The sequence below is a fragment of the Actinoplanes sp. NPDC024001 genome (assembly GCF_040638955.1).
In the GTDB taxonomy this organism is placed as follows: domain Bacteria; phylum Actinomycetota; class Actinomycetes; order Mycobacteriales; family Micromonosporaceae; genus Actinoplanes.
In genome coordinates this window covers 1-55,212 of sequence record NZ_JBEZZB010000021.1, presented here as the reverse complement: position 1 = coordinate 55,212, position 55,212 = coordinate 1, and the positions used below count along the sequence as shown (strand labels likewise).

Genomic DNA, 55,212 nt, shown 5'->3' with positions numbered 1-55,212 from the left:
CCGGTGAAGCCGACCGGCATCGCCAAGTCGCTCAACATCGGCGACCCCGCCGCCGGGCCGTACGCGATCGAGGCCGTCAAGCGGACCGGCGGCTGGATGGACTACGCCGACGACGACGAGATCCGCGAGGGCATCCGGCTGCTCGCCGAGACCACCGGCATCTTCGCCGAGACCGCCGGCGGCACCACGGTGGCCGTGCTGAAGAAGCTGGTCGCCAGCGGCAAGCTGGACCCGTCGAAGGAGACGGTCGTCTACAACACCGGCGAGGGTCTGAAGACGATCGACGCGGTCGCCGGCCAGGTTGGACCGACTCGCACGATCAAGCCGTCGCTGCGCGGCGCCCGTGAGGCCGGCCTGCTGGGATAGCTCTGCGTAACCGGCTCTCAGCCGGTTGTCGAAGATTCCCTCCTCGGAGGACTTGCACACCGATCTCCGGGTGGGCAAGATGCATGACGCGGGAGGACGCGACGCCGTACGAGGCCCCTCACCTGAGCTTGGCGACAATCTCCGAGGGACCCAACGACCCAGTGCTGACCCATGCGGAGGCACTGTGCGTCCGTCCTCCCGACCAAATTCCTACCGCCGCTTCAGGCGGGCAATCCATGGCCTCAGCGGCAGATCCTCGGGATAGCCGCCGTCCTTCAGGCCGGCGTGCCGCTCGAAGAAGTTGCGCACGCCGTAAGACCTGGTCAGCGAGATCGACCAGCCGCAGGCGAGCCAGTACGCGGGCCAGAAGAGCGGGCCCAGCACGGCGTACTGATTGGCGTGGCGGCTCTCGTGGGCCAGCAGGGCGGCCCGCTCCTCGGCCAGCAGCCACTCCGCGGTGCGCCGGGTGAGGATCACCGACCCGACCGTGAAGCACGAGTTCGGCGGCACCCGCAGCCGGTAACCCTCGGCGATCAGGATGCCGTCCCGGCCGCGCCGCACCCGCGCCCCGCTCAGCAGTGCGAGCAGCAGCCCCGCGCCGGTGGTCCCGTTGATCGCGGTCAGCACGGAGCGGGTGCGGTGGCGCATCAGATCCGCCGTCTCATCTGCAGCTCGGCGAGCGCCGGCACGGTCGGGTGCGGCAGCCGGACGCCGGTGTCGGCGAAGCCGAGCTTCTCGTATGCCCGGACGGCCCGGTCGTTGCCGACCACCACCTCCAGCATCAGCTCGTGCCGCCCGGCCGCGGCCGACCAGTCGGCGACCGCGTCGACCAGCTGGGCCAGCACCTTGCCACCCCGGTACGCCGGTGTCAGGTACACCGCGAAGACGACCGTGCAGGCCGGCTCGTCGGGCAGGACGGTGCCGCCGGCGTGACCGATCAGCGGCCCGCCCGGGTCGGCGATGAACTGCGCCGTGTCCGGCCCGGTGGCCGACTGCCGGATGCGTTGCCGGTAGCTCTCGTGGGGCCGGGCCGCCGCCTGAGCCAGAGTCTCCAGGAAGGCGAGAGGGCTGTCCGCGAGCATCTCGAGGCGTAGCGCGCGCATCCGCCCGGCGTCCTCCGGGGTGACCCGGCGTACGTCCCAGTTGTCCATGCGTAATCCCTACCGCCGCCGCACCCGGTCGGCAACCGGGTTGTCGCGAAGCCGTGCGGCGGGCCTACGGCATGATTCGACCATGACTGATGCGGTCCACGGGCTTTCCGGTGTCCGGCTGCTGCGGACGCGACCGTGGGCGCTCACCGCGACGGTTCTGCTGTCCGTGGCGCTGTCGATGGCATACAACTGGGCGTGGCTGCACGTGCTCCCGGGTGCCTCACCGTTCGGCATGCTGGGCCTGCGGCTGGCGCTCGCATCCCTCAACGTGCTCCTGATGGTCGTGCCCCTGGTCGTGGTCGCCGCGTTGTCGGGGCGGCGGGTGACCGTGGGCCGGGCGTTGGTGGTGTGGGTTGCCGCCGCGCTGCTCAGGCTCGCCAGCAACGTGGTGTTCGAAGGCATCTCGGTGGCCGCTTCGCGCGGCGGGTACGAGTCCCTGACGCAGCTCGACTACCTCGCCGACGGTCTCGCGATCATCGTTCTGGTGAGTCTCGGTGTGCTGGCCCGGCGGCTGCTGCCGCTGCCCGTTCGTCCGGTGATCGGTGGCCGCGACGCGCTGGTGCTCATCGTGGCTTCGTTCGCCGTGCTGCTGGTGCCGCTGCCGCAGATCCACGACGAGGTGCGTCTGTGGGTGAGCGGGGCGCTGTGGGGCTTGCTCGTCGCCGGCTGGTCGGTTGCGGCGCTCGTCACCTCGGATCCGAGGACGTCCGAACCGGCCGGTGCCCCCGCTGACCTGGGCTTTCAAGATCGTTAGGGGAAATCGGGGTCGCCCGGCGGGTTTCGCGGGAAGATGGGGTTTCTTGCACTCGCCACCGGGGAGTGCTAAACAAGTGATTGGCACTCGCGCCTGCTGAGTGCCAACAGGTCGGGACGGTGGGGTTCCGGTCACGGCGCTGCCATCAGTGCCGGGGCACGGAGCCGGTCGTCGCGGGCTATCCGGCTCGGCCTGAGGACGTCACATCGCCAGGTGGTGACGTCCACAGACGTTCCTCAACGTGCGGAGAGCGGGGCCGAAGAGGCCCGGCACCGCGGATGTCCGGGAGGACAACGCCGTATGGCCAAGATCATCGCATTCGACGAGGAGGCTCGTCGGGGCCTCGAGCGGGGCATGAACCAGCTCGCCGACGCGGTCAAGGTGACCCTCGGCCCCAAGGGCCGCAACGTGGTTCTCGAGAAGAAGTGGGGCGCCCCCACGATCACCAACGATGGTGTATCCATCGCCAAGGAGATCGAGCTCGAGGACTCGTACGAGAAGATCGGCGCTGAGCTGGTCAAGGAGGTCGCCAAGAAGACCGACGACGTCGCCGGTGACGGCACGACGACGGCGACCGTTCTCGCTCAGGCCCTGGTCCGTGAGGGCCTGCGCAACGTCGCCGCGGGCGCGAACCCGATGGCCCTGAAGCGGGGCATCGAGGCTGCGGTTGCGAGCGTCTCCGAGGGCCTCTCGCAGCTCGCCAAGGACGTGGAGACCAAGGAGCAGATCGCCTCCACCGCCTCCATCTCCGCCGGTGACTCCACGGTTGGCGAGATCATCGCCGAGGCCATGGACAAGGTCGGCAAGGAAGGCGTCATCACCGTCGAGGAGAGCAACACCTTCGGCCTCGAGCTCGAGCTCACCGAGGGTATGCGCTTCGACAAGGGCTACATCTCGGCGTACTTCATGACCGACGCCGAGCGCATGGAAGCCGTCTTCGACGACCCCTACATCCTGATCGCGAACAGCAAGATCTCCGCGGTCAAGGACCTGCTGCCGGTCCTCGAGAAGGTCATGCAGTCGGGCAAGCCGCTGATCATCATCGCCGAGGACGTCGAGGGCGAGGCCCTGGCGACCCTGGTGGTGAACAAGGTCCGTGGCACCTTCAAGTCCGTCGCCGTCAAGGCCCCGGGCTTCGGTGACCGCCGCAAGGCCATGCTGGAGGACATCGCCATCCTGACCGGTGGCGCCGTCATCAGCGAAGAGGTCGGCCTCAAGCTGGACGCCGCTGACCTGTCCCTGCTGGGCCAGGCCCGCAAGGTCGTCATCACCAAGGACGAGACCACCATCGTCGACGGTGCCGGCAACGCCGAGCAGATCCAGGGCCGGGTCAACCAGATCCGCGCCGAGATCGAGCGCTCGGACTCCGACTACGACCGTGAGAAGCTGCAGGAGCGCCTGGCCAAGCTGGCCGGCGGTGTTGCGGTCATCAAGGTCGGCGCGGCCACCGAGGTCGAGCTCAAGGAGCGCAAGCACCGCATCGAGGACGCCGTTCGCAACGCGAAGGCGGCCGTCGAGGAGGGCATCGTCCCCGGTGGTGGCGTGGCGCTGGTCCAGGCCGGCAAGACCGCGTTCGACAAGCTGGACCTCTCCGGCGACGAGGCCACCGGTGCCAACATCGTCAAGGTCGCGCTCGACGCCCCGCTGCGTCAGATCGCCGTGAACGCCGGCCTCGAGGGCGGCGTCGTGGTGGAGAAGGTGCGCAACCTGGAGTCGGGCCACGGCCTGAACGCCGCGAACGGTGAGTACGTGGACCTGCTGGCCGCGGGCATCATCGACCCGGCCAAGGTGACCCGCTCGGCGCTGCAGAACGCCGCGTCGATCGCCGCGCTGTTCCTCACCACCGAGGCCGTCGTGGCCGACAAGCCCGAGAAGACCCCGGCTCCGGCCGGTGCCCCGGGCGGCGGTGACATGGACTTCTGAGTCCATCAGTAACACCTCGGATCGGGCGGGCCGCTCTCAGCGGCCCGCCCGTTCTGTCATTTCCGGGGCCGTCCGAGCCAGTAGAGGACCGTGCCGGTGACGGTCAGCAGCGCGCCGGCCTGGGCAGCGACCACCAGGCCACCGGTGATGGGCAGCGGCTCGCTCGGGGCCGGACTGGGCGTGGGGGCCGGAGTCTCAGCCGGGGTCGTGACCGGAGCCGACGGCGGCGTGGGCGAAGCGGACGCAGCCGGGGAGTTGGGCGCCGCGGAAGCGGGAGCGGACGACGTGGGTACGGGCGCCGCGGAGGTAGGAGCAGACGTGGGAGCGGACGTGGGCGCCGCAGCGGCCACGGTGATCGTGATGCGTGCCTCGGCCACGCCGCCGAACCCGTCGGTCACCCGGTAGCGGAAGGCGTCCTCGCCGGTCCACCCGGCCTGCGGCGTGTACCGGATCTGCCCGGCCGCGGCCACGCTCGCCGTGCCGTCCCCGGGGCTGAGCAGCACCGCCGAGCCGTGCTCCGGCTGATCCACCGACACCACGGTCAGCGTCTGGCCCGGGTTGACGTCGGCGTCGTTGCCGAGCACGTCGATGTCGACGCCACCGGCGGTGGTCGCGGTGACCTGATCCGGGAGCGCCACCGGCGGCGCGTTCGCCACACTGACCGTGACCTGCCCGGTCGCGAGGTTCCCGTTCGCGTCGCGCAGGACGTAGGTGAACGTGTCCAGCCCCATGTAGCCGAGGTCCGGCGTGTAGGTGACCGTCCCGTCCGGGTTGATCCGCACGGTGCCGTGTGCGGGCGGATGCACCGTGACGACGGTCAGCGGATCCGCCTCCGGGTCGGTGTCGTTGCCGGTGAGCGGGACGACGACCGAGGTCGCCGAGTCGGTGGTCACCGAGTCGTTGCCCGGCACCGGCGCCGCGTTCAGGGTGATCCGCACCGTGCCGGTGTCGCTGCGCCCCAGGTCGTCGGCGACCACGTAGGTGAAGGTGTCCGTGCCGGTCGCGGTCAGCGTGGAGCGGTAGGTGACCAGGTCGCCCGGGCCGACGACGACGGTGCCCTGACCGGCCGGTCCGGCCGCCGAGACGCCGATCACCTGACCGGTGTTCGGGTCGTGATCGTTGGCGAGCACGTCGAGGCCGATGTCGGTGCCGGTCGGCACCACGAAGGTGTCGTCCACGGCGACCGGGGCGGCGTCCCGTACGGTCACCGTGATGATCGCCGAAGCCCCCAGCCCACCCGGATCCGTGATCGCATAGGTGATCACGTCGGTGCCGTAGAAGCCGGCCACCGGCGTGTAGGTGAGGGTGTCGTCCGAGTTGCGGGTGACCGTGCCGTGCCCGGCCGCGGAGATCCCGGCCAGCGTGAGGCCGTCACCGTTCGGGTCGGTGTCGTTGCCGAGCACGTCGAAGGTGACCGCCGTGCCGGTGTCGGTGGTGACCGAGTCCGGCCGGGCCACCGGCGCCGAGTTGACCACGCCGATCGTCACGGTCGTGGTGGAGCTGCCCAGCCCGTCGCTGAGCTGGTAGTCGAACGCGTCCGCCCCCTGGTAGCCGGCGGCCGGCGTGTAGGTGATCATGCGACCCGGCCCGAGCGTCACGGTGCCGTGCGCGGGACCGTTGCCGGTGGTGACGGTCAGCGCCTGGCCGTTCGGATCGTCGTCGTCGTTGGCCAGCACGTCGATCGCGAGCGGCACGCCCGCGGTGACGGTGACCGCGTCCGGCCGGGCCACCGGCAGCCCGTTGGCGACGGTCACCGTGATCCGCCCGACGTCGGTGCCGCCGTGCCCGTCGTCGATCGCGTAGTCGAACTGGTCGGTGCCGGAGAAGCCGGGGCCGGGGGTGTACCGGACCTTTCCGTCGGGGCGGACCGTGGCCGTACCCGAGGCCGGGGTGGTCGCGCCGCTGACCCTCAGCGTGTCGGTGAGGTTGGCGTCGGTCGCCGAGGCCAGCACGGCGACGTCGGCGAACTGGCCGTACCCGGTGCTGACGGCGTGGTCGGCGGCCACCGGGACGGCGTTGCCGACGGTCACCGTGACGGTGGCGGTCGAGGTGAGCTGCCCGAGGTCGGCAATCGTGTACGAGAACGTCGCGATCCCGGAGAAGTGGTCCGGCGGCCGGTACTCGATCCGGCCGCCCACGATGGCCGTGGTGCCCGTTCCCGCACCGGGCTGCCCCACCGAGTCGACGGCGATCGCGTCGAAGACGCCGTTCGGGTCCGAGTCGTTCGCCAGCACGTTGATCAGGACATCGGTGTGGTACGGCGTGCTCGCCGCGTCGTCGGCCGCCGCCGGGGCGGAGTTCGCCACGTCCACGTGCGCGGTGCCCACCGACTGCCCGCCCCGGCTGTCCCGGACCGTGTAGGTGAAGCTCGCCCGCCCGGTGAAGGACCCGCTCGGCGTGTAGGTGACCACCCCGCCCACCAGCGTGACCGCGCCCGCCCCGCTCTGCGGCTGACCGACCGCGACCACGGTGAGGGGATCACCGTTCAGATCGGTGTCGTTCGCCAGCACGGCGAGCGTGATCGGGGCGGTCGGGGCGGTGCCGGCCTCGTCGTCCACCGCGGCCGGCAGCGCGTTCGCGGTCGTCACGGTGACCGTGGCGGTGTCGCTGCCGCCGTACCCGTCGTCGACGGCGTACTGGAACGTGTCGGCGCCGGCCCAGGTCACCCGGGGGGTGTAGGTGACCGTCCCGTTCGCCGCCACGACGGCGGCGCCGTTGCCGGGCGCGGAGGTGATCCGGACCGCGAGGCTGCCGGCCGGGTCGTCCGGGTCGGTGTCGTTCGCCCGTACGTCGATCGCGACCGCCGTGTTGTGCGTGGTGGACGCGCTGTCCGCGGCCGCCTGCGGCCGGGAGTTCACCCGCAGCACGGCGGTGGCGGCGTTGTTCCCGCTCCCCGGGTCGGATCCGTCGCCGCGGACGGTCAGGGCGGCCGCCGGGTTCGCTGCCGCGCTCGCGTCCGCGGTCGCCGGTACCGAGACGTTCGCCTGGTGGTTCGCCAGCAGCGGCCCGAGCCCGCAGGTGACCACCTGACCGGCCGCCGTGCAGCCGGCCGGCAGTGCGCCGGCGGTGACGCCGTTCGGCAGGGTCAGCTCGGCCCGCGCCGCCGGATCCGCGTCCGGGCCGAGGTTCGTGACGGTCGCGGTGTAGGTCACCGCGTTCGGGGCGGCGGCGCGCTGGACTGAGACCGGTGTGACCGTCGCGGAGGCGGACAGGTCGGCGGACGCCTGCAGGACCGGGGAGGCCGCGGTGCCGCCGCCGCCGGAGATGCCGACACCGGTGGTGCGCCCGGTGTAGCTGACGTTGAGCACGTTGGAGACCGCGTACCCGGCCGGCGCGCCCGGGTCGACCCGCACCCGGAAGGTGACGTCCGTGCTGCCCAGGTACGGGATGCTGCCCAGCCGGTAGACGACCGTGCCGGCACTGGCCTGCCCACCGTCCGCGTCCGCCGCGTCGGTGACCGGCACACCCTGCACGACCAGCGAGTTCGGCACGTACGTGGTGTAGATCGGGACCGCGTCGGTGACTGTCACCCCGTCCGCGATGTCCTTGCCGTCGTTGCGCACCGTGATCCGGTACTCCAGGTCGTCGCCGCGCTCCAGCTGCCCGCCGTCCAGGTCGCTGGAGGACTTGCTGGTGACGATCCGGGGCGCGTAGAGATCCACGGCGAAGGTGAGCACCCCCGGGTAGTACGCGTCCCCGCCGGTCGACAGGGTGAGGGTGGCCGTGCTCGCGTTGTTCCCCAGCATCCCGGTCGCGTCGAAGGTGTCGATGTCCACGCCGAAGAGGTTCCGGTGGTTCGGGTTGCGGCCGCCGACTCCCGTCCCGAGGTCACTGACCGTGCTGTTGAACGTGTTGTTCGCCGGGTTGGCCGGGTCGCTCAGGGCCTGGCCGTTCAGCCGCAGCCCGTCGCCGGTGGTGCCCAGGTCGCCCTCGTAGACCACGGCACCGACCTGGGCGTCGACGGTGCCGCTGAGCGGTGTCTTGAGCCCGGTCACCGGGATGGTCGCGGTGCTGGTGCCGGAGATCGAACCGAAGCCGTCGTAGACCCGCAGGCTGCGCAGCGCCTCCGAGAGGTTCTGGTAGGCGATCACCAGCGTCCACCCGGCGTACCGGTCGGCGCCCTGACCGGCCTGGATGTCGGCCACCCCGTACACCCCGTTGCCGGCTGCGGCCACCAGCGAGGTGACGTCGGCGAAGCCCTGGTAGGCGCCGGCCGGGCTGATCGCGTACACATCGCTGGCGACGACTTGGTTCCAGGCCGGGCCGGCCGGCGTACGGAACCGGACCTGGTTCTTCAGCGACGCGTTCGGCGCTGCCGTGCCCAGGACGCCGCCGATCAGGCCGCCGGCGCTCGGATCGGCCCCCCAGTAGAGCCCGGCGAAGAGCACGGTGCTGCCGGCCGGCATGGTCACCGTCGAGGTGCTGTCGTTGAACGTGGCCGGGTCGCCGTCCGCGTCGGTGTAGACCATCGGATAGCCGTTGTCGTTCAGCTCCTGGGTGAAGGTCGAGCCCGAGCCGGTCCGGGCCGCCGTGCAGTTCAGCAGGATGTAGAGCGGCGGGCAGGTCATGTTGGCGTTGCCGCGGAGCAGGATCGAGCCGTTCGCGTTCGTCTCGAAGCGGGTGGTGAAGGGCGTCGTGATGGCCGCTTCGACCCGGCCGGGCGGAAACGCCATCAACGCCACAGCCAGAACCAGGAAAAGGATTCCGGCACACCGTCGGTGCACGCCCTCACGCTAGGAACTAACGGCGTCCCGGGGGCAAGAATCGGAAACGGTGGATCGCCGATGATTCAGCCGCCGGGGTGAACGGTGGAAGCGCTAACGTGGGACGGGTGCGTGATCCCTCCGTCTCCCGCTATTCGGCCGGCCGTCTCTCTCCCATCCGGCGCACCGCTGATCTGCGGCGACTCCGTGACGAACAGTTCGACGTCCTCGTCATCGGCGGTGGTGTCACCGGCACCGGCGCCGCGGTCGACGCGGCCTCCCGTGGCCTGAAGGTCGCCCTGGTCGAGGCGCGTGACTTCGCCGCCGGCACGTCCAGCCGGTCCAGCAAGCTGATCCACGGCGGCCTGCGCTACCTGGAGCAGCTGGAGCTGCACCTGGTGCACGAGGCGCTGACCGAGCGCGGGCTGCTCGCCACCAAGCTCGCCCCGCACCTGGTCCGGCCGGTGCCGATCCTGGTTCCGCTGCCCAGCGCGAGCCCGGCGGCGCGGGTCTGGCAGCGGGGCTACTACGGGCTCGGCGTGGCGGCCTACGACGCCTTCGCCGGCGTGTTCGGCGGCGGCCGGGGGATGCCGCTGCACCGGCACCTGAGCCGCGACGGCGCCCGGCACCTCTTCCCCAGCCTGCGGGCCGACAAGATCACCGGCGCGATCCGGTACTACGACGGCCAGATGGACGACGCCCGGCTCGTGGTGAACCTGGCCCGGACCGCGGCCAGCCTGGGCGCCGCCATGGTCACCAGCGCCCGGGTCACCGGCTTCCTGCGAGAGGCGCGCGAGGTGGTCGGCGTGCGGGTCCGGGACCTGGAGGCGCCGGGCAGTGAGGAGTTCGAGGTCCGCGCCAAGACCGTGGTCGCGGCCACCGGCGTGTGGAGCGACGACATGTCGCAGATGCTGCGCGACGTGGGCGTGCGCCCCGGCTTCCGGGTCCGCGCCTCCAAGGGCGTGCACCTGGTGGTGCCGCGCTCATCGATCACCGGCGAGGCCGGCCTGATCCTGCGGACCGCCACGTCGGTGCTCTTCGTGCTGCCGTGGGGCGGGCACTGGATCATCGGCACCACCGACACCGACTGGCAGCTCGACCGCTCCCACCCGGCCGCCTCCGCACGCGACATCCGTTACCTGCTCGATCAGGTCAACACCGTGCTGGACCGGCCGCTCACCACCGACGACATCGAGGGTGTCTACGCCGGGCTGCGCCCGCTGCTCTCCGGCGAGGCCGACTCGACCTCCAAGCTCTCCCGCGAGCACGCCGTGGTGGAGCCGATGCTCGGCCTGCTGCTGGTGGCCGGCGGCAAGTACACGACGTACCGGGTGATGGCCGCCGACGTCATCGACCAGGCGGTGCGCCGGCTCGGCGGTCCGGTGCGGCCGTCGCGCACCGACGAGCTGCCGCTCCTCGGCGCGGACGGCTACGCCGCCGCGTGGCGCGACCGGCACGACCTGGCCCGGCGGCACGGCGTCACCGCCGGCGTGGTCGAGCACCTGCTGGAGAGGTACGGAACGCTCACCGTCCACCTGCTGGCGATGATGGCCGCCGACCCCACGCTGGCCACCCCGCTCGCCGGCGCCCCGGAATACCTGGCCGCCGAGGTCGCCTACGCGGCGCTCGCCGAGGGGGCACTGCACCTCGACGACGTGCTGACCCGGCGGACCCGCATCTCGATCGAGACCGCGCACCGCGGCGCGGAGACGGCCGCCCACGCGGCCGACGTGATGGGCGCCGCGCTGGGCTGGGACGCCACCGTGCGGGAGAAGGAGATCGAGCACTACCTGGCCCGGGTGACGGCCGAACGGCAGTCGCAGACCATGCCGGACGACGCGACCGCCGACGCCGCCCGGCTCGGTGTCCCCGACGTGCGGGGCCTGGCCGCCGACCGGCAGGTCGAGCTGCTCCGGATCGACCTCTGACCGGCCGGTGATCCTCGTCGACGAACCGCTCTGGCCAGGTCGCGGCTGCCTCTGGTCGCACCTGGTCAGCGACGTGTCGTACGAGGAGTTGCACGCCTTCGCGGAGATGCTCGGCTCGCCCCGGCGGGCCTTCGACCGGGACCACTACGACATCCCGGAGTTCCGCTTCCACAGCGCGCTCTGGCTGGGTGCGACCCTGCTGCCGTCGCGGGAGCTGGCAGCCCGGCTCCGCTCGTCCGGGCTGCGCCGCCCCAAACATCTGGCTAGGCGAGGGACTCCAGCTCGGCCTTGAGGTTGGCCTGGGCGCGGGCCTCCCACTCGTCGCGGATCGGTTCCAGCCGGTAGATCGACGGCAGTTTGAGCAGCTCCTGGAGCACCCGGGTGCGGCCGGCCCGGAAGGCGTCGTCCGGCACGTGTGCGTACTCGCGGCGGATCGCGTCGGTGTAGCGGGCGTAGCGCTCCTCGTCGGCGGCGAGGATGGCCAGATCGGCGTCGCAGAGCAGCTCGCCGTCCGGGTCGTTCTCCTCGGTCGCGTGTCCCGCGGTCAGGCCGACGAGCCGGGCCACCTCGGCGGCGACCTCCGGCGGGGTGCCCAGGCTCTGCAGCAGCCCCTCCGCGAACTCGGCGCTGTCCCGCTCGTTGCTGTCGCCCAGCGCGCGCGGGTCGTAGACCGCGTCGTGCATCCAGGCGGCCAGCCGCACCCGGTCGGGGTTCGGGGCGAGCTCGGCGAAGCGGTCCACCACGTCGAGCACCGCCGCGAGATGCGTCACGTCGTGGTAGTGGCGTTGCGGCTCGGTCCAGCGGCCGACCAGGTAGTTGGCGGCGGCGTCGAGGTCCGCGTCGGACGTGGTGGCGCCGGCGCCCCGCGCCGCCGCCCGGAAACGCTCGGGCAAAGATGTCACCTCAGCATCCTGGCACGTAGGTTGAGGCCATGATCGGCGACAACCGGTTCATCGCCGCGCTGACCCGGGCCCGGGCCGGGCTGATGCTGGCGGTGCAGGCCGGGCTCGCCGCCGGCCTGGCCTGGTTCCTGGCGCACGACCTGTTCGGCCGCCCGATGCCGTTCTTCGCGCCGATCGCCGCGGTGATCGCCCTCGGCTCCTCGGTCGGCCAGCGGATGCGGCGCACCGCGGAACTGGTGATCGGGGTGGCCGTCGGTATTGGCATCGGCGACCTGATCATCCTGCTGATCGGCGCCGGGCCGGTGCAGATCGGCCTGATCGTGCTCCTCGCCGTGCTGGTGGCGACCGCGGTCGGCGGCGGCGCGCCGCTGATCGTGCAGTCCGCCTCGTCGGCGGTGCTGGTGGCGACCCTGACCACCACCACCGAACAGCCGTGGACCCGGTTCTTCGACGCGCTGGTCGGCGGCGGGGTGGCCCTGGCGGTGATGACCCTGCTCCTGCCGATCAACCCGCTCACCGTGGTGAAACGGGCCGCCGACCCGGCGCTGCGCGCGTTCACCGCCGGCCTGCACGAGGCCTCCCTGGGCCTGGCCGAGGGCGATCCGGACGTGATCCAGGCGGCGCTGGACCGGCTGCGGGAGGCGGAGGGCACGTTCGCCGCGTTCACCGCCGCGATCGAGGCGGCCCGGGAGAACGTCGCCTTCGCCCCGGCCCGCTGGCGCGCCCGCGGCGCCCTGGCCCAGTACGTCGAGGGCGCTCCCCAGATCACCTACGCGTTGCGCAACGTCCGGGTGATGATCCGCAGGGCACAGACCGCGCTGAACGACCGGGAGCGCGTCCCGGAGGTGCTGCCCGCCTCGGTGCGGCATCTCGGTGACGCGGTCGACCTGCTGCGCGACGAGTGGGCGCAGGGCGCCGACCCGATCGCGGCACGGGAGCGGGCGCTGCGGGCGGCGGCCGAGTCGGGACGCGCCTACCAGGACGGGGTCGGCTACTCCGGCGGCGTGGTGGTGGCGCAGATCCGGACCGCGGTCGCCGACCTGCTGCGGGCCACCGGGGTGGAGTACGCGGAGGCGACCCGCCAGGTGCGGGAGGCGGTGGGCTGGCACGGGCGGGCGCACGGCGCACGGAACCGGATCGGCCGGCCGCGCCCCGGCGCGCCGTCGTGATCTGTTCCGCAGCTCCTCGGACACGTCCCGCGAGAGTCCGGTGACTAGGCTGGCGGACATGGCCGACGTCTCGCCGGCCGGGTCGTCGGACCCGGCTGCCCACCCGCAAACGGTCAATCCCGGCGCCGAGCCGCCCAGCTCCGCGCCACCCAGCTCCGTGCCACCCGCCTCCGCGCCGGTCCCCGGTTCCGGTGGGACCCAGGTGTGGCCGGACACCGTGGCGCCCGATTCGGTCCCGCCGTACCCGGTGGCCAACGACGCCTCGGTGGCGCCGATCCCCGGCCGGCGCATCGGCTGGCGGCGCTGGCTGCCGATCGCCGCGGTGATCACCCTGATCGCCGCCGCCGCGATCGGCATGCTGATCTTCCTGGGCTACAGCATCGGCATCACCGGCCTGGCGATCGGCCTGACCGCGGCGATCCTGCCGGTGCCGCTGCTGGCGAGCGCCTTCGCCTGGCTGGACCGCTACGAGCCGGAGCCGGTGAAATACCTGGTCTTCTGCTTCGCCTGGGGCGCGGCGGTGGCGACCGCGGTGGCCCTGGTGGTCAACACCCTCGCGGCGGAGCTGTTCGACGAGATCGGCCTGCCGGAAGCGCTGGTGGCCGTCCTGGTCGCACCCTTCATCGAGGAGTCGATGAAGTTCATCGGCCCGCTGCTGCTCTTCTGGCGCCGCCGCGCGGAGTGGTCCGGCATCACCGACGGCATCGTCTACTGCGGTCTCTCCGCGCTCGGGTTCGCCATGGTGGAGAACGTGCTCTACCTCGGCGGCCACGGCTACGCGGCGGGCGCCGACGAGTACGGTCCGGCCACCGGCCTGCAGAACGTCTTCCTGATCTTCATCGTGCGGATCCTGTTCACCGGTTTCGCGCACCCGCTCTTCACCTCGATGGCCGGCATCGGCCTGGGCATCGCGGCACGCTCCGCCGACCGGACCGTGCGGTGGCTGGCCCCGGTGGCCGGCCTGCTCGGCGCGATGATCCTGCACGGCCTGTTCAACCTGCTGCCGACGCTGACCGCCGCCACCGGCGAGATGCTGATCATGCTGTACGGCTACCTAGGCTTCATGGTGCCGTTCTTCTTCGCCGTGGTCGGTTTCGCCATCGCGCTGCGCAGCTGGGAGGGCCGGCTGGCCGAGCGGGTCCTGCACCATTACGTGTCGACCGGCTGGTTCGCGCCGCCCGAGGTGGCCTCGCTGGCGAGTCTGGGCCGGCGGCACTCGGCCCGGCAGTGGGCCAAGCGGGTCGCCGGGCCGGCCGGGCACCGGGCCATGCGCAACTTCCAGTTCGCCTCGACCCGGCTGGCGCTGCTGCGCGACGGCATGCAGCGTGGCCTGGAGCGGCATCCGCAGCAGCTGGAGCGGGCCCGGGCCGAGGAGCAGGAGCTGCTGGCCGCGGTCACCGGTTACCGGTCGGTCTTCGCCGGGCGGGATCCGCAGACCCCGCCGGCCTGGTGGGACGGGCACACCTACCGGATCACCTTCCCGGACGGGGTGGTGCGCACGGTGGCGCCGCCGCCCGAGCCGGTCATGCCGGTGCCGATGCGTTTCGCTCCGCCGCCGGTCTACCCGGCATACGGCGGCTACCCCGGACATCCCGGCTACCCGGGCCATCCCGGTTACCCCGGTCATCCGATGAGCCCGCCGCCGTTCCCGCCGGTGCCCGGAGGCGGTCATCCCGGCCACTCACCCTGGCAGCCGCCGCCGCAGCAGTGAGCCCGAGCGCGCTTCCTCAGAGGTAGAGGCCGGTTCCGTCCGGGTCGACCCGGGTGGCCGCGACCGCGTGCACGTCCCGCTCGCGCAGCAGGACGTACTCCTTGCCGTGCAGTTCGACCTCGGAGCGGTCGTCGGGGTCGAACAGGACCCGGTCGCCGACCACGATCGATCGGACGTTCGGGCCCACCCCCACCGCGGTCGCCCAGGACAGGCGCCGTCCCATCGACGCGGTGGCGGGAATCACGATGCCCGCGGTGGATCGGCGTTCCCCCTCGCCACCGTCCTGACGGACGAGGACGCGGTCGTGCAGCATCCGGATCGGCAATCCGGCGTCGGTACGGGCTTCGGCACTCACAAACGCAGACGGTACGCCGGTGACCAACACCGCTGTACGTGTGGTCCGGGTGCGGGTTGGGGAAGGCGATTCGGGCACACGGGCACTACCGTGATGAGCGCGTATCGCGAGCTGTCGAGGGGGTAGGCGGTTGAACCGCTTCCAGCGGGTCAGGGACAACCTGAAGAAGGCCTACGACACCGGGCGGGAGTCGGTGCGGATCGCCCGTGTCGACGCCCCGGCACCAGAGCCGGAGGAGGACGTCTTCGTCCCACCCGCGCCCGAGCCGGAGATCGTGCACCATTCGACGAGCAGCAAGGACGACGCCGACGTACCGCAGCCGTTGCGGATCGCCGCCGCCTGGAGCTGGCGGCTGATCGTGGTCGGCGTGATCGGCTGGGCGCTGCTGCGGGTGATCGGCCTGGTCAGCGTGGTGATCATCCCGCTGGCGATCGCGTTGCTGCTCTCCGCACTGCTCGGCCCGGCGGTCGGCTGGCTGCTCCGGCTGCACGTGCCCCGCTCGTTCGCCACGTTCCTGGTGCTGATCGGCGGCCTGGCCGCGGTGGCCGGCACGTTGACGCTGGTGGTGAACCAGTTCATCGACGGCGTGCCGGAACTGACCCGGAACGCCAGCGCCGGTGTCCGGCAGATCCAGGAGTGGGCCCGGACCGGGCCGCTGCATCTCTCCGACGACCAGGTCGATCAGGCGATCGACTCGGCCCAGGAGTGGGTGGACGCCAACACCTCGCAGCTCACCTCGACCGGCATCGCCACCGCGGCCACCCTGGCCGAGGTGCTCACCGGTCTGGTGCTGGTGCTCTTCGCGACCTTCTTCTTCCTGCGGGACGGGCGCCAGATCTGGCGGTTCATCGTCCGGCTGTTCCCGGTGAACGCGCGCTGGTCACTGGCCGACGCCGGGGACGCCTCGTGGGCGACGCTCGGCTCATACGTGCGGGCGACCGTGCTGGTGGCGTTCATCGACGCGGTCGGCATCGGCCTGGCGCTGGTGATCCTGGACGTGCCGTTCGCGTTCCCGCTGGCGGCGCTGGTCTTCCTCGGCGCGTTCATCCCGATCGTGGGCGCCAGCATCTCCGGCGCGGTGGCCGTCCTGGTCGCCCTGGTGGATCAGGGCTGGGTGGTCGCGCTGATCACGCTGGGCGCGGTGATCCTGGTGCAGCAGCTGGAAGGACACGTGCTCCAGCCGCTGATCATGGGCCGGGCGGTCGCCATCCACCCGCTCGCGGTCATCATCGGCATCGCCTGCGGCGTGGTGGTGGCCGGCATCATCGGCGCCCTGGTCGCGGTGCCGATCATCGCGGTGTTCAACACCGCGATCCGGCGGCTGTCCCGGCGCCGTCCGGAGATCCCGCCGGACGCGGTGGTGGTCACGGCCGGCGGCGGAAAGGACTGAGGGCGGGACCCGTCCGGGTCCCGCCCTCACAACAGAGCGTGAGCGATCAGGCGGTCGCGACGTTCAGCGCGACCTCGTTCACCCCGCGAGTGGCGTCCACCGCGAGCTCACCGTTGCCGAAGCGGCTGAGAGCCCGCACGGTCCAGGAGCCGGGCGCCGCGAAGAAGCGGAAGACGCCCTCCGGGGAGGAGACGACCTCGGCGGTGAACTCGCCGGAGCCGTCGAGCAGGCGCACGTACGCCCCGCCGACCGGCTCACCCTCGGCGGTCCGCACGATGCCGGTGATGACCGTCTCCTTCTCCAGGTCCACGCTACTGGGGAGGGGCGCGGACTGGTCGGGAGCAGCGCAGCCGGCTGCGACGTTGGCAGCGGGAGAAGTCATGATCACGCCTTTCCGGGTTCGTCGCCGAGCGCGATCGGCACGCCGATGAGCGAGCCGTACTCGGTCCACGAGCCGTCGTAGTTCTTCACGTTCTCCTGACCGAGCAGCTCCTTCAGCACGAACCAGGTGTGCGAGGAGCGCTCGCCGATCCGGCAGTAGGCGATGGTGTCCTTGCTGCCGTCCAGCCCGGCCTCGCCGTAGATCTTGGCGAGTTCCTCGTCCGACTTGAAGGTGCCGTCCTCGTTGGCCGCCTTGCTCCACGGCACGCTGATCGCGGTCGGGATGTGCCCGGCCCGCTGCGACTGCTCCTGCGGGAGGTGGGCGGGCGCGAGCAGGCGGCCGGCGAACTCGTCGGGGCTGCGCACGTCGACCAGGTTCTTCACGCCGATGGCCTCGACGACCTCGTCGCGGAAGGCGCGGATCGACTTGTCCTGCGGCTGGGCCACGTAGTCGGTCTTCGCCCGCACCGGCACGTCCTTGGTGTAGGGACGGGCGTCGAGCTCCCACTTCTTGCGGCCGCCGTCGAGCAGCTTCACGTCGCCGTGGCCGTAGAGCTTGAAGTACCAGTACGCGTACGCCGCGAACCAGTTGTTGTTGCCGCCGTAGAGGATCACGGTGTCGTCGTTGGCGATGCCGCGCTCGGAGAGCAGCGCGGCGAACTGCTCCTGGTTGACGAAGTCCCGCCGGACCGGGTCCTGCAGGTCCTTCTTCCAGTCGATCTTGATGGCGCCCGGAATGTGGCCGCCGTCGTAGGCAGTGGTGTCCTCGTCGACCTCGACGAAGACCAGGCCCGGGGTGTCCAGGTTCTGCTCGGCCCACTCGGCCGAGACGAGTGCGGTGTCGCGACTCATCGGTTCACTCCCTGTGGAAGGTGGGTGGAGGGAGAGTCAGCGCACGGAAGTGTTTCTCAGTCGCACTCCGCGCGGGACCCATTGGTAGTGGGGATCACGGGCTGCTGTGCGACGGCGCCACTGCCGGGCAGAGATATGCCGCGGGCTCAAGGGAGAGTTAGGTGCTCAGCACCGAGTGGCCCCGTCAGTTGACAGGGCGACACAGGCACGCGGCCACGCGGCACAGGTCGACCGCGCGCCTCTTCGTGAGCAACAGGCTCATGGGAAGCGACACTACCAGCGAGCCCAGAGCCCGGAACAGGACCGACCACCATCCGGGAACGTGACCTACGCGGAAAGATTGACGTTCTGTGCTCCGGCGGTCACCCGCAGCCCCTCCGGCAGCACCTGGACCTCGCGCAACGCCAGGTTCATCGGCAGCTCGGGAACGGCCAGGTCGAAGGCGAGATTGCGGGCGAACTGGCGGACCGCGCCCTGCACGAGCGGGTTGTTCGGCAGGCTCGGCGCGCTCACGTCGGCGAACCGGACCCGCACCGTGCCGTCCGCGACGGTCAGCTCGGCCGTGCCGGTCAACTCGATCGGATCCTGGCCCTGCAGCGTCAGCGGCGCCGAGCCGACCAGCTTGCCGTCCTTCTCGCTGAGCTTCACGCCCTCCCGGCCGACCAGGCCGGCGAGCTGGTTGTAATCGACGGTGCCGGTGCCGGTCACCGATCCGGCGACCACGTCACCCTGCCCGCTGCGCAGGGTGTCCAGCGGCGCCTGGACGTCCTTGGCGCGGATGTCCAGCAGCGGCATCCGGACGGTCTCGCCGGTGCCGGTCGGGGCGGCGAAGTCCGGCAGCTCGATGCGGATCTCCTGGTAGTCCCCGGCGAGCACCTGGGTCAGGAACGGCACGCCGGCGATGGTGACGTCGGGTTCGCCGCTGGTGGAATCCTGGTTGGCCACCTCCTGGCGGACCCGGTCGGCCAGGACCCGCTCGGCGTACGACGCGCCGAAACGGTCCAGCGCGAACAGGCCGGCGAGCAGCAGGAGCAGCAGGACCAGGACGACGGTCAGCAGCGCGCGGCCACGGCGGCGACGTGGACGTTCCGATTCGTACACCTCGGCCACTGAACCTCCCCGGTCTGCCCAACTGTCTGGGGAACGTACATGCCCGCGCGGTGGGTTCACCGAAACGGTGGACCCGGGTCCCGGCCCGCAGGGTCTGCTAAGTGAGGTACCAGTGCGTCAGCGCGTAGGCCGCGGCGGCGGTCAGCGCGAACCCGCCCAGCGGCCCCTGCATGTGCCGGGCCAGCCAGAAGGTCGGCGCCTGGCCGGCCAGCCGGCGGCCCGCCTCGCCGAAGTTGACCGCCAGGTCGACCAGGTTCGCCGCGACCGCGGCGACCAGGCCCAGCACCGCGCCCTTGGCCGGGGTGAACGGCAGCACCAGGTAACTGCCGAGCATGGCGGAGACCAGCGTGCCGAGCATGGCGCCGAGCACGATGCCGGCGGCGCCGCGCGGCACCTGCGCCGCGATCCGCGGCTTCGGGAAGACCGCGTCGGTCAGGCGGGCGACCAGCAGCGCCACCCCGGCGCCGGTGCAGCAGACCAGGATCGCCTGCGCGCCGAGCGGCTGGCGGGTGAGCAGGAGCAGGATCGCGTACGCCGCCGCGCCGAGCACGATGAGCAGTGTGGTGCGCCAGACGTCCTTGGCCCGGTGCCGGTCATCGGCGCGGATCACCTGGCCGATCAGCACCGCCACGAAGCCGCCGAGGGCCACCCAGACCAGCGGCAGGAACTTCGGCGGCGTGCCGGTGACCGCCAGGTAGTCGGCGACCAGGGCGGTGACCGCGACCAGCGCGGCGGTCGCGCCGGCGGCCGGCGGGTGCAGCGCCATGGTCCAGGCGAGCAGGGCGAGCAACTGCACTCCGAAGAGCACGATCGCGTACGACAGGCGCGCGCCCGGCCCGGTCGTCTGTGCCCCGACGGCCACCGCGATGGCGAGCAGCGCGCTGAACCCGGCGATGGCGATCGAGAGTTTGGGGCGGACCGGGACGACCTCGATCTCCTCGAACTCCTCCTCGTCCTCGGGATCGTCGGAGGCCGGGTGGCCGTCCTCCTCTTCCGGGACAGCGCCGTAGAAACCGGCCTTGGGTCGGCCCGGGTTCATCCGTGCGACCTGCTGGGAGGCTTCGGCGTCCCAGGGATCGTCCTGCGGCATGGAGGGGAACACGACTGCGATCGTGCCAGACCCGTGACCGTCGTCCCAATCCTCGGGCTGCACCATTTCCGGAGCGTCGTCCGCGTCGGATGAACGGGTTGTTACGAATCGGCCGTTCAGCCACCTTCCCGGCGTTCTCTACATCACTTGCGGGTGCGACGAGGGCATCAGGACGTATGCATCGGTTAAGGTGAGCGCAACCCACCCGTCGGTGACGCCGGGCCCCAGTTCTCCGGTGGCGAAGCTTTGAGCTGCGCAAACCGGGTCACCCGAGCGGCCTTGATGCCGCGAGGACGGAGGTGAGTGTGGAGATCCTTCTGCTGGTGACGGCACGTGCCGGTGAGCCTTCCGCCGTGCTGCCCGCTCTGGACCTGCTGCCCCACTCGGTTCGAACCGCCCCCCGTGACGTGCGCACCCTGGTGTCCGGGCCCAGCCCCGACGCCGTTCTGGTCGACGCCCGTTCCGAGCTCTCCGAGGCACGTGCCACGTGCCGCATGCTGCACGCCACCGGCATCGGTGTCCCGCTGATCGCGGTCGTCACCGAGGCCGGCCTGATCGCGCTCAACGCCGACTGGGGTGTCGACGACGTCATCCTGGCCAGCGCCGGACCGGCCGAGGTGGAGGCCCGCCTGCGGCTCTGCGTCGGCCGGCTCAACAACGCGACGGCCGGTGCCGGCGGCTCGATCCGGGCCGGCGAGCTCAACATCGACCCGGACACCTACGCGGCGAAGCTCAAGGGCCGCCCGCTCGACCTGACCTACAAGGAGTTCGAGCTCCTCAAGTTCCTCGCCCAGCACCCGGGCCGGGTCTTCACCCGCGACCAGCTGCTGCGCGAGGTCTGGGGCTACGACTACTTCGGCGGCACCCGGACGGTCGACGTGCACGTGCGGCGTCTGCGCGCCAAGCTCGGCTCGGAGTACGAGTCGATGATCGGCACCGTCCGCCAGGTGGGCTACAAGTTCGTGGTCCCGCCGTCCGGTCGCCAGCTGCCGGACAACGACCCCGTGTCGCTGCCCGTCTGATTAAGATCACCACATGACGATGCGACAGCCGGTCCGTGCCGCGGGCCGGCTGTCCGCGTCCGAGGTGGACGATGTGCTCGCCCTGGCCGCCGCCGCGGCCGAGCTGGACGGGACCTATCCGCTCTCCGAGGACATCGTGCTGCGGGTTCGCGGCGACGTCGCCACACAGGGCGTTCACCTGCTGTCCTACGCGGGTGACCGCCTGGCCGGTTACGCCTTCGTCGAGGATGCGGCCGGCGAGCTGGTGGTCCACCCGCAGTTCCGCCGGCAGGGGCACGGCAGCGCGCTGCTCGCCGCGGCCGGCGACGGTCCGCTGCGGTTCTGGGCGCACGGTGACGATCCCGGCTCGGCCGCCTTCGCCGAGCGCAACGGTTTCCACCGGGCCCGGGTGCTCTGGCAGATGCGCCGCTCGCTGCTCGAGCCGCTGCCCGACGTGCCGCTGCCCGACGGCGTCACGGTCCGCGCCTTCAACCCGGACTCCGACGAGCAGCGCTGGCTCGAGGTCAACGCGCGCGCCTTCGCCCACCACCCCGAGCAGGGCCGGTGGACTCTCGAGGATCTGCGCAGCCGGGAGGCGGAGCCGTGGTTCGACCCGGCCGGGTTCCTGCTCGCCGTCGACATCGCGGACACCCTGCTCGGCTTCCACTGGACCAAGGTGCACCCGGCCGCCGGTGACGATCCGGCGATCGGCGAGATCTACGTGCTCGGGGTCGACCCGGGCGGGCACCGTCGCGGCCTGGGCGCCGCGCTGAGCGTGGCCGGCCTGCGCCACCTCGCGAGCGCCGGCCTGACGGTGTCGAACCTCTACGTCGACGAGTCGAATGCCGCGGCGGTCGCGCTGTACCGCCGGCTGGGCTACCAGGTCTACAAGACCGACGTGAACTACCAGCGGTCCTGATCCTTCTCCCGCGTCGATCTCGGGTGCGTATGGCGCCGGAGACGAGCACGCACAACGGCCACCGCTCTACCGCGTCGGTCTCGGGCACGCAGCGCGCCCGCAATTCTCACGCGTAACCACGTGCTCAAGCCCGGCGGGCGCGCTGTGGCCTGGACCACGTGCTCAGGCCGCGTGGTAGGCACGGGCGCTCTCCTGACCCGTACGAAAAAACCGCGGAAAGAGTAACGCCGGGGACAAGCGCAAGTCTCGCTGAGGTCACGGTCGACCGGATTTATCCGGCATATCGGGTAGCGAGGGCGCGGTTCACTTAACGGACAACTGGCACTCGGCGGATGGCTACCTTCTGGGGTCGACGTGTTCACCCCCAGTTCATTTGCGACCGGGGATCCGGTCACTTGCCGCTCTTAGCTTTTGCCGTGTGAGCCGGTGAGAGGCCGGCGGCAAGTGAATCTGAAGGGACAACCGTGAAGCTCCAGCGGTCCGGTTTCGTGGCCGGCATTGCTTTGACTGCGACGATCGCGCTCACCGCGTGCGGCTCGGACAACAACGACCCGGGTGGCGACAGCGGCTCGTCCGCCGCCCCAGCCAACTGCGTCAGCGGCAGCCTGACGGCGCAGGGCTCCACCGCCCAGAAGAACGCCATGGACGAGTGGATCAAGGCCTACCAGGGCCAGTGCGCCGACGCCAAGGTGGACTACCAGGGCACCGGTTCGGGTGCGGGTATCGAGGCGTTCATCGCCGGCACCGCCGACTTCGCCGGCTCGGACTCCGCCCTCAAGGAGGACGAGGTCGCGCAGGCCGACGCCAAGTGCGCCGGCGGCAAGGCCCTCAACCTGCCGATGGTGATCGGCCCGGTCGCCGTCGTCTACAACGTGCAGGGCGTCGACGGCCTGCAGCTGTCGCCCTCCACCCTGGCGAAGATCTTCGCCGGCAAGATCACCAAGTGGAACGACGCGGCGATCGCGGCGGAGAACTCCGGCGCCAAGCTGCCGGACGCCCCCATCGGCACGGTGCACCGCTCGGACGAGTCCGGCACCACCGACAACTTCACCAAGTACCTGAGCAAGACCGCCGAGGCGGACTGGACCTTCGGAAACGCCAAGGCGTGGAAGGCTCCGGGCGGCACCGGTGCGGCCAAGTCGGACGGTATCGCCACCAAGGTGAAGAGCACCCCGAACAGCATCTCCTACGTCGAGCTCTCGTTCGCCGAGAACAGCGACCTGCAGATGGCGAAGATCAAGAACGGCGCCGGCGAGTTCGTCGAGCTGACCGGTGAGAGCGCCGGCAAGACGCTGGAGAACGCCACCGTCAAGGGCACCGACGGCGACCTGGCCCTGGAGCTCGACTACAACACCAAGACCGCGGGCGCCTACCCGATCGTGCTGGTGACCTACGAGATCGCCTGCAGCAAGGGCAGCCCGAAGGCCAAGGAGATCCAGTCCTTCCTGAAGTACACCTCCAGCACGGCCGGCCAGACGGCTCTCGCTGAGCTGGGCTACGCCCCGCTGCCCGAGACCCTGCGGGCCAAGGTCGAGACCTCGGTCAACTCGATCGCCTGACCCTCGACAATCCCTCCGAGACGACAGCGAGCGCGCAGATGGGTGACTACCCCTCCCGCTCGGTGAACGCCACCGCCGGCGACTCGGGCGTGACCACCGGTCACGCTCGGGGCGCCGGCTCCGGTGCTTCCCCGAGCAATTCCCAAGAACCCCCGCTGGGTGGCGGCGGCGCACTGCCGAAGAAGGCCCGGTTCTCCGTGGAGACCGGCTTCCGCGGCCTCTCCACCACCGCGGGCGCGATGGTGCTGGTCATCATCGTGGCCATCGCGGTCTTCCTGGTGTCGAAGGCGGTGCCGGCCCTCCAGGCGAACACCGCGAACTTCCTGACCGAGAAGACCTGGTTCCCCAACGACGCCGAACCGGTGTTCGGTATCGCCGCCCTCGCCTTCGGCACGGTGCTCAGCTCGATCATCGCGCTGCTGGTCGCGGTGCCGATCGCGCTGGCCATCGCGCTCTTCCTGTCGCACTACGCTCCCCGGCGGCTGGCCACGCCGCTCGGGTTCGTGATCGACCTGCTGGCCGCCGTGCCCAGCGTGGTCTTCGGTCTCTGGGGTCGCGACGTTCTGCAGACGCCGGTCCGCAACTTCTCGATCTGGCTCAACGAGTACTTCGGCTGGCTGCCGTTCTTCAGCGGCGACGGCCCGTTCGGCCAGTCGGTCATGCTCGGTGGCCTGGTGCTGGCGATCATGGTGCTGCCGATCATCACCTCGCTGTCCCGCGAGGTCTTCCAGCAGACCCCCGGCATGAACGAGGAGGCGGCGCTCGCCCTCGGTGCCACCCGCTGGGAGATGATCCGGACGGCGGTTCTGCCGTACGGCAAGCCCGGCGTGATCGCCGCGGTAATGCTCGGCCTGGGCCGCGCGCTCGGTGAGACCATCGCCCTGGCGCTGACCCTCGGTATCACCTTCAACATCTCGTTCAACCTGATCCAGGACGGCGGCAACTCGATCGCCGCCAACATCGCGAACACCTTCGGTGAGGCCAACGCCACCGGCCGCGGTGCGCTGATCGCCTCCGGTCTGGTGCTCTTCGCGATCACGCTGGTGGTCAACATGACGGCTCGGGCGATCATCTACCGCCGTCGCGAGTTCCGGGACAGTGCAGCATGAGCCTTCTCGAACGTGAGGTTCCGGGCGTCGTGATGACGCCGGACAACATCCGTAGCCGTAAGCTCCCGGTCGTCACCAACGTGCTCGTCGCGGTGGCCGCTCTGGTGGTCGCCGCGGCCGTGGTGCTCGGCACCGGCATCGGCAACTGGGTGCTGGTCCTGGTGGTCGGCGTCGTGCTGTACCTGGTCGGGCTCAACTTCGTGGCCGGGCGGATCGAGGGGCGCCGCGCCGCGCGCAACCGCACCATGCAGTCGCTGATCTACTCGGCGTGTGTGCTGGCGGTGCTGCCGCTCGCCTCGGTGGTCTGGACCCTGCTGTCCAAGGGCGTCGAGCGCCTCGACGCCAACTTCTTCGGCACCTCGATGAACAACATCGGTGCCCGGGACCCCGAGGGTGGCGCCTACCACGCCATCATCGGCACCCTGGAGCAGGTCGGCATCGCCACGCTGATCGCCGTGCCGCTCGGTGTGCTCGGTGCGATCTACCTGGTCGAGTACGGCCGCGGCCGGTTCGCCAACACGGTCCGCTTCTTCGTCGACGTGATGACCGGCATCCCGTCGATCGTGGCCGGTCTGTTCATCCTCTCCTTCTGGGTCCTGATCGTCAGCCCGTGGTTCAACGACGGGAACCCGCGCTTCTCCGGCTTCGCCGCCGCGCTGGCGCTGACCGTGCTGATGCTGCCGACGATCGTCCGGTCCACCGAGGAGATGCTGCGGCTGGTTCCCGGCCCGCTGCGGGAGGGCTCCTACGCGCTCGGCGTGCCGCAGTGGAAGACGATCCTCAAGGTCGTCCTGCCCACCGCGCTGCCCGGCATCGTCACCGGCGTCATGCTCGCCATCGCCCGCGCGGCCGGCGAGACCGCCCCGGTGCTCCTGGTCGCCGGCGGCGCCGCCGCGATCAACTTCGACCCGTTCGCCGGAAACCAGCAGTCGCTGGCGCTCTTCGTGTACCAGCAGGCCGGGGACGCCTCCCGGTACGCACCGGCCCGGGCCTGGACGGCCGCGCTCACCCTGGTGGCGCTCGTGCTGATCCTGACCATCGCCGCCAAGCTGCTCGCCCGCCGCAACAAGTTGTCCCGATAAGAGGTGTACCCCATGGCCAAGCGCATCGAGGCGAGCAACGTCTCCTCGTACTACGGAACCTTCAAGGCGATCGACAGCGTCTCGATGACCGTCGAACCGAAGACGATCACCGCCCTGATCGGCCCGTCCGGCTGCGGCAAGTCCACGTTCCTGCGGTCCATCAACCGCATGCACGAGGTGCTGCCCGGCGCCCGGATCGAGGGCCGCCTCACCATCGACGACCAGAACATCTACGACCAGGACGTGGACGTCACCGCGGTCCGTCGCATGATCGGCATGGTCTTCCAGCGGCCCAACCCGTTCCCGACGATGTCGATCTACGAGAACGCGGTGGCCGGCCTCAAGCTCAACGGCGTCAAGAAGAAGGCGCTGCTCGACGAGGCCGCCGAGAAGTCGCTGCGCGCCGCGAACCTGTGGGACGAGGTCAAGGACCGCCTCGACCGTCCCGGCGCCGGCCTCTCCGGCGGTCAGCAGCAGCGTCTCTGCATCGCCCGTACCATCGCGGTCGAGCCGCAGGTCGTGCTGATGGACGAGCCGTGTTCCGCGCTCGACCCGATCTCGACGCTGGCGATCGAGGACCTGATGTTCAAGCTGAAGGACCGCTTCACGATCATCATCGTCACGCACAACATGCAGCAGGCCGCCCGGGTCAGCGACAAGACCGGGTTCTTCTCGATCGACAAGACCGGCGACCCCGGCCGCCTCATCGAGTACGACGACACCCAGAAGATCTTCAGCAACCCCACCCAGAAGAAGACCGAGGACTACATCACCGGTCGCTTCGGCTGATTGGTTGCGCCGGTTCTTTCGTACGACCTACGGGGACCCGCCGAACTACCTCGCCCGTGCCTGACCGCGAGCATCGGAGCCGTCTCGGCCCCGGCGCTCGCGGTCGGCCCACTGGCCCTGGTACTCAGCCGCCGGGCTGGTCGGGGACATGGAGCAGGACCCGCCCGTCGGCGGTCACCTCGATGCGGGGGTTGAGCGGGCTGGCGGCGTCCCGGTGCGCGGCCGCGGCGACGATCTCCGGGATGGTGCCGCAGGCGGCCAGCTCGCGCAGCGTACGCAGCGTGGGCGGCAGCATCGGCAGCTCGCGGGACTCGGCGGGGGAGATCCACGCGGTGCCGTCGGCCTCACCCGAGACGTCACGGGCGCTCTGTGCCTCCGGCAGCAGCGCCACGAAGAACCAGGTGTCGTAACGCCGCGGCTCGAACTCCGGGGTGATCCAGCGGGCCCACGGCAGCAGCAGATCGTCGCGCAACCGCAGCCCGCGCCGCAGCAGCAGCTCGGTCATGGTCAGCTCGCGGCGCTGCACCGCGGCCCGGTCGGCCTCCCAGTCGGCGGTGGCGACCGCGGTGACCGTGCGATCCGGTTCGGCGGTCGGGCCGGCCAGCAGGATGCCGCTCTCCTCGAAAAGCTCCCGGGCGGCCGCGCCGACGACCGCGCGCGCCTGATCGTCCGGCACGCCGAGCCGCTCGGACCAGTCGGAACGGACGGTCTCCGGGCGATCGGAGGGGTCGACGGACCCGCCCGGGAAGGCGTACACCCCACCGAAGACCATCGTGGTGGCGCGGCGTAGCACGTACACCTGGAAGGCGTCACCGTGTGGGCGGAGAAGGACCACCGTGGCTGCCGGCCGGGCCGGCGCCGGCGGGCCGGTGAAGTCCCGGGCCCGCTGCAGCATCGCGGGCGGTAACACCATCGAAGTCTCGCCGACGTGGCCCGGGGCTTGCCCGGCGTGCGGTCGGGGGATCTCAGGGTCGGACGGAAGCGGCATCGGTTCGGTCACCGGTCGATCCTGCCACCGGCGGCGTCCCGGGCGATACGGTATCGATCATGAACGGACAGAACGTGCGCTGGGGCATTCTCGGCCCCGGCGGGATCGCCAGCACCTTCGCCGCCGACCTGCCGCTGGTGCCGGGTGCGGAACTCGCCGCCGTCGGATCACGCTCGGCGGCGACCGCGGAGGCCTTCGCGCGCAAGCACGGCTTCGCCCGGGCGCACGGCTCGTACGCGGACCTGGCCGCCGACGACGGGGTGGACGTGGTCTACGTGGCCACCCCGCACGCCTTCCACCTGGAGGGGGCGATGCTCTGCGTGGAAGCCGGCAAGGCGGTGCTGGTGGAGAAGCCGATCACGCTGGACCTGCCCTCCGCGGCGCAGCTGGTGCAGGCCGCCCGTACCCGTGGGGTGTTCCTGATGGAGGCGATGTGGATGCGCCTCAACCCGGCGATCCGCAAGATCGCCGAACTGGTCGCCGGGGGTGCGATCGGTTCGATCAGCGCGATCCACGCCGACTTCGGCCTGCAGGGCCCGTTCGCCGCGTCGCACCGGCTGCGTGACCCCGCCCTGGGTGGCGGGGCGCTGCTCGACCTGGGCGTCTACCCGATCCACCTGACGCATCTGATCCTCGGCGTGCCGGCGACCGCCCACGCCTGGGCGCACCTGACGCCGGAGGGCGTCGACGAGAACACCGGCGTGCTGCTCGGTTACGCCTCCGGCGCGGTGGCCGCGCTGACCTGCAGCATCAACGGGGCCAGCAAGAACACCGCCTCGATCACCGGCACCGACGGGCGGATCGATCTGCCGGAGGGTTTCATGGTGCCCCGCTCGTTCGTGCTGAACCGCCCCGGCCGGGCGCCGGAGACCTTCGAGCTGCCGTTCGAGGGCAGCGGCTACCAGTTCGAGGCGGCGGAGGTGCAGCGGTGCCTGCTGGCGGGCGAGCTGGAGAGCCCGCTGATGTCGCACGACACGACGCTCGAGGTGATGAACCTGCTGGACACCCTGCGCGAACAGGTCGGTGTCGTCTACTAGCCCCATCCGTCCAGCGCACCCACCGCCCCGGCGCCGGCGCCTGCCGCCCGAAACGGCGAAGAACGCCCCGCTCCGGCTGGCACCCACGCACCGAATCCGCCCCGCGGACAGCGTGCATCGGTGCCAGCCGGGCGCGCTGGGCCAAGGCATTTGCGACACGCTCGTCCGTAGCCCACTCCGGAAACCAGCACCTTCAGCCCCATGAACTACGGCCGGTTGCGTTCGGCCGTAGCTCGTGCCGGTATTGGGCGGCTCGTAGCCTCCATGGGCTACGGCCCGGGGACGCTCCATGCCGCCCAGCCGTCAGCGACACACGTGCGTGGCCTGTGGAAGGTGCTCCTACGACCGCTGGGCTGGCTGGGCGGTCAGCCGAAGAGGGGGCGGACCAGGAAGTAGGCGACGCAGGCGATCAGGGCGGCCGCCGGGAACGTGGTGATCCAGGCGACGACGATGTTGCCGGCGACGTTCCAGCGGACCGCGCTGAGCCGTTTCGTGGCGCCCACGCCCATGATGGCCGAGGTGATCGTGTGCGTGGTCGAGATCGGTGCGTGCAGGACCAGGGCGTTGAAGTAGAGCACCGAGCTCGCCACCGTCTCGGCGGCGAAACCCTCGGCCGGGCCCAGGTCGATGATCTTGCGGCCCAGGGTGCGGATGATGCGCCAGCCGCCCGCGTAGGTGCCGGCCGCGAGCACGGCCGCCGACGTCCAGTAGACCCACTCCGGGATGTGCGTCGCGTTGTCCTGGAAGCCGCCGGTGTAGAGCGCCAGCACCACGATGCCCATGGTCTTCGCCGCGTCCTGCATGCCGTGCCCCACGGACATCGCGGCCGCCGACAGGGTCTGCGCGTGCCGGAAACCGCGGTTGAGCTTGCCCGGAGTGCCGCGGCGGAAGATCCACATGATGGCGACCATCATCGCGAAGCCGAGCGCCAGGCCGACCATGGGCGAGACCACCATCGGGATGAGGACCTTCTGCACGATGTTGGTCCACTGCACGGTGCCGCCCGCGGCGAACAGCGTCGCGCCGACCAGCCCGCCGAACAGCGCGTGCGAGGAGCTGGAGGGCAGGCCGAAGTACCAGGTGATCAGGTTCCAGGCGATCGCGCCGAGCACGCCGGCGAAGACCACCCCCAGGCTGGGTATCCCGAGTGGCAGTTTGACCAGGCCGTCACCGACGGTCTTGGCCACCTCGCCGCCCAGGTGCGCGCCGATGAAGTTGCCGACGGCGGCCATCGCGAGCGCCACCCGGGGCGTGAGGGCCCGGGTGCTGACACTGGTCGCGATGGCGTTGGCGGCGTCGTGGAAGCCATTGGTGTAGTCGAACGCCATCGCGGCGAGGATCACCGCCAGGACGGCGACGAGTTCGGGATCCAAGGTCTAGGACTCCTTGACCGCGATGGTCTCGACCGTGTTCGCCACGTGCTCGAACGCGTCGCAGGCAGCCTCCAGCTCGTCCACGACCTCTTTCATCTTGAGGACGGTGAGGGCGTCGTACTCGCCGGAGAACAGGCGCACGAGCAGCATCCGGTACGCCCGGTCACCGTCGTTCTCCAGCCGGTTGATCTCGATCCAGTACTCCTCGAGGCCCTTCATCGTGCGCAGCCGCGGCATCGCCTCGGCGGTGATCTTCGCCTGCTGGTCCAGGACGGTCACCAGCTCGTGCATCTCCCGGGGCAGCGACGGCAGGTCGGTCAGCCCGTACAGATAGAGCAGGTTGCCGGCCGCCTCCAGGTGGTCCATCACGTCGTCGAGCTGCGAGCCCAGCGAGTAGATGTCCTCCCGGTCGAACGGGGTGATGAAGGTGGAGTTGATCTTCTTGTACAGCTCGTGAGTGATCGAGTCGCTGTCGTGCTCCACATCGCTCAGCCGGTCGGCGACGGATTGCACGTCCACTCCGGGCAGTGCCAGCTCGTTGAGCAGTTCGGTGCCCTTCACCAGGTTGAGCGCGGCCTTGGTGAAGAGGTCGTAGAAGGCGCCCTCGACGGGACGGAATGAGAACTTCACGGCGCGGACCTCGATCGGCGGGTCTTGGTTTGATCTCCGGAGGGCATGCTATCGGTCCACGCTGGTTCACCCTTTGGACACGTGCCTAAACGGGCTCGTGACGACCAGCTGTCCGGGGAGCGTTCGGTCGGGGTGCGGTACGGCGTACCGCCCTGGTCGGAAGGTGTGGCAGTGGAGTGGCCCCGGTGACCGGGTGCCGGCGCAGGTGCTTGGCCAGTCCGGTGTGGTCGGTGTCAGCGATCACATCCACACCGGCCGCGCCGAGTTCGGCCCAGATCGCCGCCCGGGCGCGCTTGGTTCCGTCGGGCAGCCCGGAGATCCGGACCTTGCGCCCGTCCTCGTGTGCCGCCCGGACCAGCGCGTGCAGCTGGTGGCGTTCCTCGGCGGCGATCGGCTCGCAGCCGTCCCAGCCGAACCGCCGGGTCCACGGCTCGCTGACCACCGGGACCAGGCTCGGCGGCGCGGAGCGGGAGCCCAGGTCGTCGAAGGTGCCGTCGGCGAACGCGTACCGGTCGGACTGGGCGGCGAGCAGCTCGCGGGCGTCCACGATGCCGGAGACCGTCACGGTGACCACGCCCGGCGTGAGCACCCCGTCGTGGCACCGGCTGAGCAGGGCGGCGTGGTCGCGCAGCTGCCGGTCCAGCATCCGGTAGGCGCGCAGCAGCGCTTCCGGGTCCCGGTTGGCCCCGGCGAACTCGATGACCAGCCGGAACGGCGCCGCCTGGTCGCGCCAGAGGCGACCGCCGCCGGCCTGCGCCCGGGTGAAGAGCGGGGCGAGGACGAGCCGGCGCAGCGTGCGGCCGGGTTCCGGTCCGCCCGGGCCGAGGAAGAGCTCGCCGTGCGGTCCGGCGACCACCGGCACGGTCATCCCGGTGAGGCCGAGCCGGAGCACGCGGGGCAGCGGATCAGCGATCGTGCTGCTGACGAGTGCGTGGCCGGCGGCGAGGCACGGGCGGGAGCGGCGCAGCACGGCGACCGAGACCGCGCCGCCGGCCCCGGCAAGCCCGGCCAGGCTGCCCGCGATAGTCGCCATGTCCTGCACGAAGCACCATCCGATTCGTACTTTATGGGTGTTTCATACTGTGGCACAGGTGATACCCGCGGTCCGGCAATCTCGCGCAGAATTCCCCCTATGCCGTCCACGACCGCGGTCGACTTCGAAGCTCAGCGTCCCTACCTGATGGCCGTCGCCTACCGGATGCTGGGCAACCGCTCCGAGGCCGAGGACGCCGTTCAGGAAGCCTGGCTGCGCTACGCGCAGCATCGGGACGAAATCAGGGACGTGCGCGGCTGGCTCACCACGGTCACCGCGCGCATCTGCCTGGACCAGCTCAATTCCGCTCGGGTACGCCGGGCCGCGTACCCCGGCCAGTGGCTCCCGGCCTACGTCGTCGACCCGGACGCCGACCCCGCCGACCACGCCGAGCTGGCCGATCAGGTCAGCGTGGCGCTGCTGGTGGTGCTGGAGCGGCTCACCCCGGAGCAGCGGGTCGCGTTCGTCCTGCACGACGCGTTCGGGGTGCCGTTCGACGAGGTGGCCGAGGTACTCGACACCACGCCGGCCGCGGCCCGGCAGCACGCCTCGCGCGCCCGGCGCGCGGTCGCGGCCGGCACCATCCGGCACACCGCCGGTCTGGCCGAGCAGCGCAAGGTCCTCACCGCGTTCCTCAGCGCGGCACAGAGCGGGGACATGCGTACGCTCGCCGCCGTGCTCGCGCCGGACGTGGTCACCATCGGTGACGGCGGTGGTGTGGTCCGGACCGCGCTGAACCCGGTCGTCGGCGCCGACAAGGTGGCCCGGTTCTGGGTCGGCCTGCTGCAGAACAAGCTCGCCGACCTCACCGAGGCGACAGTCGATCCGGTGCTGGTCAACGGCTCGGCCGCGATGCTGCTGCGCGGGATCCGGGCGGACGGGGAACGGCTGCTCGCGGTCCTCACCGTCGCGGTGGACCAGGGCCGGATCACCGGGCTCTTCAACCAGCAGAACCCGGAGAAGGTCCTACTGGGTGACCTCTAGCAGGTGCTTGCGGTAATGCGAGGCGAACGGCTCGGTGCCGTCGCCGAGTGAGCCGATCAGCTGGCGGGCCGCCGCGTGCGCGTTGGCGACCACGTCGTCCGGGTAACCGAAGGCCTTCCGGTGCTCCTCGAACTCGTCCTCGTCGCGCAGCTCGACCAGCCCGGTCTCGCGGCGCCGCACCGCGTCCAGGTCCAGGTCGATGATGTGCACGGTGTCGCCCTCCCACCGCGCCGGCGTGGTGATGTCGCAGTAGACCTCGCTGGTGCGCGGGGGTGGGTTGAACATCCCGGTCCACCAGGCGTGGTGCGGGATGAGCAGCACGAACGGGATCTGCTCGACCGACGGGCGGCCGTGGTAGACCGAGGCGGTGCCGCGGGTCACGCCGACCCAGATACCGAGGTCGTCCTCGGCCAGACGACGGGCCGGGTAGTCACGATGAGCCGATCCGTCGTACTTCGTGTAGATGACCCGGACCATCTCGCTCGGCATGAGGTGCACCCTAGCGGTGGTCCGGTTCTGTCGGTGGTGGCGGGTACGGTTCCTCCGTGCCCGCAGCAACCAAGAAAAAGGCGACCGCAGAGAAACTCCTCGCCGCAGCCGTCGGGGCCGTCCCCGGTGGCGCAGCCCGCCCCGGTCAGCAGGCCATGGTGGAGGCCATCGACAAGGCGATCAAGGACCGCGAGCACCTGCTCGTCCAGGCCGGCACGGGCACCGGAAAGAGTCTCGGCTACCTGACACCGGCCCTGCTCGTGGACGGTCCGGTGGTGGTCTCCACGGCCACCCTGGCCCTGCAGAACCAGCTGGTGGAGCACGACCTGCCGCGCCTGGCCGCGGCGGTCGAGCCGGTGCTCGGGCGCAAGCCGACCTTCGCCGTGCTGAAAGGCCGGCACCACTACCTCTGCGTGGCGAAACTCGAACACGCCGACGAGGAGACACCCACCGACACGCTCTTCGACGCCGCGCCGGCGCCCAAGGCCGGGCAGTGGCTCGGCGAGGCCGGCCGGCTCGGCAAGCAGATCCTGCGGATCCGCTCCTGGGCGGAGAAGACCGAGACCGGCGACCGCGACGAGCTGGACCCGGGGGTCGACGACACGGCCTGGCGGCAGGTCTCCATGCCGGCTCGGGACTGCGTCGGCGCCGCCCGCTGTCCCTACGGGCAGGAGTGCTTCGCCGACGCCTCCCGGGTCCGGGCGCGGGAGGCCGACATCGTGGTCACCAACCACAGCCTGCTCGCCGTCGACATGCTCGCCGGGCGGCAGATCGTCCCGCCGCACAAGCTGCTGATCGTCGACGAGGCGCACGAGCTGGCCGACCGGGTCTCCTCGGCGTCCCAGGCCGAGATCACCCCGGAAGCGATCGAGCGGGCCGGCCGCCGGGCCCGCACCCTGGTCACCCCGGCCGACGCGGAGGCCCTGGCCACGGCGGCCGACGCGCTCACCGTGGGCCTCGCCGACGTGCCCGCCGGGCGGCTCACCACCGGCCTGCCCGACGGGCTGCGCCTGGCCGTGACCCAGCTGGAGTCGGCGACCCGGTCGGCGCTCACCGCGATCGGCGAGATCAAGTCCGACGATTCCGACCCGGTCGGCAAGCAGGCCGCCAAGGCGGTGCTGGACGAGCTCTCCAAGACCGCCCAGCGGCTGCTGGAGGAGAACGCCTTCGACGTCGCCTGGGTGGAGAAATCCGACCTCGGCCACGGGCGCCGGGCCCTGGTGGTCGCCCCGCTCTCGGTCGCCGGCACCCTCTCCGAGAGTCTGTACTCGGATCGGACCGTCGTGGTCACCTCGGCGACGCTGACCCTGGGCGGGCGGTTCGACACGGTGGCCCGCTCGCTCGGCCTCCCGGTGACCGCACCCGGGCCGGAAGGCACCCCCGCCACCGGCGACGGCTGGACCTCGCTGGACGTCGGCTCGCCGTTCGACTACGCCAAGCAGGGCATCCTCTATGTGGCGGCGCACCTGCCGCGGCCCACCATGTCCGGCCTGCCCGAGGCGGCCGGCGAGGAGCTGCTCCGGCTGGTGGAGGCGCTCGGCGGGCGTACGCTCGGGTTGTTCTCCTCCCGCAAGGCCGCCACCCAGGCGGCCGAGCTGTTGCGCGCCAAGACCGACCTGCCGATCCTGCTGCAGGGCGACGAGACGCTGCCGATCCTGGTCCGCAAGTTCCGCGAGGAGAAGGCGAGCTGCCTCTTCGGGGTGATGTCGCTGTGGCAGGGCGTGGACGTGCCCGGTGACGCCTGCCAGCTCGTGGTGATCGACCGGTTGCCGTTCCCGCGCCCCGACGAGCCGCTGGCGGCGGCCCGCTCGGCGGCGGTCGACGCGAGCGGCGGCTCCGGCTTCGCCGCGGTGAGCGTCCCGATCGCGGCGGTCCGCCTGGCCCAGGGGGTGGGCCGGCTGATCCGGTCGACCGGCGACAAGGGCGTGGTGGCGGTCCTCGACTCGCGCCTGGAGACCGCCCGTGGCTACGGGGCTTTCCTGCGCAAGTCCCTGCCCCCGTTCTGGTACACGACCCGTTCCGAGGTGGCGCTCGGCGCCCTGACCCGACTGGCGAAAAGTTGACCATGCTGGAAGTCGCCTGCACGTTGCTCGTCGACGCCGACGGCGCGCTGCTGTTGCAGCTGCGCGACGACAAGGCCCCCTATTTCCCGAACGTCTGGGGCCTGCCCGGCGGCGCGATCGAGCCCGGTGAGACCCCGGCGGAGGGCGCGGCCCGCGAGTTGTGGGAGGAGTCCCGCCTCGAGCCGGAGGGCCCGTTGCGGCTCTTCGTCCGCCAGGATCTGCCCGAGCAGGAGCGGGTGAAGCACTACTTCTCCGGCTTCACGACCGCCCGGCAGTCCGACGTCGTCCTGGGCGAGGGCGCAGCGATGCTCTTCATCCCGGCGGCGGAGGTGCTGGACCGCCCGTTCACCCCCCGGCAGCGCCGAGGTCATCGAGCGTTTCCTCTCCTCGCCGGAATATTCGTCGATGCTCCGCTCCGGTCGCGGGTGAGCTGACGTGGCTCTGCGGGTGGCGCTCGAGCTCTGAGTGCGACGTGTCACCATGGCTGCCGTGACGGGGCCGGTTGATGAGGTTCCGCCGCCGGTTCGGCCGGTGCGGCGGCGATGGTGGCCGGTCTGGGTGGTGGGCGCCTGGAGCGTGGTGCTGCTGGCCGGGGTGTTCTGGTCGGTGCGCAATGACGAGGCGACGGTTCCCGAGCAGCGCGACATCGGGCACGCCGTGCCGGAGCTGCGGCGGGCCACCGGTGCGCTGGTCGCGGCGGCTCAGGACCAGCGGTGGGCGACCCGGCTGGGGGAGTTTCAGCTGGTGGAGTGCTCGCTCAACCCCGCGTGGACGGGCCGGCGGGCCAGCCGGGACCTGACGCTCTACGTGCCGGAGGGCGAGGCGCGCGCGGCGCTGGACGGCATCGCGGCGGGGCTGCCGAAGTCCTACGGCGCGGGAGTGGTCGTGGCCCGCGGTGGCACGCAGCTCTCCCTCTTCGCCGACGCCGGGGAGTTCATCGCCATCGACGCCGAGGCGGCGTCGACCGATCAGGTGCTGACCGTGCGGCTCGACTCCGGCTGCCGGCCACCGGCCGACGTGGCCGGCCCGGGCGATCCGGCGGCCGGCGCGGCCCCGGAGCTTTTCCGCAGCACGCTCGCCGCACTCGGCGTGACCGGCGCCGAGCCGAGGATCCACGCCGAGACCTGTCCGGCGGGCGGGACGGCGGCCACCTTCGAGGCGGACGGCGGGACCGCCGACCCGGACAGCGCGCCGCGCGGGGTTCCGGACGGGACGACCCCGATCTGGGCGGGGGCGGGCGGCTGGGCGTACCGGGTCGGGCCGGAATCGGTCGTGATCGACACCCAGGGTGAGCGGCTCGTGGTGAGCGTCACCACCGGCTGCCGGGCCGGCTGAAAGCCGGCGCCGCCGAAGAGCGGGCGGCGCAGCGGGCGGTCAGTAGACCAGGGCCTGCGCGCCCTCGGACATGATCTCCTCGACGAAGACCGCGGCGCCGGCGATGCGGATGCCGGGCAGCACGTCGTCGGGGCCGATGCCGCGGCGGGCCGCGCACTGCGTGCAGGCGGTGACCCGGCCCGCGCTGAGCAGGGCGTCCATCAGGTCGGGCAGCGGCGCGGCGTGCGGCAGGTCGAACTCGGCGGCGCGGCCGGGCAGGGCGAACCAGGTGGATTCCCCGGTCATCCAGAACGAGACGTCCACGCCGGACGCGACGGCCGTGCTCGCCACGGTGAAAGCCTGCGAACAACGCTCGGGGGCGTCCGCTCCCGCGGTGGCCTTGACGACCAGCAAACGTGCCATACCGGTCAGCATAAGATGGGCGCGTCATGGTTACCGAGATCGGGTTCGTGAGTCTGCTGGTGGCCGCCCTGGGTGGGCTGGCCGGCGGCTTCGGCTATTTGGCAGTGCGTATTTCGAGGGGGCGTTGGTGAGCAGCGAGACGGAAAACCCACTGGGACCGCCGCCGTGGCTCAACGCCCCGCCCGTGGAGCCGTACCCGTATGAGGACACCCACGACCTGCGCGTCGGCCCCGACCTGCACGGGTCGCTGCTGGGTCTGCTGCCGTTCGTCGGCCTGTGGCGCGGGCGCGGGCAGGGCGGGTTCCCGCAGGAGGAGGACTACGACTTCGCCCAGGAGATCCGGATCAGCCACGACGGCCGGGACTTCCTGCGCTACGAGTCGCGGGCCTGGCTGCTCGACGACGAGTCGAAGCCGATCGGGCAGGCGCTCGTCGAGTCCGGGTTCTGGCGTCCGGTGCTGGTGAACGGCCGGCCCGGCGACGAGATGGAAGCCACCATGATCCGGCCGGACGGGGTGGCCGAGCTCTACCTGGGCAAGGCGGCGACCACCCGGCTGGAGATGGGGACCGACGCGGTGGCGTACACGCCGTCGGGTCTGCACGTGACCGGCGGGCACCGGCTCTTCGGCATCGTCGAGGGGGCGCTGCTCTACGCCCACGAGATCTCCGTCGACAACAGCGGGCTGCAGCCGCACATGTCGGCGCGGCTGCTACGCGTCGGCGGCTGAGAAACCGAGCAGGTCGAGCAGACGGGGGGTCCAGGGCGAACGGGCCCGGGACACCCCGTCGAGGCTGATCACCTCGGCCAGGCCGCGCACCGAGGACGCCAGCCAGATCGCGTCGGCGGCGGCGAGTTCCGGCAGGGTGAGCATCCGCTCGGCGGGGCGCAGGCCGGCCGACGGGGCCACGGACAGCAGATGGGCCGCGGTGATGCCGGGCAGGATGCCGGTTTCCGCCGGCGGCACCGTGCACAGGGCGTCGCCGGTCAGCCAGACCACCGAGGCGGTGGGCGCTTCCAGGACGTACCCCTCGGTGGAGAGCCAGATCATGTCGTCGGCGCCGTGCCGCGCCGCCCAGCGCCGCGCCGCGAAATTGCTCGCGTAGGAGAGCGACTTGGCCGCCGTGATGGACCACGGCGGGCGTCGTCCGGCGGAGACGCCGAGGTCGGCGCTGATCACCCGGACGCCGTCGCGGCGTTCCCGCAGGATCTGCGGCGGGATCCCGGAGACCGTGATGTGCAGCACGCCGCCACGGGTGTAGATGATCCGCAGCGTGCCGGTGCCGACCGCCTCCTCGGCGATCCGGCCCCGCAGGTCGGGCGGAGCGGGCAGGTCCAGAAGCGCGGCTGAGCGGGCGAGCCGGTCCAGGTGGGCGTCGAGCAGCCAGGGGCCGTCCGGACGCAGATGCATGGTCTCGAAGACGCCGTCGCCGAGCAGATCGCCGGGCGATACCGGGATGCGGTCGCTCACTCGTTCGAAACTAGCGAACTATGCTCGTACCGTGTCCGCCACATCGCTTGCCGCCATGCTCCGTGAGCGTGGTCTGCGGCTCACCCCGCAGCGTCAGCTGATCCTCGAAGCGGTGCACGAGCTCGGTCATGCGACCCCGGAGTCGGTGCACAACGCGGTCCGTGAGCGGGCCGCCGGCGTCAACATCACCACGGTCTACCGGACCTTGGAGCTGCTCGAGGAGCTCGGTCTGGTCAACCACACCCACCTCTCGCACGGCTCGCCGACCTATCACCCGGCCGGGGAGGACCAGCACGTCCACCTGGTCTGCCGGTCCTGCGGCTCGATCTCCGAGATGGACCCGGCGGTGATGGCCCCGGTCACCGACCGGCTGCGCGACGAGCGGAACTTCCGGGTCGACGTCGGCCACGTCTCCCTTTTCGGGATCTGCGGCAACTGCAAGGAGACCCAGTGAGCACCGTGATGGTCGAGGACCTCGACCCGACTTCCGCCGACGCCGGTGTGCCGGCCCACTACGGCGACCCGATGCGCGAGCAGCGCCTGCTGGAGACCGCGGTCGGCCTGGTCGACCGCTCGAACCGTGAGGTGCTGGCCGTCCCGGGTGACGAACGCGCGAGCTGGCTGCACACGCTGACCACCCAGCACCTGACCGATCTGCGGGCGCAGCAGGGCAGCGAGCTGCTGGTGCTCTCCCCGAACGGGCACGTCGAGCAGCACGCGTTCATCACCGAGGACGGCACCACGGCCTGGCTCGACACCGAACCCGGCGCCGGGGCCGGCCTGCTGAAATACCTGGAGATGATGCGGTTCTTCACCCGCGTCGAGCCCCGGGACGCCAGCGGTGAGCTGGCGGTGCTCTCGCTGGTCGGTCCGGGCGCGGCCGATCTCGTCCCCGGCCTGGGCGCACCCCGGGTCGGCGCGGTGCCGGGTCCCAAGTTCGCCGCCGGGTCCGTTCCTCCCGAGCCGACCAGCCTCTATTCGGTACGGGAGTTCGAAGGCGGCCTGGCCCGTCGCGTGCCGCTCGGTGTGGACCTGCTGATCCCACGGGAGTCCAAGACCGCGATCATCGAGAAGCTGGGCGTCCCCCGGGCCGGCCTGTGGGCGTTCGAGGCGATCCGCGTCGCCGCCCGGATGCCGCGGCTGGGCTGGGAGACCGACCACCGGACCATCCCGGCCGAGGCGGGTTTCCTGGCCACCGGCGTGCACCTGGACAAGGGCTGCTACCGCGGCCAGGAGACGGTCGCCCGGGTGCACCACCTGGGCCGCCCGCCCCGCCGCCTGGTACTGCTGCACCTCGACGGGGTCGCCTCCGACCACCCGCCGGCCCGGGGCACCGCGGTCGAGCTGGACGGCCGGGCGGTCGGTTTCGTCGGCACCGCGGTCCGCCACCACGAGCTCGGGATGATCGCGTTGGCCGTGGTGAAGCGCAATGTCGCCGACGACGCGAGGCTGATGATCGGGGAGTCGGCAGCCGCCATCGACGCCGGGTGAGCCATGGCAGTATGCGAGGCATGACCGGGACCTTGATCACCGTCGCCCCGACCGGCGCGGAGAGCAGCAAGGCGGACGTGCCGGCTCTGCCAGTGACCCTGGACGAGCTCGTGGCCACCGCCAAGGAGTGCGAGGCGCTGGGCGCCTCCATCATTCACGTGCACATCCGGGACGCTGATGCCCGGCCCACCCTGGACCAGGGGCGGCTGCGGGCGACCGTCGCGGCGTTGCGCGAATCCACCGGCCTGATCGTCCAGCTCTCCTCGGGCGGGGCGGTCACCGATCCGGAGGCGGACCGGCTGGCCGTGCTGGACGCCGGGCCGGAGATGGCTTCCTGCACAATGGGCACCGTCAACTTCGGTGACGACGTGTTCCTGAACCGCTGGGAGTTCATCGTCGACCTGCACACCCGCATGCAGGAACGCGGCATCGTGCCGGAGTACGAGATCTTCGACCTGGGCCAGCTCACCTCCCTGCAGCGGCTGCTCGGTAGGTACGGGCTGCCGTTCGGCGGGCACGTCCACGTCGACCTGGTGATGGGCGTGCCGGGCGGGATGCCGGGCACCACCGCCGCCGTGGCCGCCTGTGAGCAGGCGATCCGCGATCTGCCGGAGGGCACCACCTTCTCGGCGACCGGTGTCGGGCGCAGCACCCTGCCGGTGATGCTGGCGTCGCTGAGCGCGGGCGGGCACCTGCGGGTCGGGATGGAGGACACCCTCACGTACGCGAAGGGCCGTCCGGTCGAGTCGAACATGCAGCTGGTCGCGCGAGCGGTGGGCTTCGCGCAGCTGGCGCAGCGGCCGCCGTACACCCCGGCGCAGGCCCGTGACCTGCTGGGGGTCCCCCCGTCCAACCACCCCGTCCACCGCCCCGAAAACGGACTGAAGGCTGTCCGATGATCGTCGCGGAAGTAGTTCGCTCGGGTTTCGTGGAGAGCGTCCACCACGGCATCGTCGCGTTCACCGACGGCGACGGTGTGGGTGACGTCGACAGCCCGTTCTTCCCCCGCTCGTCGAGCAAGCCGTTGCAGACCGTCGGGATGCTCAACTGTGGTCTGGCCCCGCGCGAGGAGGCCGATCTGGCCCTGATCAGCGGCAGCCACGACGGTGAGAAGTTCCACGTGGAACGGGTCCGGGAGATGCTGGCGGCGGTCGGGCTCGGCCCGGAGGCGTTGCACTGCCCGGCGGACCTGCCGCTCGGCTCGGCGGTGCGCGACTCCTGGCTGCGTGCGGGCGGGGAGGCCGAGCCGATCCTGATGAACTGCTCCGGCAAGCACGCCGGGATGCTCGCCACCTGTGTCGTCAACGGCTGGCCGCTCGACTCGTACCTCGATGCCAAGCACCCGCTGCAGGTGGCGCTCGCCGAGGCGGTCTCCGAGCTGGCCGGTGAGCCGATCGCCGCGACCGGGGTGGACGGGTGCGGGGCGCCGGTGCTGGCGATCTCGCCGCGCGGCCTGGCGCGTTCCTTCCAGCGGCTGGTCGAGGCCGAGCCGGGCAGTCACGAGCGGCGGGTCGCCGACGCGATGCGGGCGCATCCGGCGCTGGTGGCCGGCACCGGGACCGAGGACACGGTGCTGATGGCGGCCGTACCCGGTCTGTTGGTGAAGAAGGGCGCGGACGGCGTGGCCGCGGCAGCGATGCCGGGCGCCGGCGGCGTCGCGATCAAGATCTTGGACGGGGCGAGCCGGGCGCGGGTGCCGGTGCTGGCCTCGGCGTTGCGCCGGCTGGGTGTCGCGGTGCCGCCGATGGACGAGGTGGTGCTGGGCGGAGGCCGCCCGGTGGGCGAGGTTCGCGCGGTCTTCTGAGCCGCGGGGTGACTCGGTTCACGCTAGCTATTGCAAGCGTTTTGCTTGCAATAGCTAGCACCGCGAGCTAACTTCGACGCATGGCCGCACCCAAGGACCTGCCCGAGGACATCGGATCCTTCATCCGTGACCTGAGGCAGACCGCGAAGATCTCGCTTCGGCAGCTTGCCGACAGGGCGGGGGTGAGCAATCCCTACCTCAGCCAGATCGAGCGTGGCCTGCGCAAGCCGAGCGCCGAGGTGCTGCAGCAGATCGCCAGCGCCTTGCGAGTGTCGACGCCCGCGATGTATCTGCGGGCTGGACTGCTCGATGGTGAGGGCCAGCAGGGCGTGCTGGCCGCCATCGCGGTCGACCCGGAGCTCACGATCGCGCAGAAGCAGTCCCTGTCGCAGATCTACGAGACGTTCCGCAACGAGAACGCGCGTAACGCGCCCCCTCCGACCACCCCGATCGCCGAGGAGAACTCATGACCGAGCAGACCAACACCAAGATTCCCGCCCCGCTCTACGCCGCCGCCGGTGCCGGTGACCTGGCCTACCAGCAGCTGCGCAAGCTTCCCACCGTGCTGACCCAGCTCAGCGACCGCGCCGCCGCCTCGCTGAAGGTCTACAACGAGCAGGCCAACACCAAGGCCGCCGAGCTGCGCGAGAAGGCGAACACCACCGACTTCGTGGCCCTCCGGGAGAACGCCGCCAGCGTGGCCACCTCGCTCGCGCAGCTCGCGCAGGACCGGGCGATCGCCGTCTACACCGACCTGGTGGCGCGCGGCGAGCGCGTCGTCGGCACCGGTGTGATCGAGGCCGCCGACGTGGTCAACGCCGACATCGAGACCACCGAGGAGCCGAAGGCCGTCGCCGCCACGGTGACCGAGGCCAAGGCCGTCGAGGCCGCGCCGAAGCCGCGCAAGCGCGCCAAGCCGGCTCCGAAGCCCGCCGCTGAGTAAGCGGGACTCCTAGCACGACATGATCCGCGGGCCCCGGCGTTTGCCGGGGCCCGCGGCATAGACTCTGCCTCATGGCCTCTTCCGTGCCGATCTTCTACGACGACGCCGTCTTCTACGTCGACATGTTCGTCTTTTTGCTGTCCCTGGTCCTCCAGTCGGTCGCGCTGATCCACTGCCTCACCCAGCGCGGCGCGGGCTTCCAGGCCCTCGGCACGCTGCCGAAGGGCGCCTGGGCCGCGATCATCGGGGTGTGCCTGGCGATCACCGTGCTGACGCTCGGCTCGCTGCTGATCATCAGCATGATCGGTGTCGCCGCGGCGCTCATCTACCTGCTCGACGTCCGACCCGGGCTCAAGGATCTGACGGACGGCAAGGGCTTCTGGTGATGCGGTGAGGGGCCGGTTCGGGCCGCCTCCGCCGGACGGCGGCCCGCGCTTGCAGCGCGCCGACCGGACCGGGCCGCGCACCGGTCGCCCTACGCTGCCGGGTCCGGCCACCGAGGTGGTCACTCTGCCCTCGGGCGTACGGGTGGAGCAGCTCGTCACCGGCATCGGTGAGCCGGTGACCGTCTTCGCGCACGGCCTCGCCGGTGACATCTCGGGCACCCGCCCGCTGGGCAGCGGAGTCGCCGGCCGCCGGGTGTTCTTCCACTTCCGCGGGCACGGCCGGTCCGATGTGCCGCCCGGACCGTGGTCGTTCGCGGATCTGACTGCCGAGCTGCGCGGGGTCGCCGATCTCGCCGGGGCCACCCGGGCGCTCGGCGTCAGCATGGGCGCCGCGGCGCTCTGCCGCCTGCTCGGCGAGACTCCGGAGCGGTTCGAGCGGGTCGTGCTCTACCTGCCCGCCGTGCTCGACGGCAAGCGCCCGGCCGTCGCCGTGGACCGGCTGGAGCGGTTGCTCGCCTCGGTGGAGTCCGGTGAGGCGGCGATGATCGCCGACGCGGTCGAGTCCGAGCTGCCCCCGGCGGTGCGCAACACCCCGGCCGGCTGGAGCTACCTGCGGCAGCGGGTGGAGCAGTTGCAGCGCGACGGGCTGGCCGTCGAGCTCGGGTCGCTGTGGGAGCGGCCCGCCCTGGAGGACGAGTCGCTGCTGCGGGCCTACCGCGGGCGGGCTCTGGTGATCGGCTGCCTCGGGGACGAGGTGCATCCGGTGACCTGGGCGGAGCGGCTGGCCGAGCTGCTGCCCGGTGCCGAGCTCGAGGTGTTCGACCGTCCCTCGGTGCTCTGGAACAGCCGGCGGGAACTCCGCGATCGGATCTCGGATTTCCTTAATCACTAAGTTGCGACGTTATGTCCGTTACCCGTAACTTTTCCGGCTCTCGGCCGGTGTTTCAGGCGTGCGTTTGTTGTCCCCAAAGTCCGTCTTTTTCGCAGTGGTGGTAGTCGGCTTGCCGTTCGCGATCGTGGCCGGCTGGGCTCTGGGCGCTCCCGCGGCGCGCCCGGCCTCGATCGGCCGCGCCGGCGGGGACGGTGGTGACGGCGGCATCGGCGCCGCACCGGTCACCGCCGAGCCGTCCGCGGACGGGTACTCGGCCCGGCCACCCCGGACCACGGTGGCGCCCCCGGTCACCCCGTCGTCGCCGGTGCCGGTGGTGACGGTTCCGGCGGGCACGGTGACCACCACGGTGACGGTCACTGCCGTGCCGGCGCCGGCCACCTCGTCGTCGCAGCCACCGCTGCTGACCCTGCCGCCGGTGCCGACGCCGACCCAGATCACCGAGCCGCCCAGCCCGTCGGCGACGCCGTCGTCGAGTGCCACCCCCGCTCCGTCGACCCCGCCGCCATCCGGGGTGGCGACCGGGTCCTAAGCTCCCGGAACGTGAACGGAGATCAGGCTCGATCGGCGACGACGGGAACAGTGCGGGAATTCGTCACCGGGGTGAGCCTGCTGGCTCGCGGGCTGGCCCTGGTACTGCGCAACCCGCGGCTGCTCGGCCTGGGTCTGCTGCCCGCGCTGCTCTCCGGCGTGCTCTACACCGTCGGCCTGGTCCTGCTGATCCGCTTCCTGCCGGACATCTCCGAGCAGGTCACCTGGTTCGCCGACGACTGGTCCGGCTGGCTGCGCGACACCGTGCAGGTGCTGGCCGGCGCCGGTGTGCTCGGGCTGTCCGTGCTGCTCGGTGTGCTGACCTTCACCGCGGTCACGCTGCTGATCGGCGACCCGTTCTACGAGAAGATCTCCGAGCTGGTCGAGGACCGCTTCGGCGGCGTGCCGGACGAGGTGGAGACCAGCCTGTGGCGCTCCCTGCGGCGCAGCCTGGCCGACTCGCTCCGGCTGATCGGCATCTCGATCCTGATCGCGATCCCGCTCTTCGCGCTCGGCTTCCTGCCGTTCGTCGGGCAGACGGTGATCCCGGTGCTCGGCGGCGCGCTCGGTGGCTGGCTGCTCGCCCTGGAGCTGACCGGGGTCCCGTTCCAGCGGCGGGGTCAGCGGCTGCGGCACCGGAGGGTGGTGCTCGCCGCCCACAAGCCGTTGACGCTCGGGTTCGGTGTGGCGGTCTTCGCGTGCTTCCTGATCCCGCTCGGCGCGATCTTCCTGATGCCGGCCGCCATCGCCGGCGCGACGTTGCTGGCGCGCCGCGCCCTCGGCAAGCCCATCGAGATCACCACCACCCCGTCCCTCTGACCGCAGCCGGTCAGGCGGAGGCTCGGATCACCAGTTCGGTGGGGAGGACCACGGAGGACGGCACCTCGGGGTCCCCGGCGATCAGGCGCAGCATCTGGCGGGCCATGGTGCGGCCCGCCTCGCCGATCGGCTGGCGGACCGTGGTCAGCGGCGGATCGCTGTACCGGCTGATCTCGAAGTCGTCGAAGCCGATCACCGCGACGTCGTCCGGCACGCGGCGCCCGGACTCCCGCAGCGCCTGCAGCGCCCCGTGCGCCATCAGGTCGGAGGCGGCGAAGACCGCGTCCAGTTTCGGATCGCGGTCGAGCAGATCGCGCATCGCGGCGATGCCCGACTCACGGGTGAAGTCGCCCGGCGCCACCAGCTCGGGCAGGCCCGCCTCGCGCAGACTCTCGTGATAGCCGGTCAGTCGCTCGATCCCGGCGACCATGTCCTGCGGCCCGGCGATCGTGGCGATCCGGCGGCGCCCGGCGGAGACCAGGTGGTGCACCGCCGCGGCCACCCCACCGGCGTGGTCCACGTCCACGTACGGCACGGGGGGCTCGGCGGTCATCGGCCGGCCGCTGCACACCACCGGGATGCCGCGCCGGGCGAGCAGGCCGGGCAGCGGATCGGCCCCGTGGATCGAGGCGAACATGATCCCGTCCACGTGGCCGGCCACCGCGTACCGCTCGACCCGGTGGTGGCCCGCCTCGGAGCCGGTCATCATCAGCACCAGCTGCTTGTCGGCCGCCTCCAGCTCCATCCCGACGCCGCGGATGATCGCCGGGAAGAACAGGTCGTCGGAGAAGACCCGGTTCGCGGTCTCCGGCAGGATCAGGGCGATCGAGTCGGTGCGCTGGGTGACCAGGCTCCGGGCCGCCTGGTTCGGCACGTAGCCGAGCTCCTCGACGGCCCGGTTCACGGCCTCCCGGATGGTGGCCGCGACCGTGGTGGAGCCGTTGACGACGCGGGAGACGGTCGCCCGGGAAACCCCGGCGCGCCGGGCAACCGCTTCCAGAGTCGGCCGTTCCCGCGTCGTCACAAGCCGCTCCTCAGCGTCATTCCAGGCCGTTACGCCGGATCACCTCTCGGTACCACTTCGCGCTGTCCTTGAGCACACGGCGCTGCGTCGTGTAGTCGACGTGCACGATACCGAAGCGCTTCGCGTACCCCTCGGCCCATTCGAAGTTGTCCATCAAGGACCATGCGAAGTATCCCCGAAGGTCAACCCCCGCCGCGATGGCGTCGTGGCAGGCGCGCAGGTGCGCGTCGATGTACTCGATGCGGCGCAGGTCGTGCACCTCGCCGTTGTCGGACGGCCCCTCCGGGTACGCCGCGCCGTTCTCGGTGATCAGCAGCGGGGTGCCCGGGTAGTCCCGGTGGATGCGGGTGAGCAGGCGGGTCAGCGAGCCCGGCTCGATCTGCCAGCCCATGTCGGTGACCGGGCCGACCGGCTTGCGGAAGGCGATGCCGTCGCTGCCCGGGTAGTCCAGGGCGCCGGGGTGGCCGGGCTTCGCCGAGACGTACGACGGGGTGTAGAAGTTGATCCCCAGCACGTCGATCGGCGCGTTGATGATCGCCTCGTCGCCGTCCTTGATGTGCGACAGGTCGGTGAGCCGGGCGATGTGCTCCAGCACGTCCGCCGGGTACTGCCCGCGCAGCAGCGGGTCGAGGAAGATCCGGTTGGCCAGTCCGTCGATCAGCCGGGCGGCGTCGCGGTCGGCGGCGCTCTCCGGGTCGAGCGGGGAGACCTCGCACGGGTTCAGCGTGATGCTGATGCTCCGCGCGCCGGCCGAACGCAGCGCGCGCGCCGCCAGGCCGTGCGCCAGGTTCAGGTGGTGCACAGCGGTGAGGGCCGCCGCCGGGTTCTTGACGCCGGGCGCGTGAATGCCGGAACCGTAACCGAGGTACGCCGAGCACCACGGCTCGTTGAGCGTGGTCCAGGTGCTGACCCGGTCACCGAGACGGGCGTGGACGATCTGCGCGTACTCGGCGAACGCCTCGGCGGTCTCCCGGTTGGTCCAGCCGCCGCGGTCCTCCAGCGTCTGCGGCAGGTCCCAGTGGTAGAGCGTGACCGTGGGGTCGATGCCCTTGCCGAGCAGCTCGTCGGTGAGCCGGTCGTAGAAGTCGAGGCCCCGGATGTTGACCGGACCGGTGCCGTCGGGCTGGATCCGCGGCCACGCGACCGAGAACCGGTACGAGGCCAGGCCCAGGTCAGCCATGATCGCGACGTCGTCCGCGTACCGGTGGTAGTGGTCGCAGGCGATGTCGCCGGTGTGGCCGGCGAAGACCTTGCCGGGCGTCCGGCTGAAGGTGTCCCAGATGGACGGGCCGCGACCGTCCTCCCGCGCCGCGCCCTCGATCTGGTACGAGGCGGTGGCCGCGCCCCAGACGAATCCGTCGGGGAAGGAGATCCCCGCGGGGGCCGGCTGCGCCGACGTGGACGTGACGGTAGCCGTCATTATTCACCGCTTCCTGCTATTGATCAGGTGAACTTAACCGGTTCATCTTAGTCGCTTGCAGCGGTGAAACAACGTCACCCGCGAAGATCAGCCAGCGCGCAGGGCCTGGACGAGGCGGGGGTCCCCGGTGAGCGCGAGCTGGTCCGGGCGTTTGCGGCCCATCAGGGCCAGTTGGAGGTCGCTGGCGGTGCCGGTGGCCTTGGCGCGGGCGTGATGATCGTCGCTGTCCAGAATCGTGCCGGTGTCCAGCAGCGCGATGCCGGCGCCGCGCAGCCGCACGAACCACTCGTGCGCGGCGTCGGTGGCGACCAGGTGCACCACGCCGTGCAGGTCGGTCGGGCCGTTGCGCCGGCCGGCCGGCAGCCAGGTGTCCAGCACCTCGCTCACCCCGTCGGCGGCGAGCTTGGTCTCGATCGCGGTGGCCCGGCCGGCGGCGGACTCGGCGTCCCAGCGGTGCACCGAGATCTCGTGGGCCAGCCGGCGGTGCCAGAAACCGGCGCGCTTGGGCTGTGGCGCCCAGTTCCACGCCGGGAAGTCGGGGTCGAGAGCTTCCAGGGTCTCGATCGTGCCGGTCAACTCGCGCCGCAGATGGTCGAGCGTCTCGGACCACTCGGCGTGCCGCTCCGGCTCCGCCTGCGTCGACGGACGCTCGGTCACCCCGCGGGTCACCGTGGCGCGGACCCAGTGCAGCACCCCGGTGACGTGGTGCGCGAGGTCGGCGACGGTCCACCCGGGGCAGGCGGCGACCGCTGCTTCCGGCCCTGTCTCGGCGACGGCGTCCCACAGCGCTGGGCCGTCGGCGCGCAGGGCAGCCAGCCAGAAGTCTTTCGTCGCGTGCAACCTGTTCATCGCAGTTGTCTCCCGCTCGACCGGACCGCCGGTGAAGCGTTCCGCAGTGTGAGCTTAGGGTGAACGTCGTGCCCGACGCATACGCCGATCATCTGACTGACACACCCCCCGCTCCGGATAACTCTCTGGCGGCGTACACGACGCTACGCCTCGGCGGGCCGGCCGGCACGGTGACCACGGCGGTACATGCGGACGAAGCGGTTCTTACCGTACGTAAGTCATCCGCGTCCGGGCGACCGTTGCTGATCCTGGCAGGCGGCAGCAACGTGGTGATCGGCGATTCCGGCTTCCCCGGCGAGGTGCTGCTCCTGCGCACCCGCGGCATCGAGGTGGTGACCGAGGGCGCGGCGAGCGTGGTGGTCCGGGTCGCCGCGGGCGAGCCGTGGGACGGCTTCGTCGAGCACGCGGTGACCAACGGCTGGTCCGGCGTCGAGTGCCTCTCCGGCATTCCCGGGTCGGCCGGGGCCACCCCGATCCAGAACGTGGGCGCCTACGGCCAGGAGGTCGCGCACACCATCGAGGCGGTCCAGGCGTACGACCGGGTCGCCGACGAGGTGCGGAGCATGTCACCGACCGAGTGCGGCTTCGGTTACCGCTCCAGCGTCTTCAAGCACAACGACCGGTACCTGGTGCTCTCGGTCGACTTCCGGCTGGCCCGCTCCGCCGAGTCGGCCCCGATCCGCTACGCCGAGCTGGCCCGCGACCTGGGCGTCTCGGCCGGCGACCGGGTGCCGCTGCGGCACGCCCGGGACACCGTGCTGAAGCTGCGCGCGGGCAAGGGCATGGTGCTCGACCCGGTGGACCGGGACACCTGGTCGGTCGGGTCGTTCTTCACCAATCCGGTGGTCTCCGCCGAGTTCTTCGCCACGCTCGGCGAGATGCCGCACTGGCCGGCCGCGGACGGCACCGTGAAGATCCCGGCGGCCTGGCTGATCGAGCAGGCCGGCTTCCCGAAGGGCTTCGCCGGGACGGGCGTCGCCATCTCCAGCAAGCACACGCTGGCCCTCACCAACCGCGGTGACGGTACCACCGGCGCGCTGCTGGACCTGGCGCGCACCATCCGCGACGGGGTCCGCGACCGGTTCGGCGTCGAGCTGCACCCGGAGCCGGTGCTGATCAACTGCGCGCTCTAGAGAGCGCGGTGCTCAGCGCCAGCCGAAGACCTGGGTGTAGTACGGCGTGCCGTCGGCCGCCCAGGACACTCCGGTCCCGATCGACTTGGCGCCGCAGTTGAGGATGTTGGCGCGGTGTCCGGGGCTGTCCATCCAGGCGTCCACCACCTCGTTCGCGCTGCGGTAACCCCAGGCGATGTTCTCCCCGGCGGGCTGGCGGTAACCGGCCTCCAGGGTGCGGGTCACGAAGGTGGAGCCGTTGCGCCACACGTGGCTGAACAGGCGGGTCTTGGCCATGTAGCCGCTCTGCCGCAGGGAAGCGGTGATCAGGTCCCGGTCCACCGACAGGGGCGGGCACCCGGCCGCCCGGCGTTCCTGGTTGGTGAGGCGGACGACCTGGCTCATCAGGGTGCGCGAACGCAGCCGTACGGTCGGCGTGGGCGCCGGAGCCTCCGGAGCGGTCAGGGCCGGGATCCGGGGCGTGGTGTCCGAGACGGGCGGCGGTACGCGGAACGGCCGGGGCGGGACGATCGGGCCGTGGGCCAGTGCCGGAGCGGACAGAACTAGCAGAGCCGGCGTCGCCGCGAGCATGGCGACACGTCGTACCACCAGGTCGAACACGGATGCCTCCCGGATCGGAGATTGGGCGCGGATCGCCCGTCACGGCTATCGCACCTCGTTGCTCGCGACGTGTCACATCTTTCGCGGAAAGGGCGAAAAGCCGTACCGGAAATGTCAGGCTGAGGGGATGGCCCAGCCTGACCGTTTCCGGTCGGCTTGGTGACCTGTCTGGCCGGATCCTGGTGACCGGCTCCTGTGCCGGGCCTCGGTCGCTAAACTGTCACTGTCCGTAAATAGGCGGTGACATCACGCTATGGTGTTTTTGCGCCTTTGGATTTCCTCCGTCCGCGGTCGCGCGGACGGTGCCAAGCAAGACGCCGAGTCCCGGAACACGTCCGTGTGACCGGAGGTCGGCCGTGCCCGGACGGGCGCGAGCGCGGGTTGGGGGCAGGGTGAGCAAACGATGAGTCGCCTACTCGTGGTCGAGGACGACCCGGACATCGCACTCGCTCTCCGGTTGCTGTTCAGCCGGGCCGGTTACGAGGTGGCGCACGCCGCCGACGGCCGTTCCGGGCTGAAGGAGGCGTACGCCGAACACCCCGATCTGGTGGTGCTCGACGTCGGCCTGCCGGAGATGGACGGGTGGCAGGTGCTGGAGCGGCTGCGCGACGTCTCCGACGTGCCGGTCCTCGTGCTCACCGCGCACGGCCAGGAGGCGGAGAAGGTGCGCGGCCTGCGTGGCGGCGCCGACGACTACCTCACCAAGCCGTTCGCCAACAACGAGCTGCTGGCCCGGGTGGAGGCGCTGCTGCGGCGCTCCTCCAGCGGCCAGAACAGCTGGGCGAGCCAGGTCTACGACGACGGCCTCGTCCATCTCGACCCGACCAAGCGCCGGGTCTACGTCAAGGGTGACGAGAAGCGGCTCACTCCTACCGAGTTCCGCCTGCTCAACGCGCTGGTCCGGCATGCCGGCGCGGTGCTCAGCCCGAACCAGTTGCTGACCCAGGCCTGGGACGACCCCACCGGCATCGGGCAGGAACGGGTGAAGTTCGCGGTGCTACGGCTACGCCGCAAGCTCGGATGGTCGGACCCGGATGAATCGCCCATCGAATCCGTTCGCGGATTCGGATACCGCTACCGACGTCCAGGCGGAGAAGCCTGAGTCTTCCTCAATTTGCGCCCTCGCGGGTCGATGAGGGCTGTGAAGCCGAGCAGGAGGTAGTAAGTCGTGGAAGACCTTGGCGAGATCGTCGGCGAATTCCTGATGGAGAGCCACGAGAACCTGGACCAGATCGACCGGGATCTCGTGAGCCTCGAGCAGGATCCGAACTCGCGTGACCTGATCTCCCGTATCTTCCGGGCGATCCACACCATCAAGGGCACCAGTGGTTTCCTCGCGTTCAGCCGCCTGGAGAAGCTGGCGCACGCCGGTGAGTCACTGCTCTCCCGGCTCCGTGACGGCGTGCAGCCGGTCACCCCGGAGACCATCACCGTCCTGCTGCTCTGCATCGACGGCGTCCGCTCGCTGCTCTCCTCCATCGAGGAGACGCAGAGCGAGGCCGATGTCGACATCGAGAGCATGATCGTCAAGATTCAGGCGCAGATGAACGCGCCCACCGACGCCGCCGCTGCCTCGGCTCCGGCCGCCGCCGCGCCGGCGCCGGCCGCCGAGACGCCGGTCAGCGTCGAGGAGGCGCCGGCCGCCACCCGCCCGGCCCCCGAGCCGGTCGCCGAGCAGCGCCAGCCGCTCGGGCAGATCCTGGTGGAGCAGGGCGCCGCGCAGGCCACCGACGTGACCTCCGCGCTGCAGCAGCAGATCGAGGGCGACGAGCGCAAGCTCGGCACCATCCTGCTGGAGGAGGGCAAGGCGCAGCCGGCCGCGGTCAACGAGGCGCTGCAGTCGCAGGCGCCGAAGCGCAGCATCGCCGACAGCGCGATCCGCGTCGACGTCGACCTGCTGGACACCCTGATGAACATGGTCGGTGAGCTGGTTCTGGCCCGGAACCAGCTGGTCCGCGGCGTGATGGAGATCGGCGACTCCGGTCTGGTGCGCAGCGCCCAGCGGCTCGGCATGATCACCAGTGAGCTGCAAGAGGGCATCATGAAGACCCGGATGCAGCCCATCGAGCACATCTGGTCCAAGCTGCCCCGAGTCATCCGGGACCTGAGCAACTCGCTCGGCAAGCAGGTCCAGCTGGTCATGGAGGGCAAGGAGACCGAGCTCGACCGGAGCCTGCTGGAGGCGGTCAAGGACCCGCTGACCCACCTGGTGCGCAACGCGGTCGACCACGGCATCGAGGACCCGGAGCGGCGGATCGCCGCGGGCAAGGGGCCGGAGGGCACGCTGACCCTGCGCGCCTACCACGAAGGTGGGCACGTCGCGGTCGAGGTCGCGGACGACGGCGCCGGCCTGAACGTCGAGCGGATCGCGCAGAAGGCGGTCGAGAACGGGCTGCTCCGCCCGGAGCAGATCCCGAACATGGACAAGCGCGACATCATGGCGATGGTCTTCCAGCCGGGTTTCTCCACCGCGGCCAAGGTCACCAACGTCTCCGGCCGCGGCGTCGGCATGGACGTGGTGAAGACCAACATCGAGAACATCGGTGGCGCGGTCAGCGTCGACTCGACGCCCGGCGAGGGTACGGTCTGGCGCCTCACCATCCCGCTGACCCTGGCGATCATCCAGGCGCTCACCGTCGACTGCGGGGACCAGCGGTACGTCGTACCGCAGGTCGCCGTGCTCGAGCTGGTCTTCGTGGACGGCAACACCACGAAGGTCGAGTACGCGTCCGGCGCCCCGGTCTACCGGCTGCGCGGCAAGCTGCTCCCGCTGGTCCGCCTGGACCGGGCTCTCGGGCTGGAGGTCGGCGGTGACCAGGGCGTCTACATCATGGTGCTGCAGGCCGACGGCCGGCGGTTCGGCCTGGTCGTGGACCGGGTGCTGAACACCGAGGAGGTCGTGGTCAAGGCCCTGAACACCAGGTTCAAGGACATCGGCCTGTACGCCGGCGCGACCATCCTGGGCGACGGCAAGGTGGGCCTGATCCTGGACGTCTCCTCGCTGGCCCGCCGTTCGCACCTGGCCGTCGACTCGGAGCGGGAGAACGTCGCGGAGAAGCGCGGTCCCGCCGGCGGTGGCACCGAACGCCTGCTGGTCACCGCGGTCGGCGAGCGCCGGGTGGCGATCCCGCTGGACACGGTCACCCGCCTCGAGGAGTTCCCGCGGGACCGGATCGAGCACGCCGGCTCGCGCGAGGTGGTCCAGTACCGCGGTCAGATCCTTCCGCTGGTCCGGCTGTCGCACCTGCTCGGCGCCTACGGCGAGGAGCTGGAGGGCGACACCGTCTCGGTGGTGGTCTACAGCGAGGGCGGAAAGAGCGTGGCGCTGGTGGTGGACCGGATCGTCGACATCGCCGAGAACTCGACCACGGCCCGCCGCGACGCGGAGGAGGACGGCCTGGTCGGCACCGCGGTGATCCAGCAGCGGGTGACCGAGCTGCTCGACGTACGCCGGGCGATCCTCGCCGCCGACCCGAACTTCTACAGCGACGCGGCCGACGAGATGCTGGTGGAGGCCTGACATGGCGAGTCGTCAGTTCGCCACCTTCGAGGTGGACGGCCAGCTCTTCGGCGTCGAGGTGCACACCGTGCAGGAGGTGCTCTCGTACAACGAGTACACGCCGGTGCCGCTCGCGCCGCCGGCCGTCGGCGGGCTCTTCAACCTGCGCGGCCAGGTGATCGCCGCGGTGGACCTGCGGGTGCAGCTCGGGCTCGCCCGGCAGGCGCTGCAGGGCCCGGTCATGAACGTCATCCTGCGCGGTGACGGGGAACCGGTGAGCCTGCTGGTGGACAAGATCGGGGAGGTCGTCGATCTCGACGACGAGACCTTCGAGCCGCCGCCGGACACGCTGAGCGGGCCCACCCGGGAGCTGGTGGTGGGCACGTTCAAGCTGGACGGGCGTCTGATGCTGGCGCTCGACGTCAACCAGGCCGTCGACACGTACCGCGCCACGAACTGATGTACAGCCTCGTCAGCGCCCCCGTTCTGGGCTTCGACCTGACCCGCCTGGACGGCGGGCCGGCCGCGGCCGAGGTACTGCTGCGCGCCCTGCGCCTGCAAAGCGGGGACCTGCCGATACTCGCCGAACGGCTGCCCGACGAGGGCACCCGGGCGCTGCTCTGGGTCGAGGTGGAGAGCGCGGCCCGCCGGATGCCGTCCCTCAAGGGCATGTCCAAGGACGATCCGGCGGGCAACCTCGCGCTGGTCGAGCGGGCGCCGATCGGCTCGGTCGACTCACTGCTCACCTGCATCCGCTACGACGTGATGTCGTGGACCTGGCAGGGCGCCGGGCGTGCCGCCCGGCAGAGCGAGGAGGCGGCCGCCGCCACCGCACTGCTGTGCGACGCGGCGGTCGCGAGTTACCTGCGGGAAGTGCTGGACGAGGAGACCAGGCGCCGGCTCGGCGCCGGCTGGGTCGCAGCGGTACGCAAACTGCCCGCCGGCGCGCCGATCGACATGGGCCCGCACCACTACACGGTCTCCGCGCTGCTCGACCGGCTGCGCACGCTACGACCGGAGGACCGCCAGCGGGTGGTCACCGCCGCCGACGACGCCCGCCGCAACACCGCGGGATGGTCGCCCGCCGTGCACTCGGCATCCTGGGCGGCATATCTCTCCGACCGGGTCCGCACCGCTGCCGCCGCGCAGATGCTGCTGGTGCAGGCGGTGGACACGGCCGGGATTCCGTTGGCCGACCGGGCCGGTGGGGTCTGGAACATGCTCAGCGGCGCCGTCCAGGCGCTGGTGGTACGCGATCTGCTGGACACCGCCACGGCTCACCGGCTGCTCGCGCCGGTGGTCGCGGCGCTCGGCCCGGCCTGGCTCGGTTGAAGGGAGTGGTCGAATGATCTCGGTTCTCGTCGTCGACGATTCCGTGGTGGTCCGTCGGCTGATCGTCGACGCTCTCGGCGAGGCGCCGGGCATCCAGGTCGTCGGCACGGCCGCGAACGGACTGCTCGCCCAGGCGAAGATCGATCAGCTCAAGCCCGACGTCGTCACCATGGACATCGAGATGCCGCAGATGGACGGCATCGAGGCGGTCCGCGAGCTGCGCAAGCGGCACGCGCACCTGCCCGTGATCATGTTCAGCACGCTCTCCGCGGCCGGCGCGACCGCCACCCTGGAGGCGCTCTCCGCCGGGGCCACCGACTACGTGACCAAGCCCAGCAACGTGGGTTCGGTGCAGCAGTCCATCGCCGCGGTGCGCGAGCAGCTCGTACCGAAGATCCAAGCTCTGGGTGGGCGGCGCCGGCCGGCGCCCGGCGGGCCGCCGGCGC

57 protein-coding genes and 1 pseudogene (1 of these 58 only partly in view) are annotated in these 55,212 nt (G+C 71.1%); 37 read left to right on the top strand and 21 right to left on the bottom strand.

What is annotated here, in order from left to right:
* Window positions 1-366 carry the end of a threonine synthase gene (thrC, locus tag AB0F81_RS11100; RefSeq protein WP_360194522.1) on the top strand. Its footprint begins 918 nt before the window's first position, so 366 of the gene's 1,284 nt are visible here — the last part of the coding sequence; the start codon falls outside the window, past its left edge; its stop codon occupies window positions 364-366.
* A gap of 210 nt (window positions 367-576) precedes the next feature.
* Here thrC and AB0F81_RS11095 read toward each other — a convergent pair whose 3' ends face one another.
* Window positions 577-1,014 carry a hypothetical protein gene (locus tag AB0F81_RS11095; protein ID WP_360194519.1) on the bottom strand — a complete coding sequence of 146 codons (438 nt, stop codon included), beginning with the start codon at window positions 1,012-1,014 and terminating at the stop codon, window positions 577-579.
* The gene (locus AB0F81_RS11090) at window positions 1,014-1,517 is read right to left on the bottom strand and encodes a GNAT family N-acetyltransferase (protein WP_360194516.1); all 504 of its coding nucleotides are present in this window, start codon (window positions 1,515-1,517) and stop codon (window positions 1,014-1,016) included. The genes AB0F81_RS11095 and AB0F81_RS11090 overlap by 1 nt, the downstream gene beginning before the upstream one ends.
* Window positions 1,518-1,599: 82 nt before the next feature.
* Here AB0F81_RS11090 and AB0F81_RS11085 point away from each other — a divergent pair, with 82 nt between their 5' ends.
* On the top strand, window positions 1,600-2,271 hold the full coding sequence (locus AB0F81_RS11085) for a hypothetical protein (protein WP_360194513.1): 672 nt from the start codon (window positions 1,600-1,602) through the stop codon (window positions 2,269-2,271).
* A 300-nt stretch (window positions 2,272-2,571) separates the two neighbouring features.
* Window positions 2,572-4,194, top strand: coding sequence for a chaperonin GroEL (groL, locus tag AB0F81_RS11080; protein WP_360194510.1), 1,623 nt, complete (start codon window positions 2,572-2,574; stop codon window positions 4,192-4,194).
* A 56-nt stretch (window positions 4,195-4,250) separates the two neighbouring features.
* Here groL and AB0F81_RS11075 read toward each other — a convergent pair whose 3' ends face one another.
* Window positions 4,251-8,867, bottom strand: coding sequence for an Ig-like domain-containing protein (locus tag AB0F81_RS11075; protein WP_360194508.1), 4,617 nt, complete (start codon window positions 8,865-8,867; stop codon window positions 4,251-4,253).
* Between the two features lie 158 nt (window positions 8,868-9,025).
* Here AB0F81_RS11075 and AB0F81_RS11070 point away from each other — a divergent pair, with 158 nt between their 5' ends.
* Both AB0F81_RS11070 and AB0F81_RS11065 read left to right on the top strand, forming a co-directional pair.
* Window positions 9,026-10,825: a glycerol-3-phosphate dehydrogenase/oxidase gene (locus AB0F81_RS11070; RefSeq protein WP_360194505.1), complete on the top strand. Its 1,800-nt coding sequence runs from the start codon at window positions 9,026-9,028 to the stop codon at window positions 10,823-10,825.
* 7 nt (window positions 10,826-10,832) lie between these two features.
* Window positions 10,833-11,117: a DUF4031 domain-containing protein gene (locus AB0F81_RS11065; RefSeq protein WP_360194502.1), complete on the top strand. Its 285-nt coding sequence runs from the start codon at window positions 10,833-10,835 to the stop codon at window positions 11,115-11,117.
* Here the strand turns inward: AB0F81_RS11065 and AB0F81_RS11060 are convergent.
* Window positions 11,089-11,727, bottom strand: a complete 639-nt coding sequence (locus AB0F81_RS11060; protein WP_360194499.1) for a metal-dependent phosphohydrolase — start codon at window positions 11,725-11,727, stop codon at window positions 11,089-11,091. The two genes, AB0F81_RS11065 and AB0F81_RS11060, sit on opposite strands and share 29 nt — an antisense overlap.
* Before the next feature lie 29 nt (window positions 11,728-11,756).
* On the opposite strand from AB0F81_RS11060, the gene AB0F81_RS11055 reads away from it, so the two are divergent.
* Both AB0F81_RS11055 and AB0F81_RS11050 read left to right on the top strand, forming a co-directional pair.
* Window positions 11,757-12,896, top strand: coding sequence for an FUSC family protein (locus tag AB0F81_RS11055; protein WP_360194496.1), 1,140 nt, complete (start codon window positions 11,757-11,759; stop codon window positions 12,894-12,896).
* A gap of 58 nt (window positions 12,897-12,954) precedes the next feature.
* Window positions 12,955-14,607: a PrsW family glutamic-type intramembrane protease gene (locus AB0F81_RS11050; protein ID WP_360194493.1), complete on the top strand. Its 1,653-nt coding sequence runs from the start codon at window positions 12,955-12,957 to the stop codon at window positions 14,605-14,607.
* A gap of 16 nt (window positions 14,608-14,623) precedes the next feature.
* Here AB0F81_RS11050 and AB0F81_RS11045 read toward each other — a convergent pair whose 3' ends face one another.
* Complete coding sequence (locus tag AB0F81_RS11045; protein WP_360194610.1) at window positions 14,624-14,920, bottom strand: co-chaperone GroES; 297 nt, start codon at window positions 14,918-14,920, stop codon at window positions 14,624-14,626.
* 172 nt (window positions 14,921-15,092) lie between these two features.
* Here AB0F81_RS11045 and AB0F81_RS11040 point away from each other — a divergent pair, with 172 nt between their 5' ends.
* The gene (locus tag AB0F81_RS11040; RefSeq protein ID WP_360194490.1) at window positions 15,093-16,352 is read left to right on the top strand and encodes an AI-2E family transporter; all 1,260 of its coding nucleotides are present in this window, start codon (window positions 15,093-15,095) and stop codon (window positions 16,350-16,352) included.
* 46 nt (window positions 16,353-16,398) lie between these two features.
* On the opposite strand, the gene AB0F81_RS11035 is transcribed toward AB0F81_RS11040, so the two are convergent.
* From AB0F81_RS11035 to AB0F81_RS11015, 5 genes are all read right to left on the bottom strand, one after another.
* Window positions 16,399-16,734: a DUF1416 domain-containing protein gene (locus AB0F81_RS11035; protein WP_360194487.1), complete on the bottom strand. Its 336-nt coding sequence runs from the start codon at window positions 16,732-16,734 to the stop codon at window positions 16,399-16,401.
* Between the two features lie 2 nt (window positions 16,735-16,736).
* Window positions 16,737-17,585: a sulfurtransferase gene (locus AB0F81_RS11030; RefSeq protein WP_360194484.1), complete on the bottom strand. Its 849-nt coding sequence runs from the start codon at window positions 17,583-17,585 to the stop codon at window positions 16,737-16,739.
* A gap of 184 nt (window positions 17,586-17,769) precedes the next feature.
* Entirely contained in the window at window positions 17,770-17,847 is a 78-nt protein-coding gene (locus tag AB0F81_RS11025) for an Ms5788A family Cys-rich leader peptide (RefSeq protein ID WP_316248150.1), read from the bottom strand.
* Window positions 17,848-17,912: 65 nt separating this feature from the next.
* Window positions 17,913-18,695 (bottom strand): DUF2993 domain-containing protein, encoded by a 783-nt coding sequence (locus tag AB0F81_RS11020; RefSeq protein WP_360194481.1) that lies wholly within the window; start codon window positions 18,693-18,695, stop codon window positions 17,913-17,915.
* Between the two features lie 97 nt (window positions 18,696-18,792).
* Window positions 18,793-19,797, bottom strand: a complete 1,005-nt coding sequence (locus tag AB0F81_RS11015; RefSeq protein WP_360194478.1) for a hypothetical protein — start codon at window positions 19,795-19,797, stop codon at window positions 18,793-18,795.
* 293 nt (window positions 19,798-20,090) lie between these two features.
* Between AB0F81_RS11015 and AB0F81_RS11010 the strand changes: the two genes are divergently transcribed.
* From AB0F81_RS11010 to pstB, 6 genes are all read left to right on the top strand, one after another.
* Entirely contained in the window at window positions 20,091-20,807 is a 717-nt protein-coding gene (locus tag AB0F81_RS11010) for a response regulator transcription factor (protein ID WP_196418596.1), read from the top strand.
* 13 nt (window positions 20,808-20,820) lie between these two features.
* Window positions 20,821-21,705 carry a mycothiol synthase gene (mshD, locus tag AB0F81_RS11005; protein WP_360194474.1) on the top strand — a complete coding sequence of 295 codons (885 nt, stop codon included), beginning with the start codon at window positions 20,821-20,823 and terminating at the stop codon, window positions 21,703-21,705.
* Between the two features lie 464 nt (window positions 21,706-22,169).
* Window positions 22,170-23,264, top strand: a complete 1,095-nt coding sequence (gene pstS, locus AB0F81_RS11000) for a phosphate ABC transporter substrate-binding protein PstS (RefSeq protein WP_360194471.1) — start codon at window positions 22,170-22,172, stop codon at window positions 23,262-23,264.
* Between the two features lie 38 nt (window positions 23,265-23,302).
* Window positions 23,303-24,373, top strand: coding sequence for a phosphate ABC transporter permease subunit PstC (gene pstC / locus AB0F81_RS10995; protein ID WP_360194468.1), 1,071 nt, complete (start codon window positions 23,303-23,305; stop codon window positions 24,371-24,373).
* On the top strand, window positions 24,370-25,455 hold the full coding sequence (gene pstA, locus AB0F81_RS10990) for a phosphate ABC transporter permease PstA (protein WP_360194465.1): 1,086 nt from the start codon (window positions 24,370-24,372) through the stop codon (window positions 25,453-25,455). The genes pstC and pstA overlap by 4 nt, the downstream gene beginning before the upstream one ends.
* Window positions 25,456-25,467: 12 nt before the next feature.
* Window positions 25,468-26,244, top strand: a complete 777-nt coding sequence (pstB, locus tag AB0F81_RS10985; protein WP_360194462.1) for a phosphate ABC transporter ATP-binding protein PstB — start codon at window positions 25,468-25,470, stop codon at window positions 26,242-26,244.
* A 124-nt stretch (window positions 26,245-26,368) separates the two neighbouring features.
* Here the strand turns inward: pstB and AB0F81_RS10980 are convergent, their stop codons facing one another.
* Complete coding sequence (locus AB0F81_RS10980; RefSeq protein ID WP_360194459.1) at window positions 26,369-27,157, bottom strand: NUDIX domain-containing protein; 789 nt, start codon at window positions 27,155-27,157, stop codon at window positions 26,369-26,371.
* A gap of 134 nt (window positions 27,158-27,291) precedes the next feature.
* Between AB0F81_RS10980 and AB0F81_RS10975 the strand changes: the two genes are divergently transcribed.
* On the top strand, window positions 27,292-28,269 hold the full coding sequence (locus tag AB0F81_RS10975) for a Gfo/Idh/MocA family oxidoreductase (protein WP_360194456.1): 978 nt from the start codon (window positions 27,292-27,294) through the stop codon (window positions 28,267-28,269).
* Between the two features lie 365 nt (window positions 28,270-28,634).
* Here the strand turns inward: AB0F81_RS10975 and AB0F81_RS10970 are convergent, their stop codons facing one another.
* The 3 genes from AB0F81_RS10970 to AB0F81_RS10960 form a co-directional block, all read right to left on the bottom strand.
* Window positions 28,635-29,642, bottom strand: a complete 1,008-nt coding sequence (locus AB0F81_RS10970) for an inorganic phosphate transporter (protein ID WP_360194453.1) — start codon at window positions 29,640-29,642, stop codon at window positions 28,635-28,637.
* Between the two features lie 3 nt (window positions 29,643-29,645).
* Window positions 29,646-30,272: a DUF47 family protein gene (locus AB0F81_RS10965; RefSeq protein WP_360194450.1), complete on the bottom strand. Its 627-nt coding sequence runs from the start codon at window positions 30,270-30,272 to the stop codon at window positions 29,646-29,648.
* An 85-nt stretch (window positions 30,273-30,357) separates the two neighbouring features.
* Entirely contained in the window at window positions 30,358-31,305 is a 948-nt protein-coding gene (locus tag AB0F81_RS10960) for a hypothetical protein (protein WP_360194447.1), read from the bottom strand.
* A gap of 99 nt (window positions 31,306-31,404) precedes the next feature.
* On the opposite strand from AB0F81_RS10960, the gene sigJ reads away from it, so the two are divergent.
* Window positions 31,405-32,289, top strand: a complete 885-nt coding sequence (sigJ, locus tag AB0F81_RS10955; RefSeq protein ID WP_360194444.1) for an RNA polymerase sigma factor SigJ — start codon at window positions 31,405-31,407, stop codon at window positions 32,287-32,289.
* Here the strand turns inward: sigJ and AB0F81_RS10950 are convergent.
* A complete protein-coding gene (locus AB0F81_RS10950) occupies window positions 32,272-32,778 on the bottom strand; it encodes a DUF402 domain-containing protein (RefSeq protein ID WP_360194441.1) in 507 nt (168 codons plus the stop codon). The two genes, sigJ and AB0F81_RS10950, sit on opposite strands and share 18 nt — an antisense overlap.
* Before the next feature lie 155 nt (window positions 32,779-32,933).
* Between AB0F81_RS10950 and AB0F81_RS10945 the strand changes: the two genes are divergently transcribed.
* From AB0F81_RS10945 to AB0F81_RS10935, 3 genes are read left to right on the top strand one after another with little or no spacing between them, the layout of a single operon-like run.
* Window positions 32,934-34,841, top strand: coding sequence for an ATP-dependent DNA helicase (locus AB0F81_RS10945; RefSeq protein WP_360194606.1), 1,908 nt, complete (start codon window positions 32,934-32,936; stop codon window positions 34,839-34,841).
* 2 nt (window positions 34,842-34,843) lie between these two features.
* The gene (locus AB0F81_RS10940) at window positions 34,844-35,275 is read left to right on the top strand and encodes an NUDIX domain-containing protein (RefSeq protein WP_360194438.1); all 432 of its coding nucleotides are present in this window, start codon (window positions 34,844-34,846) and stop codon (window positions 35,273-35,275) included.
* 55 nt (window positions 35,276-35,330) lie between these two features.
* Window positions 35,331-36,176, top strand: coding sequence for a hypothetical protein (locus tag AB0F81_RS10935; RefSeq protein ID WP_360194435.1), 846 nt, complete (start codon window positions 35,331-35,333; stop codon window positions 36,174-36,176).
* 39 nt (window positions 36,177-36,215) lie between these two features.
* On the opposite strand, the gene AB0F81_RS10930 is transcribed toward AB0F81_RS10935, so the two are convergent.
* A complete protein-coding gene (locus AB0F81_RS10930) occupies window positions 36,216-36,590 on the bottom strand; it encodes a DsrE family protein (RefSeq protein WP_360194432.1) in 375 nt (124 codons plus the stop codon).
* A 14-nt stretch (window positions 36,591-36,604) separates the two neighbouring features.
* Here AB0F81_RS10930 and mtfM point away from each other — a divergent pair, with 14 nt between their 5' ends.
* Together mtfM and AB0F81_RS10920 are read left to right on the top strand one after the other, a co-directional pair.
* Entirely contained in the window at window positions 36,605-36,709 is a 105-nt protein-coding gene (gene mtfM, locus AB0F81_RS10925) for a small membrane protein MtfM (protein ID WP_304519540.1), read from the top strand.
* Window positions 36,706-37,305: an FABP family protein gene (locus tag AB0F81_RS10920; protein WP_360194428.1), complete on the top strand. Its 600-nt coding sequence runs from the start codon at window positions 36,706-36,708 to the stop codon at window positions 37,303-37,305. The genes mtfM and AB0F81_RS10920 overlap by 4 nt, the downstream gene beginning before the upstream one ends.
* Here the strand turns inward: AB0F81_RS10920 and AB0F81_RS10915 are convergent.
* A complete protein-coding gene (locus AB0F81_RS10915; RefSeq protein ID WP_360194425.1) occupies window positions 37,288-38,046 on the bottom strand; it encodes an aminotransferase class IV in 759 nt (252 codons plus the stop codon). The two genes, AB0F81_RS10920 and AB0F81_RS10915, sit on opposite strands and share 18 nt — an antisense overlap.
* 55 nt (window positions 38,047-38,101) lie before the next feature.
* On the opposite strand from AB0F81_RS10915, the gene AB0F81_RS10910 reads away from it, so the two are divergent.
* The 10 genes and pseudogenes from AB0F81_RS10910 (at window position 38,102) to AB0F81_RS10865 (ending at window position 44,909) form a co-directional block, all read left to right on the top strand.
* Window positions 38,102-38,500 (top strand): Fur family transcriptional regulator, encoded by a 399-nt coding sequence (locus AB0F81_RS10910; protein WP_360194603.1) that lies wholly within the window; start codon window positions 38,102-38,104, stop codon window positions 38,498-38,500.
* Window positions 38,501-38,508: 8 nt separating this feature from the next.
* Entirely contained in the window at window positions 38,509-39,537 is a 1,029-nt protein-coding gene (locus AB0F81_RS10905; protein WP_360194600.1) for a folate-binding protein, read from the top strand.
* A 20-nt stretch (window positions 39,538-39,557) separates the two neighbouring features.
* Window positions 39,558-40,436, top strand: coding sequence for a 3-keto-5-aminohexanoate cleavage protein (locus AB0F81_RS10900; protein ID WP_360194422.1), 879 nt, complete (start codon window positions 39,558-39,560; stop codon window positions 40,434-40,436).
* A complete protein-coding gene (locus AB0F81_RS10895; RefSeq protein ID WP_360194419.1) occupies window positions 40,433-41,341 on the top strand; it encodes an asparaginase in 909 nt (302 codons plus the stop codon). The genes AB0F81_RS10900 and AB0F81_RS10895 overlap by 4 nt, the downstream gene beginning before the upstream one ends.
* Window positions 41,342-41,421: 80 nt before the next feature.
* Window positions 41,422-41,766: pseudogene (locus tag AB0F81_RS10890) on the top strand (helix-turn-helix transcriptional regulator); the annotation flags it as partial.
* 41 nt (window positions 41,767-41,807) lie between these two features.
* Window positions 41,808-42,284 carry a hypothetical protein gene (locus AB0F81_RS10885; RefSeq protein ID WP_360194416.1) on the top strand — a complete coding sequence of 159 codons (477 nt, stop codon included), beginning with the start codon at window positions 41,808-41,810 and terminating at the stop codon, window positions 42,282-42,284.
* Window positions 42,285-42,355: 71 nt separating this feature from the next.
* Window positions 42,356-42,670: a DUF2516 family protein gene (locus AB0F81_RS10880; RefSeq protein ID WP_360194413.1), complete on the top strand. Its 315-nt coding sequence runs from the start codon at window positions 42,356-42,358 to the stop codon at window positions 42,668-42,670.
* 4 nt (window positions 42,671-42,674) lie between these two features.
* On the top strand, window positions 42,675-43,562 hold the full coding sequence (locus tag AB0F81_RS10875; protein ID WP_360194410.1) for an alpha/beta fold hydrolase: 888 nt from the start codon (window positions 42,675-42,677) through the stop codon (window positions 43,560-43,562).
* Window positions 43,563-43,671: 109 nt separating this feature from the next.
* Entirely contained in the window at window positions 43,672-44,091 is a 420-nt protein-coding gene (locus AB0F81_RS10870) for a hypothetical protein (protein ID WP_360194407.1), read from the top strand.
* A 50-nt stretch (window positions 44,092-44,141) separates the two neighbouring features.
* Entirely contained in the window at window positions 44,142-44,909 is a 768-nt protein-coding gene (locus AB0F81_RS10865) for an EI24 domain-containing protein (RefSeq protein WP_360194404.1), read from the top strand.
* A 10-nt stretch (window positions 44,910-44,919) separates the two neighbouring features.
* On the opposite strand, the gene AB0F81_RS10860 is transcribed toward AB0F81_RS10865, so the two are convergent.
* The 3 genes from AB0F81_RS10860 to AB0F81_RS10850 all read right to left on the bottom strand — a co-directional run bounded on the left by AB0F81_RS10860 (window position 44,920) and on the right by AB0F81_RS10850 (window position 48,202).
* The gene (locus tag AB0F81_RS10860) at window positions 44,920-45,933 is read right to left on the bottom strand and encodes a LacI family DNA-binding transcriptional regulator (protein WP_360194401.1); all 1,014 of its coding nucleotides are present in this window, start codon (window positions 45,931-45,933) and stop codon (window positions 44,920-44,922) included.
* Between the two features lie 16 nt (window positions 45,934-45,949).
* Complete coding sequence (locus tag AB0F81_RS10855) at window positions 45,950-47,353, bottom strand: GH1 family beta-glucosidase (RefSeq protein ID WP_360194398.1); 1,404 nt, start codon at window positions 47,351-47,353, stop codon at window positions 45,950-45,952.
* Between the two features lie 87 nt (window positions 47,354-47,440).
* Window positions 47,441-48,202: a maleylpyruvate isomerase family mycothiol-dependent enzyme gene (locus AB0F81_RS10850; RefSeq protein ID WP_360194395.1), complete on the bottom strand. Its 762-nt coding sequence runs from the start codon at window positions 48,200-48,202 to the stop codon at window positions 47,441-47,443.
* 68 nt (window positions 48,203-48,270) lie between these two features.
* Here AB0F81_RS10850 and AB0F81_RS10845 point away from each other — a divergent pair, with 68 nt between their 5' ends.
* Complete coding sequence (locus tag AB0F81_RS10845; protein ID WP_360194392.1) at window positions 48,271-49,335, top strand: UDP-N-acetylmuramate dehydrogenase; 1,065 nt, start codon at window positions 48,271-48,273, stop codon at window positions 49,333-49,335.
* 12 nt (window positions 49,336-49,347) lie between these two features.
* Here the strand turns inward: AB0F81_RS10845 and AB0F81_RS10840 are convergent, their stop codons facing one another.
* Entirely contained in the window at window positions 49,348-49,935 is a 588-nt protein-coding gene (locus AB0F81_RS10840) for a CAP domain-containing protein (protein WP_360194389.1), read from the bottom strand.
* 403 nt (window positions 49,936-50,338) lie between these two features.
* On the opposite strand from AB0F81_RS10840, the gene AB0F81_RS10835 reads away from it, so the two are divergent.
* The 5 genes from AB0F81_RS10835 to AB0F81_RS10815 form a co-directional block, all read left to right on the top strand.
* Window positions 50,339-51,037, top strand: a complete 699-nt coding sequence (locus AB0F81_RS10835; RefSeq protein ID WP_360194386.1) for a response regulator transcription factor — start codon at window positions 50,339-50,341, stop codon at window positions 51,035-51,037.
* Window positions 51,038-51,103: 66 nt separating this feature from the next.
* Window positions 51,104-53,455: a chemotaxis protein CheA gene (locus AB0F81_RS10830; RefSeq protein WP_360194384.1), complete on the top strand. Its 2,352-nt coding sequence runs from the start codon at window positions 51,104-51,106 to the stop codon at window positions 53,453-53,455.
* A 1-nt stretch (window position 53,456) separates the two neighbouring features.
* Window positions 53,457-53,894: a chemotaxis protein CheW gene (locus tag AB0F81_RS10825; RefSeq protein ID WP_093619555.1), complete on the top strand. Its 438-nt coding sequence runs from the start codon at window positions 53,457-53,459 to the stop codon at window positions 53,892-53,894.
* Window positions 53,894-54,766, top strand: a complete 873-nt coding sequence (locus AB0F81_RS10820; protein WP_360194380.1) for a hypothetical protein — start codon at window positions 53,894-53,896, stop codon at window positions 54,764-54,766. The genes AB0F81_RS10825 and AB0F81_RS10820 overlap by 1 nt, the downstream gene beginning before the upstream one ends.
* A gap of 13 nt (window positions 54,767-54,779) precedes the next feature.
* Window positions 54,780-55,212, top strand: a 433-nt coding sequence (locus AB0F81_RS10815; protein WP_360194378.1) for a response regulator, incomplete at its 3' end; no start/stop codon positions are given.

Bases quoted from the DNA above. Each gene is read 5' to 3' on its own strand.
- AB0F81_RS10950 (WP_360194441.1), bottom strand. From the start codon at position 32,778: ATGCCGAGCGAGATGGTCCGGGTCATCTACACGAAGTACGACGGATCG.
- AB0F81_RS11045 (WP_360194610.1), bottom strand. From the start codon at position 14,920: ATGCTGCACGACCGCGTCCTCGTCCGTCAGGACGGTGGCGAGGGGGAA.
- AB0F81_RS11025 (WP_316248150.1), bottom strand. From the start codon at position 17,847: ATGAGCCTGTTGCTCACGAAGAGGCGCGCGGTCGACCTGTGCCGCGTG.
- mtfM (WP_304519540.1), top strand. From the start codon at position 36,605: ATGGTTACCGAGATCGGGTTCGTGAGTCTGCTGGTGGCCGCCCTGGGT.
- AB0F81_RS11075 (WP_360194508.1), bottom strand. From the start codon at position 8,867: ATGGCGTTTCCGCCCGGCCGGGTCGAAGCGGCCATCACGACGCCCTTC.
- AB0F81_RS11030 (WP_360194484.1), bottom strand. From the start codon at position 17,585: ATGAGTCGCGACACCGCACTCGTCTCGGCCGAGTGGGCCGAGCAGAAC.
- AB0F81_RS10850 (WP_360194395.1), bottom strand. From the start codon at position 48,202: ATGAACAGGTTGCACGCGACGAAAGACTTCTGGCTGGCTGCCCTGCGC.
- AB0F81_RS11085 (WP_360194513.1), top strand. From the start codon at position 1,600: ATGACTGATGCGGTCCACGGGCTTTCCGGTGTCCGGCTGCTGCGGACG.
- AB0F81_RS10895 (WP_360194419.1), top strand. From the start codon at position 40,433: ATGATCGTCGCGGAAGTAGTTCGCTCGGGTTTCGTGGAGAGCGTCCAC.
- AB0F81_RS11055 (WP_360194496.1), top strand. From the start codon at position 11,757: ATGATCGGCGACAACCGGTTCATCGCCGCGCTGACCCGGGCCCGGGCC.
- AB0F81_RS11050 (WP_360194493.1), top strand. From the start codon at position 12,955: ATGGCCGACGTCTCGCCGGCCGGGTCGTCGGACCCGGCTGCCCACCCG.
- AB0F81_RS10855 (WP_360194398.1), bottom strand. From the start codon at position 47,353: ATGACGGCTACCGTCACGTCCACGTCGGCGCAGCCGGCCCCCGCGGGG.
- AB0F81_RS10930 (WP_360194432.1), bottom strand. From the start codon at position 36,590: ATGCTGACCGGTATGGCACGTTTGCTGGTCGTCAAGGCCACCGCGGGA.
- pstB (WP_360194462.1), top strand. From the start codon at position 25,468: ATGGCCAAGCGCATCGAGGCGAGCAACGTCTCCTCGTACTACGGAACC.
- AB0F81_RS10940 (WP_360194438.1), top strand. From the start codon at position 34,844: ATGCTGGAAGTCGCCTGCACGTTGCTCGTCGACGCCGACGGCGCGCTG.
- AB0F81_RS10835 (WP_360194386.1), top strand. From the start codon at position 50,339: ATGAGTCGCCTACTCGTGGTCGAGGACGACCCGGACATCGCACTCGCT.
- mshD (WP_360194474.1), top strand. From the start codon at position 20,821: ATGACGATGCGACAGCCGGTCCGTGCCGCGGGCCGGCTGTCCGCGTCC.
- AB0F81_RS10945 (WP_360194606.1), top strand. From the start codon at position 32,934: ATGGTGGAGGCCATCGACAAGGCGATCAAGGACCGCGAGCACCTGCTC.
- AB0F81_RS10905 (WP_360194600.1), top strand. From the start codon at position 38,509: ATGGTCGAGGACCTCGACCCGACTTCCGCCGACGCCGGTGTGCCGGCC.
- AB0F81_RS10885 (WP_360194416.1), top strand. From the start codon at position 41,808: ATGACCGAGCAGACCAACACCAAGATTCCCGCCCCGCTCTACGCCGCC.
- AB0F81_RS10825 (WP_093619555.1), top strand. From the start codon at position 53,457: ATGGCGAGTCGTCAGTTCGCCACCTTCGAGGTGGACGGCCAGCTCTTC.
- AB0F81_RS11035 (WP_360194487.1), bottom strand. From the start codon at position 16,734: ATGACTTCTCCCGCTGCCAACGTCGCAGCCGGCTGCGCTGCTCCCGAC.
- AB0F81_RS10975 (WP_360194456.1), top strand. From the start codon at position 27,292: ATGAACGGACAGAACGTGCGCTGGGGCATTCTCGGCCCCGGCGGGATC.
- groL (WP_360194510.1), top strand. From the start codon at position 2,572: ATGGCCAAGATCATCGCATTCGACGAGGAGGCTCGTCGGGGCCTCGAG.
- sigJ (WP_360194444.1), top strand. From the start codon at position 31,405: ATGCCGTCCACGACCGCGGTCGACTTCGAAGCTCAGCGTCCCTACCTG.
- AB0F81_RS10880 (WP_360194413.1), top strand. From the start codon at position 42,356: ATGGCCTCTTCCGTGCCGATCTTCTACGACGACGCCGTCTTCTACGTC.
- pstA (WP_360194465.1), top strand. From the start codon at position 24,370: ATGAGCCTTCTCGAACGTGAGGTTCCGGGCGTCGTGATGACGCCGGAC.
- AB0F81_RS11090 (WP_360194516.1), bottom strand. From the start codon at position 1,517: ATGGACAACTGGGACGTACGCCGGGTCACCCCGGAGGACGCCGGGCGG.
- pstC (WP_360194468.1), top strand. From the start codon at position 23,303: ATGGGTGACTACCCCTCCCGCTCGGTGAACGCCACCGCCGGCGACTCG.
- AB0F81_RS11095 (WP_360194519.1), bottom strand. From the start codon at position 1,014: ATGCGCCACCGCACCCGCTCCGTGCTGACCGCGATCAACGGGACCACC.
- AB0F81_RS10900 (WP_360194422.1), top strand. From the start codon at position 39,558: ATGACCGGGACCTTGATCACCGTCGCCCCGACCGGCGCGGAGAGCAGC.
- AB0F81_RS10820 (WP_360194380.1), top strand. From the start codon at position 53,894: ATGTACAGCCTCGTCAGCGCCCCCGTTCTGGGCTTCGACCTGACCCGC.
- AB0F81_RS10910 (WP_360194603.1), top strand. From the start codon at position 38,102: ATGCTCCGTGAGCGTGGTCTGCGGCTCACCCCGCAGCGTCAGCTGATC.
- AB0F81_RS10980 (WP_360194459.1), bottom strand. From the start codon at position 27,157: ATGGTGTTACCGCCCGCGATGCTGCAGCGGGCCCGGGACTTCACCGGC.
- AB0F81_RS10960 (WP_360194447.1), bottom strand. From the start codon at position 31,305: ATGGCGACTATCGCGGGCAGCCTGGCCGGGCTTGCCGGGGCCGGCGGC.